Here is a 57,671-nt window from a genome sequence, read left to right as displayed (position 1 = left end):
AATCCACCCCTACATTGGGAAAGGGCGGGTTTTGAACAAAGGTTAATAAGTAGGTGGACACAATTAACGTGAACGGTTGAGATTCGGGAACAGGGAACAGGGAACAGGGAACAGTAAGGGTTTGAAGAGGGTTTACAAAACTTAATACAGTACCGTTTTCTTTTGTCCGACTACTTATCAATAGCCGAACGAAAGCCCATAAACCCACCCCTACATTGGGAAAGGGCGGGTTTTGAACAAAGGTTAGTATCAATAGCGCAACGAAAGCCCATAAACCCGCCCCTACAAACTATACTTCCTCAATTTCCGCCACTACCTAAAATAACTAAACTCAACAATGTCCCCGTATTCCAGAGACTGTGAACCAGCATGGGGGCGACAAGATTGCGCGATCGCGTGTACACGACTCCCAATACAATGCCTAACGTGGCTAAGGGGAGGACTTCTGACAGACTCAGGTGCGCGATCGCAAAGACGAGACTACTGGCGACAATGGCACCCCAAACAGGCATATAGCGCGTTAACGACGGTAACAAAAACCCTCGGAACATGAATTCTTCAAACAGGGGTGCAGCAATGCAAGCTGTGCTAAAAAATATCACAATCGCAACTGTATCCTGTCCTTCTAGCACCAGAGACAGAATCGGATTACTTCCTCCTTGTCCCTGCCATAATTTCTGATTCAGGAGTGAGACTAAAATCACCAGGGGTAGTGCCACTAAGTAGCCCCCTAATCCAAAAATAATCCCTTTTTTGCGGAATTTAATCCGAAACCAATCCTCTGGCAAGGGTAAAAAATCCTTGATCGAAAGGTAGAGGATTCCCAATCCTCCGGCGGCTAACAAAATGTAAGTCATTAAAACGTAGAATGCCTGCATTCTTACCGTAAAATTAGCCGGATTCAGATTGAACAAGCCGATTATCAGGGGCAGGATAAACAGAGGCAGGAGGATTTGACCGATAAAGAAAAAGCCGAGAATCAAGACTTGCCAAATCATTTCTCCATCCCAAGGCGTATCCCACGGGATAGTGCTGTTAGTGGCGAGGAGCGATCGCTCTCCCTGAAATAACCACTGACCCAGTAAAAATAGCAAGAGTCCCACCCCGATTAGACCGCCAATTCCAGGAATGGCACTAATTAGAGTTAATTTAACCAGGGCTTGTTTAGCTTTCTCTTTTTCTTGAAATTTTAGGGATAATAAAGCATCTTGACGCTGTTGCAATTGATAAAGCTGAAACAATGCCCGATACTGGAACCAACTCTCTAAATTTTGTTGAATTTTTGATTCTGCATCGGGTAAAATTCGAGGCGGATCACTCCAAAGACCCACTAATACGGCGGCAGCTTGGGCGGATGGCGTCGTTGCTGAAGCGGTACTTTTCAGGGTTTCTTGCTTAATCAACTCATTCCACGTCTGAATCGCCATCTCTGTTCTACCCTGTTGAGCTTGCAGTAGTCCCAACCGCACATTTAGTTCATCGATGAGCTGTTCTGTCTGAGATAATGACTTTTGCAACTGCTTTCGCTGCTGAGAGGTCATCGGAGCCTCATCAATGGGAGCGATTTGCATTTGCGGTTTAGTGAGTTCCTCACCGATAGATGTTGTCACATCCGGGTTTGAGGACAGTTGTCCCAGTTTGGCGATAATTTTCGATTGAGTTGTCTGTGCTGTTTCCAGCACTTGTTCATATTGCTCTTGGGCATTTTCCAACGGATTATCACCCAGTAAGGCATTCCGTGCCGTCGCTAAATCCTCATCTCCTTCTGTTGCTAAACGCTGACCTTCGGTAGCATGGAGTAACAAATTGGTTTGGTAAAGTTCCAAACGACTTTGTATTTGAGGCTGACCCCAGCTTTCCACCAAAGAAAGGCTGACTTGTAAGAGTACAGCAACTGTCAGTACCGCCAAAATCAACCGTTTAATCACTAACCCAGTATTCATGAACCCCCCAAAAAACGTAATAAGTCATAAGTCATAAATAATAAGTCATAAGTTCTAACGTTCTCAAAAAATATTTAGTAACAAAGCTCACTGTTTTTGTTTCAGATGTAATCTGTCGCATTCTGGCTTTTCCGGGGAAGTCTTGAAACCCTGTTGATAGGGAAAATACACAATAAAAATTAACCTCTTCCCCATCTCCCAGACGTAGCATGCTACGTCTCTACATTGCTTCCCCAGCTTCCCAGCCTTTTTGCACCGCAGGTGGGCGGTTAAACTAAAAATGACCCTGATATTTGAAGATGCCCCAAGGATGCTACCAGCATTTGGGTTAATCTGGCTACTATTCATAAATTGGTCACATAGGAGCAAAAGGATTGACTACTCGCGTCATTATTGTACGGCACGGTCAGAGCAGCTATAATGCCCAGCAACTCATTCAAGGACGCTGTGATGAGTCCGTGTTAACGGAAACAGGGGCTGATGATGCCCGTAAGGTGGGTGCTGCCCTCAGTAGCTTGAGCCTTGATGCTGTTTATTGCTCTCCTCTCCAACGAGCGAAGCAGACCGCAGAGGTCATTTTACCTTATTTGTCTGGCTCACCCCCTCTCCAACCATCAGAAAACCTGATGGAAGTCGATTTACCCTTGTGGGAAAAAGTGGCTAAATCTGACGCCCGGACAAATTTCCCGGAAGATTATCGGTGCTGGAAAGAACGTCCGGAAGATTTCTATATGGAAATCACTACGTCGGAGGGAACCCGGAAGCATTTTCCTGTCTTGGCACTTTATCAACAAGCGCAACAATTCTGGCAAGAGATTCTACCTCGCCACCAAGATGGCACGATTTTAATCGTGGCACACAATGGCATCAATCGCTGTTTGCTGAGTAGCGCCTTGGGTATTTCTCCCGCCCGTTACCAGTCCGTCTTACAATCCAACTGTGGCATTAATGTTCTGAATTTTACGGGCGGTTGGGGTGAACCCGTGCAATTAGAGTCTCTCAATCAAACCGCTCATGTTGGTACGCCGTTACCGACACCTCGCCCCAGTAATCGGGGGTTGCGTCTGCTGCTGGTACGTCACGGGGAAACCGAGTGGAATCGTGTCTCCCGCTTCCAAGGCGGGATTGATGTGCCGTTAAATGAAAATGGGCGTCAACAGGGACAGCAGGTGGCTGAGTTTCTTAAGGATATTCCGATTGATTTTGCCGTTACCAGTCCGATGTTACGTCCCAAGGAAACCGCTGAATTGATTCTCCAGTATCACGGTGGTATTCCGCTAGAACTTGAAGACAAGTTTCGCGAAATTAATCATGGACTGTGGGAAGGGAAATTAGAGTCAGAAATTAACCAAGAATACGCGGATTTATTGCATCAATGGAAAGTTGCTCCAGCGACGGTACAAATGCCCAATGGTGAAAATTTAAACCAAGTATGGGAGAGGGCTACAGCCGCTTGGGATAGGATGATTCAAGTTAAAGCTGGAATGGCTGAGTCTGAACTAAAAACAGGTTTAGTTGTGGCACACGATGCGATTAATAAAGTGATCCTTTGCCATGTTTTGGGATTGAGTTCAGAATCATTCTGGAGTATTAAACAAGGGAATGGGGGTGTGAGTGTGATTGAATATACTCAAGGTTTGGACAAGTTACCTGTTGTCCAGGCGATGAATATCACAACTCACCTTTCTGGAGATATTTTCGACCGAACGGCAGCAGGGGCGTTATAGCAGTAGACACATCGATTGGGACTTTCGGCATCATTGTAGAGACGTTGCATGCAACGTCTCTACATGTTGGTGGAAATAAACTCAACCCTGTTAAGTTAGATAAATAATTCTCAAAGCCTTACAAATGACCAATGACTAATGACAAAAACCATGTTTCAAACCAATCCGCCTCAAGACCCGAAAAAAGTTTTGCCCACGATGTACGATCTCAAAAGCGAAGACCCAAAGGAACCCGGTTTGCCTGACAAATATCACCTACTACAAGCACGTTTCCTTGAAGATACCTTCTGTCCTCCTAACTACCCAACGGATCGCATTTTTGTTGCCAGCGATTTGAATCTTTACTACAATCCACGCCAACCTAATTGGTACAAACGCCCCGACTGGTTTGCTGTAGTGGGGGTTGATAGACTCTATGAACAACGGGATTTACGCATGAGTTATGTGGTGTGGCAAGAAGAAGTTAATCCCTTTGTCGTGGTAGAACTGATTTCACCGGGTACTGAAAAAGAAGACTTGGGGGAGACGCTGCGGGAAGCGAATCAACCGCCGACAAAGTGGGAAGTTTATGAACGTATTTTGCGCGTTCCCTATTACATCGTGTTTAATGGTCGCACGAACCAGCTAAGAGCGTTTCAGTTAATGGGTAGTAGCCACACTGAGTTAGACTTGAGTGAACCGCATGTGTGGATGAACGATATTCAGCTAGGGTTAGGACTGTGGCAAGGTTTCTATGGGGAATGCGATCGCCTCTGGTTGCGTTGGTATGATGTACAAAGCCACTGGATTTTGACTTCCTCAGAACGAGAACGACAAGGAGTTGAACGAGAAAGACGACGGGTAGAGAGATTGGTCGAACAATTGCGATCGCTTGGTGTGGAACCGGATTTGGGTTAAGTATCACCAATAATACAAGTTAAGAAACAATAAGTTCTCACCTCTGGAGAAGAGGCTGCGGATTGCGGCAAAGTTTGGCAGTATAAAGAATAGGTATGTGCTGCTAGTGCAGTGTGACGGAAATAGTCCTACAGTTAATCACCAGGAGAGAGAAAAAGGATATAACATCAAGTTTACAGCCTTGGAGTCTGTTTGTCCCAGCTACAGCCTGCGCCCTACCCAATTATTATGCAGCCTGACACCACCGCCACTACCTTACCTGCTTTAGAGCATTTCATCGACGCTCATCCCCTAAGTATTAATGCTGAAGCAACCCTAGTTGAAGCGATCGCTCTGTTAAATCAAGGACAATCCTTGTCGGCGTACCCGTCTGGGCAAATTCCCCGAAAACCAGAACGTTCCCGTCGCTGCGTCTTGGTGACTGAAAACTCAGCGTTGAGGGGAATAGTCACCACACGGGACTTGATTAAGCTGATGCTAGCTGGGGTGAATTTTCCAGACACCAAGGTGGTTGATGTGATGGTGCGATCGCCTGTTACGTTAACTCTCTCTGATTCCTGTCATCTGTTTACCGCTTTATCCCTGTTCGAGAGCTATTCGATTGATCATCTCCCGGTTTTGGATGAACAGGGAAAACTCATCGGATTAATTACAGTAAATAGTATTTGTCAAGGGTTACCAGAACTGAATTGGCTCCAGTCACAATCCGTGGCGACGTCAATGACGACTCCGGGGCTACAAGTCCCCTTAACCACCTCGATTCTGGACGCGGCACAACAGCTCATCAAGACTCAGGAAGATTGTGCCGTATTGATTCAGGACACAGAAATCGGAGATGAAATTAACGGGAAAACCTTGACCCAACACCAGGCGATCGCGTCTCACTCATCCTCAGCTTATGACCATTGTTTACCTGTAGGACTAATTACAGAACAGGATTTAATCCACTGTTTACAGCTCTCTGTCTTTGGACTGGACTTGTCAAAAACACCTGTGTCTATGGTGATAAAAAAACCGCTGTTGAGTCTCCATCCGGAGGATTCCCTAAAGCAGGGACTCGAACAGATGCGGCAAGTTGGGCAAATTCCTCAATTAGTGTACCAATCTCCGGAAAATTTCCTCGGCATTTTCACCCCAACGAACATCATTAAAGCGCTGAATCCTCTGACGCTGCTGAATCAAGTTGAACAATTACAGCAAACAATTAATCAACAAGCCAACCAACTTCAGCAAACCCTGAATGACTTAAGCCAAGCGGAAACGACTGTGGAAACAAGCCATCAGCGTTTGCAGTTGATTCAGACAATAGCTAGCAAGCCCACATTGAACGGGAAAGACTGGCAAAGAGAATTGAGTGAGTTGACAGAAGCCCCCTCAGCATCCCCTTGTCTTCCCTCCTCTTCATTAGTGGAAACTCCCGGCGATCATGCAATTGAGCCGCCTCAGGTTGCCAATATCGTCAAAACCGCAACGGAACGGTTGGAATTAATTCTCCACGCCTCCCAAGATGGATTTTGGGACTGGAATATGATGACTGGGGAAATTTATTTCTCGCCCCGATGGAAAGAAATGTTGGGTTACGCCGATTGGGAATTGCCGAATGAATTGGCGTCTTGGGAGAAGGTGATTTTTGACGAAGATCGAATGGCGGCATTAAAACTGATTGAAGACTATAACAAGGGTAAGGTTTCTCGCTTCCAAACCGTCCAACGCTTCCATCATAAAAATGGCTCAACAGTTTATATTTTGTCCCGGGCAATTCATCAAAAAGATGCCGCCGGTCGAGTAATCCGTATGGTGGGAACTCATACCGATATTACCGATCGCAAACAAGCGGAGGCAACTTTACAAGCTGAATATTCCTTTAAAACCCAACTGATCGAACGGATGGGAGAAGGTGTCTGTGTCTGCCATAGTATTGACACCTATCCCTATATCCGCTTCACGGTTTGGAATCAGCAGATGGTGGAGATTACCGGGTATACCGTTGAGGAAATTAACCGTCGAGGCTGGTATCAGACATTCTATCCCGATCCGAAACAACGTAGCCAAGCCGTTAAGCGAATTGCTCAAATGCAACGGGGAGAGGATTTAGTCGCAGAGAAATGGGACATCGTTCGGGCGGATGGTAGCCACCGTATTTTATCGATCTCCACATCTAGAATTGAAACCTCAGAGAATCAGACTCATATCTTAGCCTTAATTCAAGATGTGACCGAACGCCTGCACTCGGAAACCGCGTCGCAGCAACAAGCCGAACGGGAACGGTTAATTCGAGCGATCGCACTGCGGATTCATCAGTCGTTGGAGTTGGAGACGATTCTCAACACCACGGCGGGTGAAGTACGGCACTTCCTGCAAACGGATCGGGTGCTAATTTATCGCTTCAATCCCGATTGGAGTGGCGTCGTCGCCGTGGAGTCAGTGGAGTCAGAAACGTTATCGGTGTTGGGACAAACCATTTATGACCCCTGCTTTGGCGAGAAGTCGGCGGTGCGTTACCAACAGGGTTATATTCATACCTTGGAAGATATTTACACGGCAGATATTTTACCCTGTTATCGCGACTTTTTAGCCGATCTTCAGGTCAGGGCAAACCTAGTCGTACCGATTCTCCAGGGACAAAAATTGTGGGGGTTACTGATTGCCCACCATTGTCATCATCCTCGCCATTGGCAAACCGTTGATATTGACCTACTACAGCAACTAGCCACCCAAGTCGCGATCGCGATTCAACAGTCTGAATTGTATCAGCAGTTATCCACGGAACTCATTGAACGCAAACAGGCGGAAACCGCCCTCCGACAGCAAGCTGAACGAGAACGATTAATTAGTGCGATCGCCCGTCGCATTCGCCAATCATTACACTTAACCGAAATTCTGAACACGACAGTAACGGAAGTGCGGCATTTCCTGCAAACGGATCGGGTGTTAATTTACCGTTTCAATCCCGACTGGAGTGGCGTAGTCGAAGTCGAGTCTGTCGCCGTGAAAGAGTTATCGGTATTGGGGCGCACGATTTTTGATCCCTGCTTTGGCGAGAAGTCAGCGGTGCGTTACCAAAAGGGTGATATTCATACCCTGGAGGATATCCACACGGCTAATCTGGAGTCCTGTTATCGTAACTTTCTTGCCGATTTACAGGTGAGAGCAAATTTAGTTGTGCCGATTATACAGGGACAAAAATTGTGGGGACTACTGATTGCCCACCACTGTAATCTTCCCCGACATTGGCAGCCTCAAGAGACAGAGTTACTGGTACAACTTGCCACCCAAGTTGCCATTGCGGTACAACAATCGGAACTCTATCAACAAGCCCAGGCGGATTTAAGCGAACGCAAACAAGCAGAAGCCGCCTTACAACAGCAACTCCAGCGTTCATTACTGCTTAAACAAATTACCCAAGACATTCGCCAAAGTTTAGACGCCCAACAAATTTTTCAAACTACCGCGACTCAAATTGGTCAAGCCTTTCGCGTCAACCGTTGTGTGATTCACACCTATGTGGCTTCCCCTGCGCCCCAAATCCCGTTTGTCGCCGAATATTTAGAACCGGGGTATTCCTCCATCCTCAATGTCAAGATTCCGGTGGCTAACAATCCTCACATTCAACAGGTATTAGCCGCCGATCGCGCGATCGCCTCTAACAACGTTTACGACGAGCCTTTGTTACAAAATGCCACCGTAATGTGTGACCAGGTAAACCTGAAATCCATGCTGGTTGTGCGGACATCATATAAGGAAAAACCCAATGGGGTGATTTGTCTACATCAGTGCGATCAGTATCGTCAATGGAGTAATGATGAAATTGAATTACTCGAAGCCGTTGCCGATCAAGTGGGAATTGCCCTTGCCCAAGCTGAACTCCTCGAACAAGAAAAGCACCAACGACAACAGTTAGCCGAACAAAACGTGGCGATGGAAAAAGCCAAACAGATCGCCGAAGCTGCCAACCGTGCTAAAAGCGACTTTCTGGCAACCATGAGTCATGAAATTCGCACGCCGATGAATGCGGTAATTGGCATGACAGGACTGCTGTTGGATACCCAACTGAGTCATGAACAAGCCGAATTTGCTGAAACAATCCGCAACAGTGGCGAAGCCCTGCTGACAATTATTAATGATATTCTCGACTTCTCCAAAATTGAGTCTGGCAAATTGGAGTTGGAGGAACAACCATTTAATCTGCGAACCTGTATCGAAGAATCTCTCGATCTGCTAACGCCAAAAGCCGCAGAAAAGGGCATAGAACTGGCGTATCTGTTTGATCCTCATACCCCCAACACGATTCGCGGCGATATTACCCGACTACGGCAAATTCTGGTTAATCTGCTCAGTAATGCCCTCAAGTTTACCCATCAGGGAGAAGTGACGGTTTCGGTGTCCTCTAAGCGGGTAAGTCCCCAGTCATTCGAGCAACTCTCTCACACGACTCATAAAGAACAACAGTATGAAATTTTGTTTGCGGTAAAAGATACGGGGATTGGCATTCCCCCAGATCGCTTAGATCGTTTATTTAAAGCCTTTAGTCAAGTCGATTCCTCCACCAGTCGCCACTATGGGGGGACAGGATTAGGATTAGTGATATCCAAGCGATTGAGTGAAATGATGGGGGGGAGAATTTGGGTAGAAAGTGAAGTGGGTAAGGGTTCGATCTTTTACTTCACGATTGTTGCCCCAGTTTGTCACATTGATAATCTCAGTAATTTGGATCTCCGGCAGCCTCAGCTTGAAGGTAAGCGGATGTTAATTGTGGATGATAATGCTACTAATCGCCGCATTTTAACTCTACAAGGTCAATCCTGGGGGGTGCTGACCCGTGCGGCGGAGTCGGGTGATCAGGCATTAGACTGGCTACAGCAAGGTGAGACGTTTGACTTAGCGATTCTGGATATGCACATGCCGGGAATGGATGGGGTCAATCTCGCCTCACAGATACGCCAACAGCCAAATGGTCAAGAGATTCCCCTGGTTATGTTAACCTCAATCGGCAAGCCGGAAAACACGGGTCAACTGGATGAAGCCAAGTTTGCGGCGTTTCTGACTAAGCCGATTAAGCAGTCTCAACTTTATAATGTGCTGATGGACGTATTAGTCGGTCAACCGGTGAAAGTGCGGTCAACCTGTGAGATTTCACCGACGATTGATCCGTATATGGGTGCAACTCTACCGTTACGGATTCTGTTGGCGGAGGATAATGTGGTTAACCAGCAAGTGGGTTTGCATATCCTCAGCCGTATGGGGTATCGGGCGGATGTCGCCGCCAATGGCTTAGAAGTCCTCGAAGCATTGCACCGCCAGTCTTATGATGTGGTATTAATGGATGTGCAAATGCCGGAAATGGATGGTTTGAAAGCGACTCAGCGCATCTGCCAGGAATGGTCACCGGAAAACCGTCCTTATATTATCGCGATGACAGCCAATGCTATGCGAGGCGATCGCGAAACCTGTTTGCAGGCAGGTATGGATGATTATATCAGCAAGCCGATTCGGGTCGAGGAACTGGTGCGATCGTTGCAGGGGGTGCCAAAAAAGGTACAGGAAACTCGAACTCCCCAGAAAGCAGCAGACAAAGGAGAGAGGTTGTCAGCCAAGGAACAAGGGAGCAAGCGACAAGGAAATAATCACAGTTTAGACGGACATACTGTGATTGATGCTCAAGCGTTTCAACAATTGTGCGATATGGTCAAAGATGATCAGGTCTTAATCCAAGTGATTGATAGTTTTTTAGAGGAAGGCGCTCAGTTGTTAGGGATGATGCACCAAGCACTGGATTCACAGACAACCGCACTTTCACCGGAGGCGCTAACCACTTGTCAACAGGCGGCTCACAGTCTCAAATCTACCAGTGGTACGGTTGGTGCAATTCACCTTTCTGAACTGTGTAAGCAGTTAGAGAAGATAGATATTGATGAAACGGACAATCCACTGGCATTAACGACTCATCTATTGACACAAATTGATCAGGACTATGAACAGGTAAAGGTGGCGTTACAAAGCAAACGTCAGCAATTGAAGGAAAAGTGTTGAGTGTTGACCCTTCACGATCTTCAAGGGAACCTAGTTTTGATTGTGTAGGGGCGGGTTTAGGGGTGTAGGGGCGGGTTTAGGGACTTTAGTGTAGCTATAAATGATAACGTTGAGCCAAAACCCGCCCTGCCTAAATATTGAGTGTAGCAGACATCGCATGTTATAGCAGTCGCCAAGGCGATTAGGACACAGCAAAATGCGCCAAACCTTGACCAGTCAATCTTTTCCCTTGGAGCCTTCTGCCCTCTGCCCTCTGCCTTTTGCTATAACAGCTATGGCGGTTGCTATAACGGTGAAGATCGTCATTTGTCATTTGGTCAGGGCGGGTTTTGCAGCCAAGCTAAGGAAAACCATCAATATTAGTCCCTATACCCGCCCCTACACACAGATACACCATGGTACATTTCTACATGAGTGTCCCCATCTCCCCCAGCTCGCCATAGTGCCATGGCACGTCTCTACATTGCTTCCCCAGCTTCCCCCGCTTCCCCACACCCCTCACCCCGTCAACGCCGAGAAGGTCCCGGATTGAGAAGTTGAACTTCGCTAATCCGAATCACGTAGGGATGATACTTATCTTCTTGAAAAGAACCAACCCAAACTTTATATTCCCCTGCTAACCACTGACCTGAAATTCCGGGGTTTTTGCCTTCAGCGTCATCATTACACCAACTCCCACCTGGACCTTTCACCAATAGAGTCGTATCCTCCGGGCTTTCCACTTGCAAACTGAGATAGTTGAAAAACGACGTGAGTTCTAGGATATGATCAGGCTGTTCATCAATATACCCGATACAAGAACCCGTTGGTGTTTCAGTACGCCCCGAAACATCTTCAGTTGAGACAGAACCGCCACTAATACCCCGAATAATCAACGGATCAGGTGAAAATCGTCGCCCCAGTTTTACATTTTCAAATATGGGTTGCGGTGCAGCAGATTGAGCATCAACGGCGGGAGTCATCAATAGTCCACTGGCAAATGCGGCTGTGGCAAATGCTGTTCCCCAGCGCCAGAGGCTCAAGACACTCACTGGAGAGTTGGAGAGTAAGGCGAGAGGTGACATAGTGGTAGGCTGAAAAGGGTGTCTTTTATCCATAGCTAATCGATTCCGTCTTGTGGGAATCTCTGAGAGTGGTGTTTTTGACTGTGGCACAAGGTTGTACAATTGGCAAAATGGAGGCGTGTTCTTATTGGATATTAACAGCTCGATGTAGTAGCTATGGACGCAAATGTTGCAAATTGTGTTCCGCTTCCAACTTGAGCCGTTCCTTGTATCGGAAAGTCTTGAAACATCTGGTTGGACAGATAGATGGGCAAGATGGGCAAGATGAGGGAGATGAGAGAACAAATGTCCATTGCCCATTACCCATTCCCGAAAATTATCAGATTTTTGGACACGACTCAAATAGGATTGCTATATGTCAGACAAGACGTATTTGACAAAAACTGCCGTTTTAGAAAGGGGTTGGACTAAGGGGGCTATTCGCAAGTTTTTAGGACAGGCAGATAAGACCAGTCCTAATCCGTATTCTCGAAAGAAGCCTCCCGTTCAACTTTTTGATATTCAGAGAGTGAAACAGTGTGAGGAATCCTCGGATTTTGCCGTCTGGAAAAAGAAAATTTCCAAAAGACGGCAAGCCGCTCAACAGACGGCGAAGAGAAAGAAGCAAGGGATTGAGTATGAGAAATCTTGTGTTGCCAAAGCCTGGGAGCAATTAAATCCTCTGTCTAATTTTAGAACATCAGACTGGACAGATTTCACCGGGCAGCACTTGGGCATTTTAGAGGGTGAATTAACTGACCGAGAGAAAGAGATTGCTGTAAACGCCGTTCGCAAAATGCTTAAGGCGTCTTATTGGATTCCCGTAGATTTGCTGTTTGATGCATTCAATCAATGGGGACTAGATGCTGCTAACACAGATGAGTATGCCGCTACAATTGCTGACAGCATTGCTGAATATGGATGGAAAGGAATTCCGCTTGTCAGTTTCTTTCTGAAAAACAAGATGGGACGTGTACAGTTAGATTCGGGTCATCATCGCTGGATTGCCCTAAAAAGATTGCGTGATACAGGGAAAATTGGTGCTGATTTTCGAGTCCCCGTGTTTGACCTTGATTTAATGCCTTCTTGTTTTGAGGAAAAACGTTATCGATGGGACGCAATAGAAGCCTTGTCGTATTTAGAAAATGGCGATTATGGTTTAGCCCTCAAAATCTACGGACGCGAAAATTGGATGCTAGGTCTTTGTAGTGGAATCGATTGTTAATGATTATCGGATCAATCACTGCTGAAGTTGTGATAATTCCTGTTGAATTTGGGCGATCGCACGTTCTAATTGTTCCACTCGTTCTGGGTTGACAGAAGCGGCGGTGCGATCAGGCTGGGGAAGTTGATCGATGGTCTTTTTGAGAGCTACGATAATCCCGGCTAATGTCTCAATCTGTTCTAATTCGGGACGCTGCCTGAATTTTTGATTCAATTCATCAAGTTTTGATTGTAGGGGGGCTAGAGAACCTCGTAATGCCTTTTGCTTCTCATTAATTGCCTCAACGGTAGAGACCACAGCAGACAGTTCTTCTCTAGACATCTGACTAGAGTTAGATTGTTGAAGTTGAGCGACTTCGGTACGTAAGGTTTGCAGATCTCGGCTTAAGTTATCGATGTGAGTGCGATCGCTGATTTTGCGCCGAAGCTGTTGAACAACACGACGGCGGTTAATTAGATTGAGTAACAGGGAAATTGCTAAAGGCGCTAATCCATAAATTATCTGTCCCGATATAACTGCTACTATTGCTCCCACAAATGAGGCGGCAATAGCAACAGATTCAGCGATAAAAAGCCAGTTTGTTTTGTCATTTGTCATTTGTCAAGGGAACAGGGAACAGGGAATAGGGAATAGGGAATAGGAAACGGGAATGAATACAGCCATTCGGTAATAGTCAGGGCGGGTTTAGTTACATTTATGGTTAGGTGAAAAACGATAGTCGTAAAACCCGCCCCTACACAAACCTGAAGACGTGCCATGCCCTCTTTCCGGAGTGAAGGGTCAACACTCGGTCAGGGCGGGTTTTGCAGAAACGTTACCATCAATAGCCACGCATTAAGTGCCTAAACCCGCCCCTACAGACATGCCATGGCTTATAATTGCTGCCAAAGCTTAACTGTACCATCTCGATTGCCTCCAGCTAACCACTGACCATCTGGACTGAGAGCTACAGATACCACAGAATCGGCATCGTTATTGTCCAAGACAAGCAACGGCTCATCGATTCCTAGCCACCAAATCTTAATCGTACCGTCTGCATGAGCGGCGATCGCACTTTGCCCGTTATCGCTAAAAATAATCGACATGGCGGGGGCGGAGGGACATTGCCAACTCTCTACCCGTTCAGCACTATCAAGTTGCCATACTTTTAGCGTACCATCGGTACAGGCGGCAACTAACCGACGCCCATCGGGACTTAAGGCAAGGGAGTTGATTGAACTCAGATTGTCGGTGAGACTGAAGGCTAGATCAAACGGCTGAACATGCCACAGATCAATGATGCCATCTCCGCCGCCACTGGCAAGGGTTTTGCCATTTGGACTTAAGGCGAGAGCGGATAATCGTCCGGCGTCTTGGACTAAATCCTGCACAAATTTTCCCTGATCCAATTGCCATAGCTTAATGGTTTGATCAAAGCTACCACTGATCAAAGTTTGGTTATCTGGCATAATCACCAGCGATCGCACGGAACCGTTATGACCTGTCAACGTATGGCATAATTCTCTAGTCTCTAGATGCCAGACCTTAATCGTCTGATCAAATCCCCCACTCGCCAGCCATTGACCATCAGGGCTTAAGCTAAGACAGAGAACTCCCTGTTGATGATCACTAAATGTGTGAATCAGATCCCCCGTCTCTAGATGCCATAGCTTCACAGTTTTGTCTAAACTACCACTGGCAAGAATTTGTCCATCTGAACTTATTGCCAATGCGCTCACCCAATCCTGATGTCCTTTCAGAGTGAATCGGAAGTCCCAATTGGGTAGGATTGGTTCAGGGACAAATGCACTCGAATACGCTCTCCTATCTTCTTCCCAGACGCGCCATGGCGCGTCTCTACATGCTTCCCCAGCTCCCCTAACAGGGGAAACGGATTCAGACGCGACAGGAAACAGGGATGGTTCACCCCCCGCCTCTGTATGCCAATGGGTTGGTTGTTCGGGATTGGTAGCAAAAGGGATTTGGTATTGTAGCTGATCAATATCGGCAGTGATTTGTGCGATCGCGGCTTCAAGTTGCTCAATGTGGTTGGGCAATGAGGCACTATTGAGATAATCCACAACATTCCGCAGCGATTGTTCCACGCTAACAATTCGAGCTTGAAGTTGGGCAATTTTGATCGCCCCTAATTCCGAAGCAGGGTTCTCAATTTGAGCCAGATAGTCGGGGAGTTTGGCTTGTAGAGAGGCGAGCGCTTGCTTTTGTTGTTGTTGGTATAATGATTGACTCTCTTGGGACAGTTGTCGATGCAATTGCGCCATGGCTCCCGTTAACCGATTTCGGCTGTGTTGCTCAAACCGGAGGCGATTGATCAGATTCAGCAACAGGGTAATCGACAATGGAACCGCCCCATAGATAATTTCACCAGACGCCGCTGCGACAGCCCAGCCAATGATGGAGACAGCAACAAAGATACACTCGGCAATTTTCAGACGGTGAGTTAGCATTCCCTGTCATGAGAATTCATCTATAGTTAGTCTTGGAATTATGAATTATAAAAAAACATAAGACGTAGCTTGCTTCTTTTCGGGAGCGAGTATGACCAATGACAAATGACATAAACAAATGACGAATGACAAATATAGCAGCTACCTTGACAGGTTAGGACATTCTGTACTGTTCCCTGTTCCCTGTTAAACAGTTCCCCAATCTCAACCGTTAACTCTAATTGTGTCCACCTACTTATAATTAAAGACCAAGAACCACCCTGGCAATATTAAAATAAATCAACACACCCAACACATCAACCGCCGTGGTAATAAACGGGGCTGACATCAAAGCCGGATCTAATCCCAGGGAACGGAACAGAAACGGTAACGCCGAACCCGCTACCGATGCCAGAATCGCGATCGCGACTAAACTGATACCCACAGCAACGGCAACAAAGATATCATCTCTGAGCAGATACGCCCAAACCGTTGCCACTGAGCCTAAAATTGTTCCCAGTAGCGCTCCTGCCATAGCTTCACGCCCGATCACCTGTAATGAACCCATATCTCGAATTTCGTCAGTGTTTAAACCGCGAATCACCACCGTTGACGATTGAGCGCCCACATTTCCCCCTGTACCCGTTAACAGCGGAATAAATGCCGCCAGCGCCACAACTCTTTGTAAGATGTCTGCTTGAGAGTTAATGATGGTGGCAGTCACACTGTTTGTCAGTAACAACACAAATAACCAAACCACTCGTTTGCGGGCAACGGTAATTAAGTTGGTTTGAAAGTAATTATCGCGCCCGGATTGTACCCCACCCCCCAAGGCATAAATATCTTCAGTGGTTTCTCTCTCTAAAATATCGATCACATCATCAACGGTGACAATTCCCACCAAACGATGTTCTCGATCAACAACAGGTACAGCCAGAAAGTCGTAACGTTGGATTAACCGCGCCACTTCTTCTTGATCCGTATCCGTGTGAACACAAACGGCATCACGACTCATTACTTCACCTAGAGTTTGCTCCGGTGGAGACACAACTAAATCCCGCAATGAAACGATTCCACTCAAATGTCGTTCTGCATCGGTGACATAAACGTAATAAATCGTCTCCGTGGTACTGGCTAAACTCCGAATCCGTTCCAGGGTTTCGCCCAAGGTTAAGCTTTCTTTGAGGGAAATATACTCCGGGGTCATGATTCGCCCTGCGGTATCGGCTTCATAACCGAGGAGTTGAGCAGTAGCTTGGCGTTCCTGGGGACTCAGTTGAGCCAGCAAACGGCGAACCACTTTGGCGGGCAATTCATCAAACAACCGGACTCGATCATCGGGGGACATTTTGTCCACGATGTCAAGTACCTCTTGACGTTTAAATTCCTCGATCAGCGACTGTTGGACGCTAGAGTCAAGATACTCATAAACTTCAATCGCCTCAGCTTTCGAGAGTAAGCGGAACGCGATAACCTGTAGGGCGTCGGGCAATCCTTCGATCGCGTCGGCGATGTCCACAGGTTGTACAGGAACTAATACTTGTTTAGCGCCCTGAAAATTGTCTTGTTCCAACAGCATTTGCAGTTGAGTCCGAACTAACTCTCGCAATTCGCTGCGCGATCCCGTCTGGAGGGGAATGTTGTTTTCGCTTAATTCAGACATAATCAGCCTGGATAGTTCTATACTGTGCTAGAGCCGGATTGCAAGAGTTGAATGGTGAGAGTTCTCCTTTAACCTAGGGTCATGGATGAATCACCTCAGCTAGGGTTCACTACCGATGTCCGACGGAGATGTCGATCACGGATTCTTAAGTCTTCAGTTTAACTTCAAGTGGTCTCTAGCGGTTTACTCAAGGAAGAGGGATCAGTGGTAAACTGCCCTCTAAAACTAAGCGCGATCGCAATGAAATGAGATTATGAATAGTAAAACAAACTCTCTGTTTCGGATGAAATAATGAAGTGATTTGATAACTATTTATTCAGCATACCACTTTGGCTAGAACTAATATACCGTGAGACAGAGGTGAGAACCTCTAACTCCTGATACCTGTCCAAAACCTCCCTTCATGAACTAGGATCAAATTTTTTCTGTCACATCCTTCCCCTAAGGAGAACTATGTCCGTCGATCAGCCATCCAACTCTCACCTAGAGGTTAACTCGTCTCACCCAACCCATATTACCGCATTAGGACAAGAACTCATTGAACTGCGACGCCAAGTCTCCCGACAGACATTACTCAACCAAATTGTGCAAGCGATGCGCGGTACATTAGTGTTGGAGGATATTCTCCAAACCACGGTCGATCAACTCCATGAAACACTCAATGTCAGTCGCTGTTTAATTTTTCGACCGGATGATGAGTCGCAAATGAGAGCGCATCACGTTTCTGAAGCGACCGCACAACGGAAGAGTATTTTGGGTGTCTACTGTGATTTTTATCAGTATCACCACCAGGAATTGAGCCAGGGTCAGCCTGTGGTTGTTCCGCAAATTACTCCCAATTTTCCCGATGTGTTAATCAAGGCGGCGCAGGATTGTGAAATTCGGGCTATTTTGATTGTGCCATTGCTTTATCAAAATTCCTATATGGGTGGAATTAGTCTACACCAATGCGATCAGACACGGGAATGGAACCGAGAGGATATTGAGTTTGTTCAAGCCATTGCCAATCATTGTGCGATCGCGATTCATCAAGCCCAATTGTATGCTAAGTTACAACGTGAATTGAGAGAACGTCAGCAGGTAGAAGAAGCACTCCGGCAAAGTGAAACCCGCTTCCGCACGGTGCTGAAACATGCACCCTTGGTGGTGTTTAATCAAGATCAGGAGTTACGCTACACTTGGGCTTACAATGTGGTTCCTGATGATGACGTGGATGCTATCTTGGGAAAAACCGACAGCGAACTCCTAGCCCCCCAAGAAGCACAACCCTTAATATCCATCAAGCAGCGTGTATTGACCAGTGGAATAGGAATGCGAGCGGAAGTCTCCCTCACCATTAATGGTAAACTTCGATACTATGATTTGACCGTCGAACCCTTACGCAACTCAATCGGAGACATAGAGGGAATTACCTGCGCGGCAATGGATATTAGCGATCGCAAACATATCGAGGAGCAGCTAAAAATTTCCTTACAGCAAAAGGAAGTCCTATTCCAAGAAATTCACCATCGGGTCAAAAATAACCTACAACTTGTCTCTAGTCTGCTTGATCTACAATCACAGCAAATTGATGATCCTGAGATTTTCGCCCTTTTCCAGGCAAGCCAAAGCCGAATCAAATCAATGGCTCTTATCCATGAGGAACTCTATCAATTTGAACACTTGGAGGGGATCAACTTTATCAATTATATTGAAAACCTTACTTATCACTTAATTCAAACCTATGCTATTCATCCCGAATCTATTATTCTACAACTCAATATTGATCAACGTGTAAATTTTGATTTGTCTACCGCAATTTACTGTGGATTAATCTTAAATGAACTAATTTCTAATGCATTAAAACATGCTTTTACAGGTAACAGTCATAAAGGTCATATATGGATTGATATTTATTCAAAAGACACAGAATATAAAAAAATCCAATTGATAGTGGGCAATAACAAGCCAACACCAACTGAATTAATTGATTTTAATTCACCGAAAAGCTTGGGTTTGCAATTAGTCCATGCTTTAGTAGCACAACTTCAAGGCAAGCTGGAAATAAAGAAAACGAATAATACAGTATTTGAAATTGAATTTTCACCAAAAAATATTTAGGTCGCACGATTCAAAAAAATAGTCACAAATATTTAGACACCCTACCTCCTACACTCTTACCCGATCTTTTAACTATCCTCCTTGTTCGCAAATCTCAAAAGCGTACTCTTGGGTTTCTTGCAGCTCTTGCAATATTGATGTGTCAACCGTCTGAATATCTGACTGACTTGAGCGAACTAATTGATCCTCAACTTGCTCAAATTGCTGCTGAGCTTCAACAACCGCCAATTCTGCCTCAGTGCAAGTCTGTGTGGCTAATGCATCGAATTGATTATTACATCCCGAACAGAAAATAACCAACAATAATAATCCTGTACTGAACTGAGTTTTTTTCGTAGCTGGAGTCAGAGGAGAAAATTTCATGTTCAGAGAATTAAATTCACTAGACTTACATTACTAACTACTCAGATTCATCTAGCTTTCAGGATTATCGCTATGTTTTTTTTATTGTGATTATTTAAAATCCTTAAACAAAACAGGTTTGAGTTAGGATTAACTCGACTATTACCGACAGATTAAAGAGTAGATAATGATGTCAACTGATTGTAGTGATTTCTGTTTTGATTTAATTTAAACTTAACCAAAAATTAATTGACTCTTAGCTAACCTAATCACTAAGTAGTCGGACAACAGAAAACGGTGCTGTATTAAGTTTTGCAAATAGCTCTCAAACCCTTACATAAAGGTAGCTTGCTTCTCAAGGGAGCGAGTATGACGATCTCCCCTCATGGTCAACTTTTTAGGTAAAATCTTGGTGTAACGTTTTAGGGGAAGACAGTGGCGTTATCCCGACGTAGTTTTCTGACCTTGGCAGGCGCGAGCGCCGCCGGAGCTTTTATGGTTTCCCCGTTGGAAGCCTTTTACGCCAGAGTGACCCATGGTCAATCTACTCATGGAGTGGGCTTTGGTTCCCTCGTTCCTGATCCCAGAGGTTTACTGGACTTACCAGCCGGATTTACCTATACAGCCTTCTCGAAAACCGGAGATATTATGAGCGATGGGAATCCTGTACCCGGTGATCATGATGGAATGGCAGCATTTCCCGGACCAAAAGACACCACAATCCTGGTTCGCAATCACGAACTCAGCCCGGATCAAATTAACAAGTTTGGCGTGAAGGCATCAGACTCGCACAAGTACGATCCTTTATGTTTGGGTGGAACAACAACCTTAATTGTTGACAAGAATGGGAACTTGCAGCAAGACTATGCCTCCCTAGCAGGAACGTACCGCAACTGTGCAGGTGGACCAACCCCTTGGGGTTCCTGGATTAGTTGTGAAGAGAATACCTCCACACCAGCGGGAAACAAACTCGGAGATCCGCGTAATGTCTCGAAAAAACACGGCTATAACTTTGAAGTTCCAGTTAGAGGTAGGCTGGTCAAACCTATACCGTTAGTGGCAATGGGTCGTTTTAACCACGAAGCAATAGCTGTAGACCCAGTTAGTGGATATATTTACCAAACCGAAGATAGAGGAGATAGCTGTTTTTATCGCTTCCGTCCCCAGCAACCCCGTAATCTCAAAGCAGGTGGTATTCTGGAAGCATTGGTGATTAAAGGAATGCCTACTGTTAATACCAGCACAGGTTTTTTATCGAAAAAAGGTCAGCCTTTAGCTGTGGAATGGGTCAAACTTGAGGATGTTGATCCGGTTGAGGACACCCTCCGTCAAGAAGCCCAAACTAAAGGGGCAGCTATTTTTAACCGGGGTGAAGGAGCATGGTATGGTAATGGCTTGATTTACTTTGTCTGTACCAGTGGCGGTGAAATTGGGCAAGGTCAAATTTTTGCTTACAATCCTGTTGATGACACGCTGACATTAGTGATTGAGTCAGAACGGGAAAGCGAACTGGATAATCCAGATAATATTACTGTCGCACCCTTTGGTGATCTATTCTTATGTGAAGATGGCAATGGGGAGCAATTTATTGTCGGTGTCAATGCGGCAGGCGAAATTTATAAGTTTGCTCGTAACGCGATTAACACCAGCGAATTTGCCGGAGTTTGCTTTTCCCCAGATGGGAGTAAGTTGTTCCTGAATATCCAAAATCCAGGTATTACCTTTTGTATCCAAGGGGCGTGGGGTTGAGTAGGGCTTGCTTTTATGAGAAACCGGGTTTCTCGTGAGGATGACAACGAAATATTAAGCTTTCACCCAAAGAAACCCGGTTTCTTGACCGATGTCCTAGCGCATCTCCCCCATCTCCCCCATCTCCCTCATCTCCCTCATCTCCCCCATCTCCCTCATCTCCCTCTAGAGCCGTTGGAGACTTTTCTGTAACTGTCGTTCTTGTCGCTGAAGTTGCTCGACCAATTCAACTTCTCGCAAACTACCGGGTTTAATATCTGTGGTTTCCCGGAGTTTTTGGGCAAGTTGGTAACAAAATTGACATCGTTCTAAAATCTGGAGAATCGAAGGGGCAAACTTGGCAAATAGAACTTCATCATCTCGGGTAAAACCACGAGGATCAATCTTCTTGACTAGATCATCTTCCGGTTGGTAGTTGGACTTTAATTTATTGATTAACTGCACCACTGCTACCAGATCTTGTTTCTCGTTGAGGAGGGGCCAAGCCAGAATTGTATAGGTGCGGTATCCAGTACGCTGATCTGTCCTCTTTGCCATGTCAGAACGTGGATCATCATAGACATCAAAAGGAATGTTAATCACTTTTAACGAAGAAGCAGCGAGACTAGCAATTCCTTTGTTAGCTGGAATATCAATCAACAGACTACCACCATCTCCATCCTCAGCAATTAGCGAACCCAATTCCTGTCGTTCTCGATCCAATAAAAAAATACTGGTGCGATCAGCACGAAGCAAATTCCCGACTTTGCGGGTGAGGCGACCCAATAGTTCGCAGAGTGTTTTCACCAGTGCTTGTAACGCTTGGTCAACAGCACTAATGCCATTACTGTAAGAGTAAGCCAAGAACTCACCCACTTCAATCGGCGAGTCAAAAACTAGATTCTGCTGGCTATCTAAACCAGCCACATCCTGCCAGTCCAATTCTAAGACTTGACAAAGTTCGACAAAATTTAGTCCTTTAACGGGTTGTCCCTTGAGAAAGTGATTTAGGGTGTCTAACGATAGTCCTAGGGATTCCGCCAGTTCGCGATCGCGCCCATGACTCTTATTGCGCCAAGCTTGTTTGACTTTGGGAATAGACTGGGGATGCACACTAAATGACCGAATCATTTTTCTTCGTGGCATTCCTCTCCCGTTCAATCAAAGATTATTATCGGAAAATAATGCCACGCCTCCATGTAGTTTACAAGTAGGTGACACAACGAAGTCAGCCACTGTGTTTATCGCTTACTTCGATTTAACCAGAGAAGCTGACTGGTACCCATCTGAACGGTTGGTCTGATCCTAGGTTAAAACGTTGTCTGTTCCTTTTACTACGATTTGTGTAAAATCTTTACGCTTCCAACCAGGGAACCTATCTCAGGAAAGCCCCTGACTTACTGCACTTTTGCAGACCAACGCTGAGGTTCAGAGCTACATATACAAATTTCTGGCTATAATTCTGTATTATTTGATACAATAAAAAGAGACACAAAAAAGACGCTGCCTTTCATTCAGTCCATTCAGCAACGCCCAGCATTGAGTTTTCTAATCCTATCTATACAAATGGTAGCTAACTGACCCGAAACTGTTTGCAGTTCGTGTTCCACCCGTTGAACTGTCACACCCGATGGGACAGAAATGATATAGCAGTAGACACATCGATTAGGACTTTCGGCACCATTGTAGAGACTAAAATGCAACGTCTGGAACATAAATGATGTGTCCTAACAGCCATGGCGGTTGCTATAACTTATGAGCCAATGTTTAGCTACCTAGTGTTACGTCGTAACCGTAGAAACAAAAAACGCTGCTGTGATTCAGTCCATTCAGCAACGCCTCAGTAATTGAGTTTTCTAATCCTGGTTATATCCTAACCAGGTCAAGCGAGACTGTTGTCAACCCGCATTCCACCCCTAGAAGTGTCACATCAGCTAATTCTGGATAAAGGAAAATAGGTTATAAAATTAGCTTATTGTCCAATCCCTAGTGCAGCGGGCGTAAAAATACTTGAGCAGCTTCGTAGATACGACGAAGCAGGGGGAGCAGAGGGAGCAGGGGAAGCTGGGGGAGATATTGCAGCTACCATGGGTTCCTTATAGCCTTCTGCCATCTGCCTTCGGACTTCTGCCTTCTTGTACTAGGACGTTCGGATCACTCACCGCTTCAATTACCCCTTCGGCTTGCAAGGCGATCGCTCTCAATTTCTCCAGTATCTCAGGTTTAGCCGATTGCCACAATGAGCGCTGATGTGCCTCCAGTAACCGTTCTGCCATATCCCGCATCGCCCAAGGATTCTTTTGCTGGATAAAGTCTTGCACCTGATCATCCAACAGATAAGCCTCCGTCACCCCTTGATACATATAATCTGCCACACAATTGGCTGTCGCATCATAAGCAAACAAATAATCCACCGTCGCCGCCATTTCAAACGCCCCCTTATAACCGTGGCGCATTACCCCTGCAATCCATTTGGGATTCACCACACGGGAACGGTAAACGCGGGCAATTTCCTCCTGTAGCCGTCGCACTCTGGGATTTTCCGGAATCGAATGATCGCCAAAATAGGTTTGCGGATTCTTACCTGTCAGCGCCCGCACCGAGGCGGTTAATCCCCCTTGAAACTGATAATAATCATCGGAATCGAGTAAATCATGTTCTCGATTATCCTGATTATGTAAAACGACTTGCAATTGCTTCAGGCGTTGTGCAAAGGCTTCTGGTGCTGCAACCCCCTCTTGATTTGGGGAAGATGTACCACAGTACGCATAACTACTCCAATTCATATACGCCCGCGCCAAATCCTGTTCATCACGCCAATTTTGCGCCTCAATCAATCCCTGTAACCCCGCGCCATAGGCTCCCGGTTTCGAGCCAAATATCCGATAATGCGATCGCGCCTCGGCTTCCTCTTCACTCAATCCCGCTTCACACCAGAACGCTGTCTCCTGTTTCACTTGCGCCGCCAAGGGATTATCCTCCGGGGATTCATTCAAAGCGGCAACAGCGACCACGGCATTGTAAAATAGATCAATTAAATTAGGGAAAGCATCGCGAAAAAAGCCCGAAATCCGCAGCGTCACATCTACACGCGGACGCCCTAACACCGACAGGGGCAGAATTTCAAAATCCACCACCCGACGTGACGGGCGATCCCAAATCGGTTGCACACCCAACAAAGCCAGCGCTTGCGCTAGATCATCGCCCCCGGTTCTCATGGCTGACGTTCCCCATACGGATAATGCCAGTGTTTTGGGATACTCCCCATTATCCTGGGTATAGCGTTCAATCACCGCCTCCGCCGCCTTCCGTCCCACATCCCACGCCGTTTCGGTAGGAATCGCCCGGATATCAACGGAGTAAAAATTGCGACCTGTGGGTAATACCTCCGGGCGTCCCCTCGTTGGCGCACCCGCCGCCCCACTCTCGACATAGCGCCCGTCTAATCCCTGCAACAGATGAGTGATTTCTTGGCAGGTTTGGGTTAAGGCGGGTAAAAGGCGATCGCGAATCCAGTCTAATTCCTGTTGCGTTTGTTGTCCGATCCGGGAATTAAGTGTAGAGACGTGCCATGGCGCGTCTGTAGGGGCGGGTTTAGGAACAATCTTGTCGCTATTGATAGTAACATTTGTACAAAACCCGCCCTGACTCAGTGTTGACTCTGCCTTCTGAAACCCTTCTGCCTTCTGCCCTCTGCCCTTTGCCTTGAAAGAGTCTTCTGCCTTTGATATCAGAGATTCCACCAATTGAGACGCCTGGGCTTCCAATTGCGCGATCGCCTGTCTCTTAGTCTCACCCTCTGGAATCAGGGGATCAAACTCCCATCCCCAGTCTTGCGTGATCGCACGAGTTAACCCCAAGCGTCCCCTTCCCGGATGACGGGCAATTGCCACAGTTAAGTCTCGTAATAGTCGTCCCTGGGGACACTGTCCTAATATATGTAACCCATCCCGAATTTGAGCTTCTTTTAATTCACACAGGTAGCTATCAATTTGAGTTAACAGATTCGCTTTCCCTGCTTCCCCTAGAAGGGTGGGTTTAGTCCAGCTATTCGACATCGACACAACGTTATCGATAAAACCCTCTGTTTCTCCACGTTCCACCCCATCCTCAATTCCCAAATCCTGGTACAGGTTTTCTTGGATGATCAATTGAGTAATGCGATCGCGGATAATCGGTAAGCGAGAGGGATCTAAGCTTTGCGCTTCGTAATATTCATCCACTAACCCTTCTAGCTGTTGCAAAGAACCATAGAGTTCAGCACGAGTCATCGGTGGCGTCAGGTGGTCAATAATCACAGCCTGCGATCGCCGTTTGGCTTGCGAGCCTTCCCCCGGATCATTGACAATGAATGGGTATAAGTGGGGCATTGTCCCTAAAGCGACTTCAGGATAACACGTTTCAGAGAGTGCCAAACTTTTTCCGGGTAACCATTCCAAATTTCCATGTTTACCCAGATGTACCACCGCCTGCGCCCCAAATTTCTGCCGCAGCCAATAATAAAAGGCTAAATAAGCGGGTGTTGGTTCTAAATCTGGCGCATGATAATTTAAGGTTGGGTCACTATCATAACCCCGCGATGGTTGAATTCCGACAAAAATATTACCCAATTGGATTCCCGGAATGGGAATTGTTGATGGCTGATTGTTGATTGTTGATTGTGTAGGGGCGGGTTTAGGAACTTTCTTGTTGCTATTGGTGATAACATTCGTGCAAAACTCGCCCTGATTGAGTTTTGACTCTTCGCTTCGCCTATAAGGAATCTGGTTTTGAGTTTCTTGATCCCAACGTTTACAGATGCCTTGTTGTACCGTTAACGGTAACGTATTAAAATAATCTCGATAATCTTGTTCAGATAACCCCTGCTGAACCGGACGTAATTCCCATCCTTCGGGATCATTAGTTACCCCCGTGGTTAAGCGTTGGATCAGTTCATCCCCCGTTTCGGGACTATCCTCTACTTGATACCCCGCCGCTTGCAACGCCTTGAGAATTTCCACACAGCTTGCAGGCGTATCCAGCCCCACACCATTCGCGAGGCGTCCATCTCGGTTAGGATAATTCGCTAAGATCAGGGCAATACGCCGTTCTGCTGGCGGGGTTTGGCGTAATTTTACCCAATTCGCGGCTAACTCAGCGACAAAATTAATGCGATCGCGCACCGATTCATATACCACAACATCCGTTTCCAGCAGCGGATTCCAGGTTTGCACCGCCTTGAACGAAACCGCACGAGTAATAATGCGTCCATCTACTTCTGGCAATGCTACATTCATTGCTGTATCTCTTGGGGTTAATCCCTGAAATTGTTCCTCCCATTGTTCCTTTGTCCCGCCACTAAAAATGACTTGCAGTACAGGTACATCCAAACGTTGCCATAACTCCAACCCGGGTTGTTCATTATCTGTTAATTTAGCAACGGAGAAACTTGTTGTATTCAGCAACACCTCAATTTCCGCACCATCTTTGGGTTGGAAATAGGATAATACCTCGGCTTGCACATCCGGATCACGTAACGAGGAGACAAATACTGGCACAGGATGCAACTGTTGTGCAACTAACGCTTGACAAAGTGCATCAATGGGTGATGTATTTCCCGCCAAATAATGAGCGCGATAAAACAGAATCCCCACTTTAGAGTTCGTAGTCAGCGCTTCATTTGTTTCGTCTCCCCACCCATACATTCCCACACGCGGTACAGGTTTAGGAGGCAGAGGCTCATAGCTTCCTCCCAAGCACAAATCAGCAACAAATTTCAGGGCGTTGGTACAATTCTCCACACCCCCTTCGATAAAATAGCGCCATAACTGATGAACGGCAGTTAAGGAAATGGTAGAATGGCTAATTAAATTGGGATCGGGACGATCATCTCCTGGTAATAGGATTAAGTTTGCCCCTGTTTGTTCTACAGTTGTCTGCACAACTTCCAATCCATAAGACCAGTAAGCCGATCCACCCAAAAGCCGGATAATAATAACGTCTGCCTGATTTAACACCTGTTCGGTGTAGGTGTCAATCGTTAATTCCTGCTGCAATTGCAGGAGGTTAACCGCTCGAATCGCTGGGAAATCTGGAGGTAAATGAGCCATTGACGCCGCCAAGGTTTGAATATCGGTATCAGCGGCTGTGATCAAAATGATTGGCGCAGGTGTCTGTTCAATAAAAATGACCCCTTCAGCTTGTGGGTTCCATCCTCCCGGTGTTGCAGCAATCCGATGCATAGTCTTTTTTTAGGTATTTTGCTAGGTTCAGCGTATTCATTGGGGTTGGTCGTTTATTGTATGATATTATCTAATTTTTTTATAGCCGAAACTCAGAAAATTTTTTGTTGAGGACGCTCCCAGGTTCATGAAGTACCCCAAATAAGCCTTTAGCCAAAAATAAAAGTGATTTTTGAACGGATACACGCTTAGTTTAGGGGGAGAGTTATGAAAACTGTTCCCTGTTCCCTGTTCCCTGTTCCCTGTTCCCTGTTCCCTGTTCCCTGTTCCCTGTTCCCTGTTCCCTGTTCCCTGTTCCCTGTTCCCTGTTCCCTAATCCCAACCGTTAACATTAATTGTGTCCACCTACTTACTCTTTACAAAATGATACCATGATGGATAGAGCATAAAAGGCTAGAAATTTTAAGAAAGATCTTATAAATAAATCGCTATATCTTGGATAGCATCGAATAGAGGCTCCGCTTACACCGAATCAGAGGTGAAGCATTGTCATTTGCTTAAACTAGACCAAACTCATGGCGATATTGGGAAATCCAAGATTTAGCCGAACCTTGCCATTGGCAATGTTCGAGCGGCTGCAAGAGGTATTGCAGCAGATGCAGGAAAAAATTGGTAGGGATGCTGTACTCTTGCGATCGCAGGACTTGCCCATTGTATCTGTGAGTCTAGATCAACAGGTACAACAATTTACGGTGCTGGTGTCTCCGGTGTTCCGCGCCTTGGTAATCGGGACTCCAATTGAATCACCGGGGAAAGTAGGAACAAATGCCCAGTCCAGCCTGTATCAGGTTGGGTTAACCTTTGAGTCAGATGCGATCGCGGGTTTTCTCGATCAACTCACTCAACGGTTCATCAACCACTCCCAGATGCGGCAGATCTTCAAGCTTGCCCAAACCCATCCCAAACCGAACCAAGGGGACATCCAGAGTGAATTTACCCTCTTGTTAATGGACGTATTCACCGCGCATCCCATCAGCAACGAACCCATCCATCCGTACTGTGATGTTGGTCAACCCATTGAAGTCGCACTACGCCAACAAGTTGAACAGGAACGACTGATCAATCAGGTTACCACTCACATCCGTCAAAGTCTAGAGTTACCCGTGATCCTCTCCACGGCTGTGGATGAGGTGCGCCATTTTTTAAATGTTGATCGACTATTAATCTATCAATTCGGCAGCGATTGGGTTAACGTTAGGAATGAAGCTGAGAAGACAGAGGTTGACAATCCCACAGATTTTGCCGATGAATTCGATCATGGTAAATCTCTAGATTCACCACTTCCCTCACAAGAAGACGAGGGCTGTGTCACCTATGAAGCCCGTTGTTCGGATGAAATTGGTTCTGTCCTCAATTGGCGAGAAGAAAGAGACTGCGCCCTCCATGTTCCTAACTGTCGCACTAAATATCATCAAGGATTTACGGGGGCGATTGATGATGTGGAAGTCGCCTACCGCGATTCCCCCTGCTTACTGCAACTGCTGCGTCAAACCCAAGTCAGGGCTAAGTTAGTCGCGCCGATTATTGTTCAAAACCACCTATGGGGATTACTGATTGCCCACCAATGTTTTGAATCCCGGTATTGGCAAGACAGTGAGAAACTGTTTCTCAAGCAAATTGCCGAACACCTAGCTGTTGCCATTTATCAGGCTCAATTGTATGCCCAACTGCACCAGCAAAAAAGTAGCCTAGAACAGCGCGTGATTGAACGCACCCAAGAACTTCGGGATGCACTGCAAGCCACACAAGCCGCTAACCATGCCAAAAGTGAATTTCTGGCGGCGATGAGTCATGAGTTGCGGACGCCCCTGACTTGTGTCATCGGACTATCAGCAACATTATTACGTTGGTCATTGGGGGAGGGAGGGAGTCAAACCGTATCCCTGGAGAAGCAACGGCGTTATTTACAAACCATCCAAGACAACGGCGAACAATTACTGACACTCATTAACGATATTCTCGATTTTTCCCAATTAGAGGCGGGGAAAGCCGTTTTAAATATCAGCGAGTTTTCCCTGCGATATCTCGCCCAGCAAACCTTACGATCCTTAAAAGCACAAGCCCGCAGTGGTCAAGTCGAATTAACCCTAGATTGGCAAGTCCCTAGCCCTAAGGATCGCTTTCGGGCTGATTCACGCCGACTTCGGCAAATTCTGTTTAACTTATTGGGAAATGCGATAAAATTTACTCCGGCTGGGGGTCAGGTTACCTTAAGGGGGTGGCGAGAACAGAATCAAGCGGTGTTTCAAGTTGAAGACACGGGGATTGGCATTCCCCAAGACCAGATTCCCCTAATGTTTCAAAAGTTTCAGCAGTTAGAGACAACCTATCAGCGCACCTACAAAGGTACAGGGTTAGGGCTAGCGCTGACCCAACAATTGGTCGAACTCCATGGTGGTACGATTGATGTTGAATCCACGGTGGGAAAAGGGTCTATTTTTACCGTTTGCTTGCCGATCCAATCGGTTGTTCCTGGGGGCACCAAATCAGCCACCCCATCGGAAAAGGGATCGCCGGTGCCAGGGAGTATCGTGTTAATCGAAAATAATGAAGCCAGCGCCACAGCCATCTGTGAAATTCTCACGGCGGCGGGCTATCATCTGGTTTGGCTGATCGAAAGTTCCACTGCTGTCAGGCAAATTGAACTGCTGCAACCCCATGCGGTGATTGTGGATTGGCAGTTATCGGCAATGGACGGATATGAGATCAGCTATTATCTCCACCATAAGACGACCACAGCGCACATCAAAGTGTTGGCGTTGATTACATCCTCACTCTCAGCCGATGAACAGCACGATCTCAACACCCTGGTTGACGATTATTTACCCAAACCTGTAGAACCTGCCCAACTTCTGCAAAAAGTTGCCACATTGATGGCAACATAAAGTAGTCCTTTGTCCTTTGTCATTTGTTGTTGGTTGTTGACTTAATCAGTAAGGAGTGTAATAATGAGCGAATTTCTAGACTTCCTCAAACATAAGTATGCCTATGTCGCGATCGGGGAATTTAAGCCCGGTAAGTTTGAAGAAGCCCAACAGCTTTACGAAGAAGCCGTCTCGACCTACACTCACGGATTCCAAGGGGCATATATGCTGCGAGAACCGGGAACGGATAAAGGGATTGCCGTTATCTTTTGGGATCATATCGAAGACATGGATGAAAATCAAAATGAGGCATACCAACAGATTTTAGAGAAGATGTCTCATTTATTTGTCAAGCCCCCCACGACAACTTTTTATGAAGTGTCTAGTCAAATACCCCCTTCTGTGAAAACAGCAGAATAATCATGCTGCAACGCATTATTCTCAACGGCTTCAAATCCATTAAAACCATGGATCTGGAGTTGCGTCCCTTAAATGTTTTGATTGGAGCGAATGGAGCAGGTAAGAGCAACCTGATTGCGTTTTTTAAGCTGCTGAATGAGATGATGGCGGGACGACTTCAACAGTACATCGCCACATCGGGACGCGCTCAATCTCTGTTGCACTTTGGACCCAAGATAACACCCCAAATAGAGGCGCAACTGGAGTTTGAGGTCGAGAATGGAATCGATACCTATACCCTGCGTTTATTCCATGCCGCAGGGGATACGCTTTTTTTTGCTGAAGAAACCTTGAGCTTCTTGCAAACAGGTTACTCATCTCCAAAAACTGACTCATTAGGTGCAGGACATCAGGAAACAAAAATCAGCGAAGCAGCAGACGGAGGTACACAGACAGCAAAAGTACTCAGATTTTTGCTCAACCGCTGCCGTGTGTATCATTTTCATGATACATCGTCTACGGCAGGGCTTCGTCAATCCTGTTATGTTGGCGATAACCGATGGCTGATGCCGGATGCCGGAAATTTAGCCGCATTACTCCTCAGATTCCGCCAAGAGAATGGTGGTTCTGCTTATAACCGTATTGTCAAAACTATCCGTTTAATTGCCCCATTTTTTGATGATTTTGTGCTTGAACCAGATGCCTCTAATCGGGTCATTTTAAATTGGCAAGAAAAGGGGTCAGATCGGGTGTTTGGACCTCATCAGTTTTCTGATGGGACGTTGCGAGCAATATGCCTTACCACATTGCTCTTACAGCCAGAAGACGAACTGCCAGAACTGATTATTGTTGATGAACCGGAACTGGGTCTTCATCCCTATGCTCTCAATGTTGTAGCGGCGATGTTTGGCAAGGCTTCATATAACACACAAATTCTCATCAGCACCCAATCTAGTTCTTTTTTGGATAACTTTGATCCTGAAGATGTCATTGTAGTCAATCGACAGGGTAAAGAGTCGCACTTTAAACGGCTCGATTCCCCAGAATTAGCAGATTGGCTTGATGAATACAGTTTAGGGGAAGTTTGGGAGAAAAATGTCATTGGTGGGGGACCCCATTAATGGTACGCCTCTACCTATTTGCTGAAGGACAAACTGAACAAACATTTGCTGATAACATCCTGAAACCACACCTAGCTAACTATGGTGTTTTTATGGACAAAATTGTGCTTATTGCCCACGCTCGGAAAAAGGGTAAAGTACATCGCGGTGGTGGTAGGCAGTATCAACCGATGAAGGATGACATTCAGCGTTTTCTCAAGCAGGAGAAAAGCGACAATGTGTTCTTTACGACGATGATTGACTTGTATGCCATCTCTCCTGAGTTTCCCGGATTGGCTGAAGCTGAGAAGCTGCGCCAAAATCCCATGCATCGGGTTCAATTTCTAGAGCATAGCTTGGCTACGGATATTGATGATCAGCGATTCATCCCGTACATTCAATTGCACGAATATGAGGCGTATCTGTTTGCTGAGCCAAGTTGGTTTGAGTACTTTTACGAAGGTTGCAAAAATGAGATTGCAGCGCTCAAGGCTATCGCGGATCAATATGAAACCCCTGAGTTGGTTAATGATGGACAAGATACAGCTCCTAGTAAACGTATTATTGACCAGTTTCCTGCTTATGAAAAAGCCAAAGCTACGGAGGGACCTCAAGTAGCTGAACTCATTGGACTACAAACAATTCGGAATCGCTGTCCTCACTTCAACGCATGGCTATCACAACTTGAATCATTGAACCGCTAGCTATTTAACGCTTACTGCACAAAGTCCAAAGTTTCATCAATATAGGTCACTTGTGCGTCAATTATTGTAAGCTAAATCCCCTGACAACTTTGAATGCTTACCCCTCGGTTTTGGCATCTCAACAATTACCCCACGATGTAATTCATAGCGGCATTCAGAGGTTTCTGGTAACCACTCAATAAACTCGTCAAACGTAATCGGTGGTTGCAATGCTTGAATCATAGGACATCCAACTTAAACAGTTTTTGACATAAGACAAATTTATTCATTCATATTGCGATACGTTGCCACCGCTGATGGTGAAATTCGGTTCAGATAGCGGAAAATCCAATATTTAATCACCGAATCCAGAATCACGGGAAACGTAGCAATAAACAAAAAGATAAAATCATGATTTTCCGGAATCCCAAAATGTCGCGAAATTGCCGCCAGGATCACTTCCCAACCGTGGGGAGAGTGAAATCCGACAAACATGTCGGTAAACAAAATGATGATAAAGGCTTTGGCGCTATCACTGAGTCCGTATACAATATCATCAATAAAGGATTTGAGAACCAAAAAATCTGCATTACTGGTAACAATAACTCCCCCAAAACAAACTAGAGAAATTAAGTCGGAAAAAATATTCTTAATCGCATCAGAACTGCGATATTGATAGTCTTCAGCTAGCTCAGTGGCTTTTTCTCGCAACCGTTCTTCCATTTCTTCCGAGGATAACTTCGGTGCCATTCCCAATAAGCTTTTAAAGTGCAGTTCCTCTTCAAACCGCTGGAGTTCGGTAAAGGCTTCTTCCTTCATGTCAATATTTAAAAAAATACCCGGTTCATTGTCTGAGCGAAACGAGTCAACAATGGGTCCGACGACGAAGGTTTTAGCCACCTGATGAGCTAAAATGGGAACGATAATCAGCGTGAGAATAAACTTGATCGAAATTAAGGTTTTGTCACGAGACGTGCGAAACTTCTTGACAACTTCCTCTTCGGCTTTGGGGTCAAGTTCTCGCTGTAGTCGGTTGACAGTTCGCAGAATCGACCGAGGCACCACACCCGTTTTATCCGATACCGTTTCTAACGCATCATTTTGGGGATTCACACTAGCCTGCTGCAACTGGGATAAGGTTTTGGCATTGGCTGTCGTTCTGGGATTACCATTGGCTTGAGTCACTTGATTGGCGGAGAGGGGGATTAAGGAAAGGGAGGATGGCTCAGGTTCGGAATATCGTTTTAAGATGTCATCAATAAAGTTAAGCTTTTCGATGATAATGGCTTGTTTCTCGGTTAAATCGATGGAGTCATAGCGGGCTAAATTCTCTCTAGAACCGAGTAAACTATTCGTGGTTTTTGGCTGGGAAATCCGGAGAACTGAGCGACTGGTTCTAAATTCCCGTAAGCGAACTCGAATCGTATTTAAGTATTTCTTTAAGTCAGCCTCAAAATAGGAAATAACGCTATCACTATGTTGACTAGAGCGACGGTCAATTTTTTGCCCATTAAAATGCTCATCCTCAATGGATTTAATGGTTAATGCGGCTTGGTAAGCTTGATCTAAGGCTCTTTCGGGAGTATCCGAGAACCATTGGTTAGCCAGACGTAAAATAGAGGGTAGCTTCATCGAAACGGCTAAAAATCTCAATAAAAAATAGTCCGGAATGATCCTGGCTCTCAATTAAGCCAGAATGAATATAGTCTACTTTAGGTGGTATAGTAACAGATTCACCCTAGGAGAACTCGTGGTTTCTGATTCGATTTGGATTAGTGGTGGCACTCGCACGGGCAAAACAACTCGCTTGGTGACTCTGTTTCACCAGTGGGTGGAAGCGGGATGGGGTCGATCGCGTCCGTTATCCTCTCCCATTGTCCACAAAAAGCGGCGCGATCGCTATCCGACGCCAGCCCTGTTAATTTTGGCAGCGAATGCGGATAATCGTCGAGAGTTGACGGATCGCCTCACGACGACGTTACAGGGGCGTTATCCAGTGCGCTGTCAGACACCCTTGGGATTCTTTCAAGACGAGGTGATTCTATTTTGGCCCCTGCTAATCCAACGGTTAAATCTTAGGGCGCAGTTTCCCCTACGCTTGCGCCCGGAAACGGAACAGGATTTAGCCATGCAGTTGTGGCGTCCCCACCTGGAATCTGGATTAATTCCCATACCGGGAACTAATGAGTCAGTTCGGGTGCGGCGTCTGTTGGATTTGTTACAATTAGCCGCCGTTAGTGGGACGCCAATTGAAGAGATTCCCAGGATTCTAGAACAGGGAGTGGGGGAACTGGAAGCCACCCCGGATCAATGGGACTTAATCGGTAAACTGCTGTGGGATTGGCGGGAGTGGTGTCTGGATAAGGGATTGTTGACGTATGGTCTAATTGGTGATCTCTATTGGCGGGAAATGTTAGCAGATGCTACCTATCAGCAGTATTTAACCCAGCGTTATCGGGCGATACTAGCAGATGATGTGGATGAGTATCCCGCGATCGCACGGGATTTGTTTGATTTACTCTTAGATCAGGGCGTCGTGGGGGCGTTTACCTATAATCCCCAAGGTCAAGTGCGCTTAGGCTTAAACGCTGATCCCGATTATTTGTCAGGATTAGCCTCCCGGTGTCAAGTGGAATCCTTACCCTCACAACCGAATGACTCCTTAGCCGATGCGTTATCCCCAATGGCAGTAGACCTGCTCAACGACCCCATGGTATTGTCAGACTTACCGGAGTTTTTGCGATCGCTACAAACCACATCCCGCGCCCAGTTGTTACGCCGCACCGCCGAGGTAATAGTAGACGCGGTGAAGTCGGGAGACGTGCAACCGGGAGATATTGCCATCATTGCACCCGGATTAGATGCGATCGCCCGCTATACGCTGACCGATATTCTCAGCAAACAGGGGATTCCCATCCAACCATTGAACGAACAGCGCCCCCTGATTAGTTCTCCCTTAATTCGCGCCTTATTAACCCTGCTAACCCTTGTCTATCCAGGATTAGGACGGTTAGTGGATCGCGAAGCGATCGCCGAAATGCTGGTAGTTCTCAGTCGGACACCCGAACCCGTGGCGACGCCTGAGGAAGACTCCCCCATCCCTAGCCCCAATATTGACCCAGTACGGGCGGGTTTACTCGCAGACTATTGTTATTCTCCTGATCCCAACTCCCCCCGCTTATTACCCGTAGAAACCTTTGCCCGTTGGGATCGTTTAGGACATCGGGCGACAACCGCTTACACCCAGATTCAGCAATGGTTAGAGGAACAACGAGAACAACAGCAACAGCGCCTAATTCCATCCTGTGTAGTGATTCTCGATCGCGCTATCCAGAAATTCCTGTGGAATGGTTCTAATCTACCCTACGACCAAATTGCCGCCTTGCGGGAACTCATGGAAACCGCCCAACATTATTGGGAGGTAGATGGGCGATTGCGGAAACTCCCCGCTAACGCGACTGATGAGGAGATAGCTAGGGGGGGAACACCACCACAGGCGACAATTTCCCAATTTATTCAGTTATTGCGTCGGGGAACCGTCACCGCCAATTCCTTTCCCGTGCGTCGCCTCCCAGGTACAGCCAACTCAGCCGTTACCCTAGCCACCATTTTCCAATATCGAGCCGCCCGTGGCTACCACCGTTGGCATTTTTGGTTAGATGCGGGATCTCATCTGTGGAGTCAGGGCGGTGCAGCTACATTATTTGCAGCCCCCTTATTTCTCAAGGATTGGTTTGGACAACCTTGGACAGAAGCCGATAAAATCCAAGCAGATGAAGAACGGTTGCAGCGAATTTTACAGGATTTGTTAGGGCGAGTGAGTGAGCGAGTGTATTTATGCCATAGTGATTTAGCCGTCAATGGGACAGAACAAACCGGTCCATTATTAACCTTAGTTCATTCCGCAATGGAGTTACCTGTTGAGTCAGTTGTCAGTCATTAGTTATTAACTGTAGGGGCGCAAGGCTTGCGCCCTTTGTGGTGAGGGGAGGCAATAAGCAACAGAGAACAGTGCGAACCTATTGCTGACTATTTTGTCTGGCGTTTTGACCCCTTCAGACAATCGCGTCTATCCTAGAAATAACAGTCATTTTCCAGTTAGGAGTAACCCCAGATGGTACAATTTGAACCACTTTCGCGTCTCCCCACCAGCCAAGAGCTACCCTGCTCCGATGATACCCCTGTGGATAATGAACTACAAAATTTAGTTCCCAACTTACTGCTGAGTATCTTAGCGTTCATCTGGCAAGAGCGCCAGGATTGGTTTTTGGGCGTAGATATGGGGATCTACTATCTCTATGAAAACAAACGTCAACCTGCGCTCGTACCCGACGGGTTTCTCAGTATCGGTGTACCCAGACATTCCGGTGAATCCGGACGACTCAGCTATGTTTTGTGGGAAGAAAACAATATTCCGCCCATCCTAGCGATGGAAGTTGTCTCCAAGAAATACAACGATGAATATGAAGACAAAAAAGATAAATATGCTCAGTTAGGTGTGCTTTACTACCTAATTTACAACCCCAATCACTGGCAAAGAGACGAACATCAACCCTTGGAATTGTATCGTTTAGAACAGGGGCAATATATTCTACAAACTGGGGAACCTTACTGGATGCCAGAAGTGGGTTTAGGAATTGGCAGAGGAATAGGAACCTACGTGGCTTGGACAAGGGAATGGTTATTTTGGTACGACGAACAAGGAAATGCTTATCCACTTCCGGAAGAACTCATTGAACAGGAACGTCAACGGGCGGAACAAGAACGTCAACGGGCGGCAAGCGCCGAAACAGCGCTACAGCAACAACAGCAACAAACTGTAACTCGACTCTTCGCCTTGGGTCTAAGCCTAGAACAAATTGCCACAGCTTGTAATCTTTCCGTAGAAGAAGTCAGAGCCATTCTTGAGTGATGTTAGAACGTTCGTAGTAAGGGAACCTTAGCCTAAAACAGGAATTCAGGGGAGGGTCGATTTTGTAGAACAGTTATCGGTTACATCCCACAGGTTAGTCCCTAAACTCGCCCCTACGGAAGTTATCGGTTTTATGCCAAAGGCTAGTCCCTCGCGCCCGCCTCTACGGGTTATGTGGATGAGGGCGCGATCGCATGTTTTTTTCTGTTGCACTTTTATCCCAAATCCGGGTTAGGTATCCCATTATAACCTAGTCCGCGCAGGCGGACTTTGGCAAGTGTAGCAGCGATTTCAATCGCCATGGCTGTCATGGAGTTCCTTTTGAGATAAAGCGTCGATTTCGGTAAACTTTATCATATCTACCGTTTAGAACTATGCAGACAAGCCAAAACCTATCCCTTCCCACCATGGGTTGTGGAACATGGGCGTGGGGAAACCGATTACTCTGGGGATACGACGAAAGCATGGATGATGAGTTGCAAGCCGTCTTTAATCTGTGTGTCAGTAATGGTGTTACCTTATTTGATACGGGTGATTCCTATGGAACAGGCAGACTGAATGGACGCAGTGAACAACTGCTGGGACGATTCTCTAGAGACTATTCTGGTATCAATCAAGAGAACATTTGCATTGCCACCAAGCTAGCCGCCTATCCCTGGCGATTGACACGCGGTTCAATGGTATCCGCCTGTAAAGCCTCTGCGCGACGATTGGGACGAAATGTCGATTTGGCACAGATGCATTGGTCTACTGCCAATTATGCCCCGTGGCAAGAAGAATGGCTTTTGGATGGTTTGGCTGATCTCTACGAAAAGGGATTAGTGAAGGGAGTTGGACTCTCTAATTATGGACCAAAACGACTCCAAGAAATTTATCCCAAGTTTAAACAGCGAGGGGTTCCGATTGCAACGCTACAAGTCCAGTATTCTCTTTTATCGACCTATCCCGTCACCGAATTGGGTATCAAAGAGGTTTGTGATCAACTGGGAATTCAACTGATTGCCTATAGCCCTCTGGCGTTAGGACTACTGACGGGAAAGTATTCCGAGAAAGGTCCATTCCCGAAAGGGTTACGCCGTTTGTTATTTAAGCAGTTATTACCAGGAATTCAGCCGCTTTTAGGAGGTTTACGAGAAATCGCTTCCTCCAGAGAGAAAACCATGGCGCAAGTGGCGATTAATTGGTGTATTTGTAAAGGTACTCTACCTATTCCGGGTGCGAAGACGATAAAACAGGCACAAGACAATATTGGTGCGTTGGGATGGCAGTTGAGTTCTGGTGAGATGACTGAATTGGATCAAGTGGCGGCACGTTTAGATAAAGCGATGGTGCAAAATATTTTTCAAACTCGATAACACCTATATATTTATTCCATGTCTGTCCGTAGGGGCGCACTGAACTGTTTGGATAGATGTTGCTGTTCTTCACTCCCTACAGTTACTGCCCAGAGTGTTGCTATTGCCATAGCTAACCAAATTCTTTCGGCTCGGGCTGGTTCTCTTAAACGAGTTTTCTGCCACTGCCATCCATCACTTTTTATGTCTCGATAACTTGATTCAATCCAAGAACGTAAACCCTACCAAAAGCTTTGAGCTTGTGTCGGTTTTAAGTCGGTAACAATTAACCAGGGTTCTTTATATCCTTCATCCCAACGGATCTGAAGGGGACTTTGAATAAATTTCTGATTTCTCCCCTGTTTCGGTAATTTCTGCTTCCTCTCTTTTTCTTTTCTTTTCCCCTCTTTTTCTTTTCCCCCCTTTGAAAGGGGGGCTAGGGGGAATCTCTTATTAAGTCAATTTTCTAACCTTTCCCGCCTGAATATCGGTGGGTTAGGTTGGATAGTTCATTGAAGGATTATCACCTGAATTAAGTTCCCGCCTAACCCACCCTACGAGATTGAAAAAATTCTCAATACTCCTGAATCCGGGCGCAAGCTTTGCGCCCCTACTCGACTTCCAGCGTCAAACCTGGCATGAGTCGCTGTAAGTTTTTTAACGATTTGCCTTGCCACGGAATATTCTGAGAGCCTTGTACAATCATCTTAATCGTCTTTTTCTGTCTAACTTTAATCGCAAATTTCGACAACATACTAATTCCCGAACTGTTGAGAAATTGCAGGTCTCGTAAGTTAAGCGTCAGGATAGAAGGCTGACTCTCTATGGCTTGATCGAGTAACTCTATAATCGGCGCGTATTCTTCCGTGCCACTTAGCCGCAGGGAACCTTTCCAATGAACGGTTGAACTTTCTGTATCATAAAAGACACTATACGTGTCGCTTTTAACTTCCATTTTCCCCATCCTTGACAAAAATATGGCGTTCTCAAACACTGATGAAATAAACACATTTAAACATAGACCCCTCCAGAAATTAGGATTTAACCACTGTTTGACAATGGTTTCAGATGAATTATCAGAGATGTCTAATGTTGTGGCTCAAAACCACAAACCTTAAATCCTAAAATTTACCTGGTTTTGGATTGTAAATTTTGAATTCATGTTTACCATTTTCCTTGACGACAGGACTGACGCTTCATACCGTCAATCGCACCATGGTGGTGACGGTGGTAATCGGTGGCGTCTTTGCCAGGGTCTCAAACTTCCAGCCGAGGGTTGCCATGTAGTCATTGATCATGGTTAAAAATCCTAAGCGAGAAGCCGTGCTGGTTTCGTCTGCTGCATTTTGTTCTAACTGATGAATATACAACTCTTGGGGGTCTGATGTCGTCAATTTCTGGAGATATGCCTGAAAATCATCCAGAATTGGGGGAGGAACTGTGTTTTTTGTCAAGAAGACTAAGCTGTCGTTATACAGGTGTAAGGCGATGCTGATGGGTTGCGGTGAGGTATCCTCATTAAACTTCATCGCGTTTTCTAACAACTCGTTGGCAATGTAACTCACGGCACTCTTAATCTCCACTTGTTGAGCCGTAGCATCCGTATCCTCTTGGTCAGTGGGAAAAAATGTGACCACATAATCAGCCATGAAATCGGCGGATAACCCATTATTCCGCCAGCGCTGCTGTAAAGGAATTGAACTGGGTGAAAATTGGATAACCAGGTATTCCTCACTAGGAGGTAGCTGCTCGTTGAAATCTCCAAAGATCTGAGTCATATCGCGTTTGTCGGTAGTCTGTTTGAGGAGTGCCAAAGGAAACAATAATAACTTGTAAACGTCAGGCGGAATCTTTTTCCCAGTTCCCTATTCCTTAACCATCCGGTTTGATTGGTGCGATGCCGGAGCGATCGCGCAGCAAGGATGGTTTGGGTTTAATCACTAACAGCGTTATATCATCATAAACCTTTTGTGTCCCAATATGTCGCCGCACATCCTCAATCACGGCTTGGCGAATTTCCCGGGCTGACTGTCGCCAGTTGTGACTGAGAATCTGACACAGACGCTCAATCCCATACTGCACGCCTTGGGAATTTTCGGCTTCGGGAATTCCATCGGTGTAGAGAACCACCACATCGCCCGGATGTAACTGGATTTCTGCATCGGCGACAAAATCGGCAATATCGGCGACTAGACCAATGGGAAAGCCTAAATCAATGGTATCAACTCGCTCAATTTTACCACCCGAACGCACGACAATCATTTCTTCATGTTGTCCACTCAAGCGCAGTTTATCGTGGTGATAGTCCAGGAGGGAGAGAGTGAGATTTTTCTCAGATTTCATTCGCTGGATATTATGATAAATCGTTCGATTCAGGACACTTAAAAACTGCTTAGAATCCGTTTTCGCTCCTTCCAACAACGTTCTCACCGCCGTTTGCACCATAATCATCAAGACGCCACTTTCTAACCCATGTCCCGTGACATCGCCAATACCAATAGTAACATGACCATTATTTTGCAGGACATCATAATAGTCACCACCGACTTCAGTTGCGGGTTCCATAAAGCCAGCGATGTCTAAGTCAGTAATCTGGTTCAGTTCCTCCTCTTTAGGTAACATCATCTGTTGCAGACGACGAGTTACCTCAACCTCAGCACTCAGGCGCAGATTTTCGGCTTTCAAACAACTATTGAGCAGGGTAATTTCCTGATTCGCTTGAGCCAATTGAGCCGTGCGTTTCTCCACTCTTGTTTCTAATTCTTCATTGGCATGTTGGAGGGCATCTTGACTCCGACGCAATGCGATAGTCGCTCGTTGAACCGCTTTTTGCAGGCGCACTGGCTCACTGACTAAGATATACACTAACACCCCAGCTAATAGTGCTGATAATCCGCCCCCTATCCACAACCATTTGGAAATAGGTGCCGTTGATGCCCATCCATTGTCAGGAATTGCCGCTAATTGCCATGATCCGTTCGGTAACGTTACCTCTAAACGGACAGGATTTTGTTGAAAAATACTGGCATCCCCGAACACTAAGTCTCCCGTTTCACCCAATCCATCTTTACCCCGAATCCCATACTGAAGTTTGGTAGAAAGATTGAGTAATCCGGCTTCCTGAAATAACGTATTGCGGTCAAAACCAATACCCACTAGACCCCAATAGCGACCACTTTGGGGAGGTTGGTCGGGGGGCGTGAGAAATATCGGGGTACGACTAATAAATCCCCAATTTTTTTTAGGTTCTAACTGCAACGGACCGGCAAAAACGGTTTGGCGGCTTTGAATGGCTCTCTCAATGGCGTCTCGTTCTTCAGGAATAGTCATGGGGTTAAAGCCAATCGCGTCTTCATTGCCTTTTAAGGGATAGAGATGGCTAACGATGTTATCTTTATACAGGGCTAGGAATTCAATTCCTTGTTGATCTTCGACGAGGACACTGGAGAGACGCTCAAATTCGTTTTGGGTAATGTCTGGGTTAATCGTGGACACATACGCCAATAAGCCCCGCGTAAGAAAAAGTCGCTGATTGAGGGCGGCTTCCAAGCGGGCTCTCGCTGCACTCAGTTGATTGAGAACATCCGAACGTTGTTGTTCGGAAAACCGTTGGTGTTCAGCACGTTCAAAACCCCAAACGACGAATAGGACAATCACTACTGTTAAACAGGCAGCAAAATAAGGAAAAACGCGATTATTTAGGGCAGAACGGATTGAAAACCATGGGTTGTTTGTCATTGGTTAGGGAACAGGGAACAGGGAACAAGGAACAGGCAATAGGCAATTAAACTTCAAAATTTTTTCTTTGTTTAATCACGAGTAAGGTGATATCATCATAAAGTTGCTGTGCTTCAATATGCTGGCGTAGGTCATCAATAACGGCTTGCCGAATTTCAACAGCGGATTGTTGCCAATTTTGACTGAGAATTCGACACAGGCGTTCGATGCCATATTGTATCCCTTTGGGATTTTCTGCCTCGGGAATCCCATCGGTGTAGAGGACAACAGTATCTCCCGGATTTAACGGGACTTGAAGATGTGCTACGAAATCAGCGATATCAGCATCTAAACCAATGGGAAACCCTAGATCAATGGTATCAATTCGCTCAATATGACCTCCAGTCCGCACGACAATGATCTCTTCATGTTGTCCGCTCAAATTCAGGATACCTTTTTGATAGTCCAGTAAAGCCAAGGTGAGGTTTTTGTCGGAGTTCATCCGCTGGACATTTTGATAAATGGTGCGATTGAGGATATCTAAAAATTGCTTGGGGTCAGTTTGGTTACTTTCTAAGAGGGTGCGGACGGCGGTTTGTACCATTAAGCTTAATACGCCGCTTTCTAAGCCATGTCCCGTCACATCGCCTATACTAATTTGGACGCGATCGCGATAGGGTAAAATATCATAATAATCCCCACCCACTTCCGTCGCCGGTTCCATAAAACCCGAAATTTCTAAGTCAGTAATTTGATTCAATTCTGCCTCTTTAGGCAGCAACATCTGTTGCAAGCGGCGGGTAACATCAAGTTCAGCACTCAATCGCAGATTTTCTGCCTTGAGACGTTCATTGAGCTTAGTAATTTCCTGATTTGCCCGAAACAAATCCGCTTGGGCTTGTTTGCGTTCCGAGATGTCGCGAAATGTACCTGTATAAAAGCAATCTTGACCCGATTTAGTCTCCACAACCGTTGCTTCTAGGGGAAAGCGAAACCCATCAACCCGACAGCCAACAATCTCATGTCTGCCCACTTTTAATAACCGTTCCATTCCCCTATCCGGATCATCGGCGGCGGGGATTGACCAATCCAATACCAATAACTGATGAATATCCATACCGATGAATTCGTTGATGGAATACCCAAATATCTCTTTCGCACTCGGATTAGCGGTAACAATTTTGAGTTGAGGTTTGGTGAAGGTAATAATCGCATCCATTGCCGTTTTCACAATGGCATCGGTGCGGGTTAACGCCTCTTCTAAGGCATCCATCACCTGGTTATAACGCTGGGCAATTTGACCGACTTGCGTAAACGGTTCGACAGGAACTCGTAAGCTTAAATCTTGGGTCTGGGCTTGGGCTTCCATGACCTGAAACAGGTCATAAATCTCAGTTTTGGCGCGATGTTCGGACACATTTAAACCAATCTGTTCCGCCTCAACACTCACCCGCATTGGGAAAAAACGATTAGTGATGAATAATAGGAGATAAGTTATGCTAAATGCCCAAATCCCACAACTAAGAATTCCGATTCCCTGTACACCAAGCTGTAGCACTGGACTCAACCCCGTATCCACTAATTCCGGTTGACCAAACAACGCCACCGCTAATGTTCCCCAAATTCCTCCACCCAGATGCACGGGTATGGCATCTACCGCATCATCAATCCGCCACCGTTCCAACCCATTCGACATCAAGGTAGCAATAATCCCCCCAATCGCCCCAATAATCACGGATGCGGGAGAGGTGACAACATGACAAGAGGCGGTAATCGAGACTAATCCCGCTAAGGAACCATTAATTAAGGATTCGACTTCCGGAAGTTGACACCGATACCAACTAACCATTCCGGCTGCCATCATTCCGGCAATACCTGCTAGCACGGTATGTACAATAATGCTAGGGACTTGCTCATTTAAACTCAATGTGCTGCCCCCATTGAACCCCAACCAGCCAATCCACAATAGCATGGCACCTAAAACCGAAAGGGGTAAATTAGACCCATGGATTTTTCGCGGTGGTTGATGATTCGGAAATCGCCCGGTGCGTGATCCGATAATCATTAGACTGGCTAGAGATACCCAGCCGCCCAAACTGTGAACGACTGTGGAACCCGCAAAATCAACAAAGCCTAGCCGTTCTAACCAACCCACTGATACATCTAAATCAATCCCATTCCACGCCCAATGTCCAAACAGGGGATAAATCAGACCAGACACCAAACCCGCTAAGATTAGGTAAGCCCGAAACTTCATCCGTTCCGCCACCGCCCCGGAGACAATCGTGGTGGCGGTGCTACAAAACATGGCTTGGAACAAAAAGAACGCCGCCAGTCGGGGTGTAGCTTCAACGTGAACGAAGAAATGGGTTGAGCCAATCCACCCTAGCACTGAGGTGCCAAACATAAAGGCATATCCGAACGCCCAAAATAAGGCGATAGATATGCCCAAGTCAGCTAAGTTTTTGATGGCAACATTGATACTATTTTTCGATCGCGTCAGCCCTGACTCCAGGCACATAAACCCGGGTTGCATCAGGAATACCAAGCCAGAACAGACGAGGAGCCACAGAATATCAATCACTTATACCTGCCCCTTGTTTTTGGCATACAAATATATATCATCCTTACAGATATGCCCGCTCTAATTCCAGAACATTTAGTTTCTCCCTACCATCCCGCTTGTTGCTGAACCATCCCGGCTAGGGCATGTTGTCTAATCTCTTTGTTATCAATGGTTGTGGCTATCTGTCTGTCTGGGGATAAGGTGGATAAGACTGGCGGCTGATTGGACAGCGATCGCGTTAAGATAATTCACAAAACTATAATTGTGTACATATACGAATAATAATGAGCAACAGCAACGAGCCGAACCCCTTTTTTGACGATGATAAAGTCAATAAAGATGAACTCTTTATCGAAGTTCCCCCGGATCAAACACCTCCCTATCAGGAACGAATTCCCTCTGGATATGACCCCATGGGAGAAATCCATCTCAGGGGTCGAGCCTTTAGAAGTCTCTCTGGGGGAACAATCTCTTGGTGGATACTGATTTCTGGTTGGTTCATCTTTGGAGTGCCAGCTTTATTAATACTGATTAATGCGATTATCTTGCAATCCTTCGCGCTTGTCATCCCATTAGGCTTGGCTGCTATTCCTCTGTTAATTCTCTGGAGAGGTACGGCTGCAAAATTGTCTAATACCAAGCGCCGCCGGAAATAATTAATTATTAATTGTAGGAGTTAATTGTCGGGACAGGTTTAGCCACTAAAATTACTTGGACAATAACTGAACAATAAAATCAGCCCTTATTCAATTCTATTCAAACAAACAATATGCTTACCAAAATACGGCGTATTTTGAATCGATTTTTCAGAAAATCAAGAACAATCAATAATGAACCTCTCAATAAGGTAAGTTTGATTGTTATTATCCTGATTGATATTTTTATCTTAATCAATGTTTTCACTGGACTAAATGATGTTAGCCAATGGTATATTAGCCCTGCACAGGCTTATCCCTGTTATGCTGAGTGGAGAAATTACCAATCGAAAACTACTCAAGACAAAGCTTATGCGCTGATCAAATCTTCATTGCTATATGCAAGAAGCCATCAATCTAATTTTCAGCAAACCTATCAACAAGCGGCGGTAGGACATCTAGGCACTGTGTCTCCAACCTGCTTAGAGTACGGCAGTTACAAAGATCAACTCAATAATCCAGAAAATCAGCAAATTATAACAGCTATTGATCAGAAACAAGCAGAAATCAATGAACTTGAACAAACGAATCGCCGTATTCGTGAGCAATATGACTCAACTCTATTGGAAAAAATAGCAGGTCAGCCTCGTGAGCAATCGATTAATCTAGTTGAGGCGGAGAAAGCCAAACAGCAACTCGAACAAAATAACCGCAATATTGCTAGGCTTAAACAGGAAATTGCTGAACTGAAAAATCAACTGACGGCGAAACCTGAAAGTTTAGCTTTTATCAGCTTGCTTAAGGATGATGGGACATTTCAGTCAGTTGAAAATGCCTACCAGCAAGCATCCTTTTGGTATCCCAGCATCCAATTCAGCTTTCAAGCGCTTTTCCTGCTACCGCTAATTTTCCTTTCTTTATCGGTTTACAATTTTGCTCAACGAAAAGAATATGGACTCATTGCCCTAATTAGCTGGCATTTGTCAGTGGTATTTTTTATACCATTAATTTTTAAGATATTTGAGTTTCTGCAATTTGGTGCAATCGTTCAATTTCTCGTTGATATCATTAGCACCCTTTTAGGCGGACTCGTTTTTCTGGTCAGTTATGCTTATATCTTACTGATTCCTCTGATTGGGTTTGGCATTATCAAATTCTTCCAAAAAATTGTCTTTAATCCCAAAGTACAAGCAGCGGCGCGAGTTCAAAAATCACGCTGTATCCGGTGTGCCAAGAAAATTCCGACCCATGATGCCTACTGTTCCCACTGTGGTTTTTATCAATACACTGAATGTCATAATTGTCACAGTATGACTTATAAGTATTTACCGTATTGTAAACAATGTGGACAGTCTCAAGATTCCAATTAATAGCACGCTCGTCGTTACGCTGTCTTCAGGATAAGTACTCGCGATCGCGTACCAAAAACACTTAAGCTGTAGGTTGGGTTAACGCCAATAACAAGGTTTATACTTACAAAGAAGACATTTATTACTAGATGGCTAAAAGTGCTATGATTGGTTTACCTAGAGAAAGGATTAGCTGTGACTTACATCACTGTTGAAATTCCAGACGAACAACTCCAGAACTTGCAGCAACTAGCGCAGGAAAGCGGAATATCGCTTGAAGATTTACTGCGTGCAAGCATTGAAGACTGGCTCAATTATCCAAAGAGCGAATTTGTACAAGCGTCCAGTTACGTATTAAAGAAAAACGCCCAACTGTATCGACGTTTGGCATGATACGTTACCTAATAAATCATCTATTTTTATAGATACTAATAAACGTACAGCTCATGCAGCAGGTCAAAGCTATCTAACATCAACTTCCATTAGAAAATGAGTGCGATCGCATTCTTGAGGTTAGACTGAATATCACGCTGATTAAGCTAGATGCATCGTTGCGCTGTCTTCACCATAAGCACTCGCGATCGCGTACAATCCAGATAGGCAAAATTCCCTTTATTTTACCAGGAAGTCCCAATGGTACAGACTCCATCTCGATTCATCACTCTGGAAGAATTCCTGAAACTACCAGAAGCCAAACCCGCCAGCGAATATATTAATGGGCAAATCATTCAGAAGCCAATGCCACAGGGTAAGCATAGTACAATTCAAACGGAGTTTTCCACGACTGTCAATATACTTCTTAAAGCGGGGCGGGTTGCACGAGCCTTTTCAGAGCTACGTTGTACATTTGGTGGACGCTCAATCGTTCCTGATGTATCCGTAATTACTTGGGAGAGAATTCCCCGTGACGCGAATGGTGAAATTGCCAATACCTTTCCCATTGCTCCTGACTGGACAATCGAGATTCTGTCACCTGAGCAAAGTCAGACTAAAGTAACCAAAAATATATTGCATTGTCTTAATCATGGAACTCAAATGGGTTGGTTAATTGACCCAGATGAGCAAACGGTGTTTGTTTATCTTCCCCAACAGCAACTAGAGGTGTTTGATCAACCCGAACAGAAACTTCCCGTTCCCGCTTTTGCCAATGAGCTAAATCTAAGTGTAGCCTCGGTGTTTGGCTGGTTATCAGAGTAAGCTGTAACGCATTTAATTTGATGAACAATATCTCGCGTACTAATTGGGAAGCACTCGAATCAATGTCTGATGAAGATATTGATTATTCTGACATCCCATCGTTGACAGATGAATTCTTTGAGGGCGCGACACTGCGAATTCCAGCAGATAAAGCACACCATCTGATTCAGATCGACCCAGATGTAATAGCTTGGTTCAAAGCCCAAGATATAGAATACAAGAGACTCATTAATACTGTTCTACGTCGCTACATTGAAAGCAATGGCGACAAGCACTGAGCCTAACCGATTGGTATACCGGACACAAGCCAGTGCGATCGCTGATCGTCGTAGGTTTGGAAAACGACAGGAAACCTAACCTTTACTTTATCTGTAGCCCCCTTGCGATCGCGCCACAGTCGTTAGCATTTTAACCAGACGTTTACAGCGTACTGCTATGATGCTTTGTAGAGGACTATCTACAGTTAGGAAAAATGACTGAATTACTTCAGCGCGTTATTGCACAGCTTGAGAAATTGCCAGAAGAAGAGCAAGATGCGATCGCGACTCGTCTTTTAGCAGAATTAGAAGATGAACGGGCGTGGAAAGTTCGTTTTGAATCCACGACCAGCGAGCAATGGGATAAGCTAGCCCAAATGGTTCGTCAGGAAATTGCGGCTGGCGATATCACTCCACTTGATCAGGTTTTTCCGCCTAAACTAGGAAATTGAGTATAACATAATAGTACAATAGCGTGATTAGCGCTGATTAAATTTTCATGCAGTTTCCTCGCACGATACTGCACAGACGAATACATGGAATGAGGTAAAACAACGACTAATGAGCAAGTAGGTTGGGTTGAGGTACGTAGGCGAAGCCTTCTCGTACTCCGTAGGAGAACCCGAAGGGTAGAGTAACCCAACTCGCACGGGTTAGCTTGAACGTTATAGACAAACCTGACATGCTCCCGATGTAACATTGGTAACAGGTAACACTTGCTGGAAATTTAGCACCTGTTGAGGCGAGAGGTTTGATAGTATCTGCAAAAATAGGGTCTTTCTCTCCGGTGCGCTTGTCATACTCTAATAGATGTAGGTAAGATACAATTGATAGACTAATCTTCTGAGGAGCAAGTATTGATGGAGTTGTTCACTATTGGTCACTCTAACCACACAATAGAAGGTTTTATCTCTTTACTACAGCAACATGGTGTCACTGCTATGGCTGATGTGCGTTCACATCCATACAGCCGTTTCTTGTCACACTTCAAACGCAAAGAGTTGAAAGAAGCTTTATCAAAGGAAAAAATTGACTATCTATTCTTGGGACAAGAACTAGGCGCAAGACCCAACAACCCACAGTGCTATGTTAATGGAAAAGCTGTTTACGAGAAGATTGCTGCAACTGAGACATTCCAAGAAGGGATTCAAAAAGTTTTAAAGGAATTAGAGAAACGCAGAATTGCGTTAATGTGTGCAGAACAAGATCCTTTAACCTGTCACAGAGCAATCTTAGTTTGTCAACATTTACGGGACTCTAATTTGCAGATTAATCACATTTTGAAGAATGGTGATATAGAGTCTCATTTTGACCTAGAAGATAGAATGCTAAAGAAGCATGGTTTTATAGTTAAGGGACAACCCATTCAACTTTCTCTATTTGACAATGAATTGAGTAACTTGCCCACAAGAGAGGCATGTTTGGAAAAAGCCTATAAACTTCAAGGTAATGAGATTGCCTACGTAGAGCAAAGGAATGATGACCATGAGCGATCAAATCAATCTTTTCACAATCGGGTTTACTCAAAAGAGTGCTCAAAAATTCTTTGATACGCTTAAACAAGCAGGTATCAAGACGGTTATAGATACTCGTCTCAATAATATTTCTCAGCTAGCCGGATTTACAAAAAAGAGAGATTTGGAGTATTTTTTAAAGGCGATTTCAAATATAGACTATGTTCATCTTCTAGATTTAGCGCCAACTAAAGATATTTTGGATGAGTATAAGAAGAAGACAAGAGATTGGGAAACATACGAACAAAAGTTCTTGCAGCTTATAGCTGATCGGCAAATTGAAAAAAAAGTCTCTCCGGATCTGATGGATGGTGCTTGTTTGCTCTGTAGTGAAGCCAAGCCTCATCGATGTCACCGTCGGTTAGTTGCTGAGTATCTCAACGGAAAGTGGGGCAACATTAGTATATGCCATCTATGAAGAAAATTATTTGCCTTGCCAATTCATGGAAACTAGATGAACGTTGCATTGCTGGAATTGATCTCAATACTGGTAAATGGGTTCGTCCTGTTTGCGATGATCGATATCCTGAAGATGGTCGGGTTCCAAAATATATTCGACTTGTTGAAAGTAGAGAACCAAAACTACTGGATATTCTAGAAATTCCACTGGCTAATACTGGCAAAGATTTTGGGTTTGAATGCGAAAACCTATCAGTTTTAGATGGTGACTGGAAATGTGTAGGTAGAATACAACCAACTAATTTACTCAGGTATTGTGGAAACACACAAATACTCCATAATTCGCGGAAATACGTTAATCCTTCTTACTTGCAGTCTCTACCATTTGAACAACGTCGTACTCTTCAGTTAGTTCACGCTGTCAGCTTTTCTGCTCAAAACAGCGGGAATAATAAGTGGCGAGGCACTCTTAAAACTCTTAATGGTCAATATTTAGATGCAACGATAACAGACCCAGTTTTTGTTGAGAAACTGAATGCAGGGTATCAACCTAAAAACAACTGTTTGGTAACTGTGAGCCTCAGTATGCCTTATCAATCTCGTCCTGATTGGGAAGGCGAAAAACCGTGTTGGAAGTTAATTGCAGGCGTAATAGAGCTTTGATACCAAGTATGATTGCCCATACTCCTACCTTTGAATTAACCCTATAAAACCTAACCTGTAGGCGAAAGGGGCGCGACAAAAGCCACACCCCCTCACCTAACTAACTCAACCCAAACAAGCCGCCAAATCCTCATCTGGTGTAGTAATCGCCTTCAACTGATACTTCTGTGACAGCAATTTGAAAACATTCGGAGAAATAAACGCGGGTAACGTCGGACCCAAACGAATATCCTTAATTCCCAGATACAGCAGCGTCAACAACACAGCAACCGCCTTCTGTTCATACCAAGACAGAATCATCGACAAAGGCAATTGATTCACATCCATATCAAACGCCTTCGCTAATCCCAACGCAATTTGAATCGCGGAATAGGCATCATTACATTGTCCCACATCCATCAACCGAGGTAGAGAACCAATTTCTCCCAACTGTTGATCAAAGAAACGGAACTTCCCACAAGCTAGGGTGAGAACGATACAATCTTCCGGTACTTTTTCCACAAATTCAGTGTAATAATTGCGCTCTGGTTTCGCGCCATCACAGCCACCAACTAGGAAGAAGTGACGAATTTTGCCTTGTTTAACCCCATCAATCACTTGATCTGCAACATTTAACACCGCATTCCGGGCAAATCCTGCCATTACCTGACGCGGCGGTTGCTCTTCCACAAACCCAGGCATATCTAAGGATTTTTGAATCGCTGGGCTAAAGTCGGGGATGTTACCCTCCTCGGCGGGAATATAGTTGATGCCAGAAAATCCTACAGGACCAATCGTAAACAGTTTCTCATCATAGGTTTCATGGGGCGGCATCAAACAATTAGTGGTGACAATAATCGCCCCCGGAAACTTACCAAACTCTTTGGTTTGATTCTGCCAAGCTGTGCCATAATGCCCGTACAGATGAGGATAGTTCTGTTTGAGTAGTGGATAACCGTGAGCGGGTAAAAGTTCGCCGTGGGTGTAAACCGTAATCCCTGTATCAGCCGTCTGTTTCAGGATGGCTTCCAGTTGTCTGATATCATGTCCCGAAACCAGGAGAGCTTTGCCTTTTCGGGGATTCAGGGGAACAGGGGTTGGCGTGGGATGTCCATAGGTATTGGTATGTCCCGCATCCAATAATTCCATCGCTCGCAGGTTCATTTCTCCTACCTTTAAGGCTAAATTCACCCAATCATCCAAGGTGAAATCTTGATGATTTAGCGCATCTAAGGCTTCTTGAATGAAGTGGTACACCTGCTCATCTTCTTGTCCCAATTCTTGAGCGTGGAAAGTGTAGGAAGCAGCGCCCTTAATTCCATAGAGAACCGTGAGTTTCAGGGAGAAAATGTCAACATCCCGCGCCGATTCACTAATAAAGCCTAATGCTAAATCTTGACCCTGTTCGACTAAACTCTCATTAAAGTCAGGATGATACCCAGACACTCTTCCCCATTTGACGGGTTCGGGACTAGCTTCCTTGACTTTAGCTTTTAAATTATCTCGCTTCTCGATACACTCACGGACATACTTGGTAAAGCGTTTTCGGTCAAAGTTGACATTCGTCATTGTGGCGAATAACGATTCGCAGGTGAAGACATCTTCATCGTGAGTAGAAATGCCTAACTGACGGGCTTTAATCACCACTGGCGCAAGTCCGCGCAAGCAGTAGACTAATAAATCTTGAACGGCGTTAAGTTGAGGACTTTTACCACAGGCACCCCATTGATGACAGCCATTACCACTGGCGGTTTGTTCGCACTGTTCGCAAAACATGAGTTACTTTTTCCTATATCAGTCTCTATGTCTCTACTCTAGGAAATTTTTGGCAGATAACGCTTTGACTTAAGTCAATTTTTGTAATCTCCGGCAGTTTGTAAAGAAGTTTTACAGTTTCATGCCAGTTTTTTGGGCGCAAGCCTTGCGCCCCTAAAAATACAAGGTTAATGGTTCAAATTTACCTCTATCTTTAGGTAGAGATTCAAGTTTTCAACCGGGCAATCAGATCCCCGACTTCTTTAAAAAGGCGGGGATCTTGCTTAGAGACTGTACCTCATCGACCTGAAAATAATGCTACAGTTTAAACGGAAGTTATCGGGTGGGGAAGGGCGGGTTTTGTAGAAATGTTATTGGTTTCCTTGTTAATTCTATCCCTAAACCCGCCCCTACATTACGCGCACGTTCTTGTTGGACAACAGGGGGATATAAACTACTATATTTGACTGCAACTTGGTCTAAAATAACTGTTTTGGCGGAAATGATTGAAGGGGAAGATTTCAAAACATTCCCTTCCTCACCTTCCCCACCTTCTCCACTTGCCAACAGATGCTGTGTTCAGCTATAACTTTGCCATGCCTGCCAGAAAAAGTAAATGGCTAAGATAGCTAGTAATGCACTAAATGCTAAACTAACCACTTTATCCGGTAATTTAGGCAAAAAACGGGTACTAATTTGCGCTCCCAACAAACCCCCTGTACCCAGAAGTAATCCCTCAATCCATAACACATTCCCTTGCACAGCATGACCGATACAAGCCGAAATTGCGGTAATCACAATCACGCCTAAACTGGTTTGAATTGCTGTTTTAATGGTCTCTCCCAAAAGTAAAATTTGCAAGGGAACCAGAATCACACCGCCACCCACACCAAATACACCAGCGAGTAAGCCGGCGGTACTTCCTGTGCCAATTCTGGCTAATGCTGCTTTGCTTTTCGAGTGGGGAGTTTGTCGTTGATGTTCCGTTTCCGGAAAGTCTTGCTTTTCTCTGGCTTTCAAGCGTTTGCGGAGTCGCACTAAGTAAATATTAAGTAGGAGTAATAGTCCAAATGCCGCCTTTAACCAGTAGTCGGCAAATAATTCTGTTAAATAAGCGCCAATTGGCGCTGTGATGATAGCTGGAAAGCCAATGGCAATGATGCGTTTAAAATCTATGTTACCCAGCCGCCAATTCTGCACCGTACCCGAAATTGCTGTAATCACGATTGATAGGGTACTTGTGGCAACGGCTTGTTGATAGTCATATCCTAAGGTTACTAATAAAGGTACAAGAACTGTACCGCCACCGATTCCCAAAAAGCCGGCTAGGATTCCGGCAAATAAGCCAGCAGATGCAAAAATTAATAACTGGGTCGGTGTCATTGGTTATTGGTCATTCGTCATGCGTCATTAGTCATTCGTCCTATGTTGGTTTAGAAGGGCGGGTTGAGTCAAGTTATCGGATATCAACCGAACGTTATCAGTAAAACCCGCCCCTACCCGTTCAACCACTAACTGCTTTGTTCGGGAATGGTGATATCTAACGATGTGACATTGTTCGACAGACTGGTTAAGGGAGGCTGAATTGCATCCGTATTCCCAACAACTAACGTCACCAGTTGATTGGGTTGGAGATACTTTTGCGCTACCCGTTGCACATCTTCAATCGTCGTCTCTTTCACCTTCTGCTGATACTGGAAGAGAAAATCTTCGGGATACCCATAATATTCATACCGCATCAGCCGCGATAAGGTTTGGCTGGGATCTTGGAAGTTAAACACAAACGAGTTCAAAACTTGGTCTTTAGCCGACTCAAGTTCTTCTGGGGTAACAGGCGTGGTGCGGATTTTCTCAATTTCTGAGCGAATCGCTTGAATCAAGGATACAGTTGCTTCAGAACGAGTTTGTCCACCCGCAACAAACATCCCAGGATAGTCATGGCGAGGACTCCAGAAGCCATAGACAGAATAGGCTAACCCTTGGCGCGATCGCACTTCGTTAAATAACCGTCCGCCAAACCCGTTGAGAATTTCATTCATTACATCCAACGCCGGATAGTCAGGGTTATCAAATTCTCCGCCAATATGCCCCAGATACACATAACTTTGGGTGAGTTGATCCTGATCCACGACAAATAAACCCTCTTCCTTGGCTTGGGATGCCGAGGGTACCGTTACCTCTGGGGGAGGTGATGGGGGATTCCAGTTACCAAACTTTTCGGTGATCCGCGATCGCATCTGTTCGGAATCAAAATCTCCCACAATACCCAGAATCATCCGTTCAGGATGGAAATAAGTCTGATAAAATTCCACTACATCGTCACGGGAGATATTGGCTAGCGTCTCATATTCAATGGTGCGGGCATAGGGACTCTGATTCCCATAAATCAGTTTAGTAAATTCGCGACTAGCAATATCTTTAGGATCATCATTGCGACGGGCAATTTGTCCAGCTTGTTGCTTTTTCGCCAGTTCTAGCTTATCTTCAGCAAAGGCAGGCTTTTGAATTACCTCAGCAAATAAGTCAAACACCATATCCACATCTTCGCTGAGGGCATTGAAACTGGCGCTACCGACAGAGGTATTAATGCCTGTTTCCACAGACGCCGCCCGTTGTTCGAGTAACTGATTTAGTTTATCCGGCGAATGTTCTGTTGTCCCACCTGTACGGAGGACTTCTCCGGTAATATTGGCTAAGCCAACCTGATCAGCCGGTTCAAGGCGATCGCCTGTCCGAATCATCGCTGTCCCACTCACCAAGGGCAATTCGTGGTCTTCCATTAAATAGACGACGATGCCATTATCCAGTTGATAGCGAGTATACTCAGGGATCTGAATCTCTGACAGAGGTGGAAAGGTTAACTCGGTATAATGCTTCGCCGTAGCCGCCACAGCAGGCGTGCGCGATACGATAACCAGAAGCATCGTGGCAACCAGTAGTCCACACCAGCGCCAAACTTTTTGACGGAATCTGTTCAATGTAAGATTGCTCATTAGATAAGTCGATGGGAAAAATTAAAGTTAACGGCTCTTATCGTCATTCGTCTTATGTCTTATGTAAGGGTTTGAGGAGATAGCAGCTACCTTGGCAGGTTAGGACATTCTTTACTGTTCCCTGTTCCCTATTGCCTATTGCCTATTGCCTATTTCCTATTCCCTGACAAATGACAAAGGACTATTGACTCGATAACAACCGTCCAATGGTACGATTTTCCGGCGTGAACGTAGCTTGAGCTACCCGTTGGATATCAGCAGGTGTAACTTGGGCGATTGCCTGGATTTCATTAAATAGATTGCGCCAGTCGCCTGTTTTCACCTGGTATTCGACTAAATTACGTGCCATCCCCATATTAGAATCGAGCGATCGCAATAAGCCAGCACGGGCTTGAGTTTTCACTCGTTCCAACTCTTGGGGCGAAACGGGTTTGGTTTTGAGTCGCTCAATTTCTTCTCCCAAGGCTGTCGCCACTTCTTCAACGGTATGTCCGGGTGCAGTTAGGGCATATAACAGCATCAGATTGGGATATTTATCTCCCGGAAACCCGCTAAATCCGGCGGCGGAGAGGGCGACTTGTTTGTCTTGAACCAACGATTTATATAGACGAGAGGTGCGACCATCGCTGAGTAAACGCCCGATAATTTCATAGACTACATGGTCAGGATGGGTTCGAGAGGGTCGATGGTATCCCTCCAAATACCAGGGTTGAGACGGAAGTTCCAACGTCACTTCCCGCGTTTGTTGCTGGGGAGGTTCAACGATGCTTACTCCCGGTGCGGCGGGTTTTGCCTCATAGCGTCCGAAGTACGTTTGAGCCAACTCTTTCACCTCGTCGGGATCAACATCGCCCACAATCGCCATGGTTAATTGACTGGGAACGTAGTGAGTTTCAAAGAATTGCCGCACATCGTCGCGAGTCAGGTTGCGGATGTCTTCGTCATATCCAATTACCGGACGCCGATAGGGATGGACTTGGAATGCCGTATCCAGAAACGCCTCGATCATTTTACCGATGGGCGAGTTGTCGGTTCGCAGACGCCGTTCTTCCAGAATCACCTCTTGTTCTTTATAAAATTCACGAAACACGGGTTCTAGGAAGCGTTCCGACTCCAAAGACATCCACAGTTCCAGTTTGTTGGAGGGAAAGCTGTAGAAATAGACGGTCGCATCGGCGGAGGTGGCGGCATTTAACCCCACACCTCCAGCTTGTTCAACGATTTGACCAAATTCATTTTGCTTGACCAAGCTAGCGGCTTCGGCTTCAACTTGGGCAAATTCCTCTTTTAATTGGGCAACCTTTGCCTCGTTCCCGGCTTTTTTTGCGGCTTTAATTTGTGCCGCTAACTGATCCAAGCGGTTTAACAGGGGTTTTTCTGCCTGATAATTTCGGGTGCCAATTTGCTTGGTTCCCTTAAAGGCTAAATGTTCCAGAAAGTGAGCCACACCCGTTTTGCCCACCGGTTCGTCAACGCCACCGACATCCGCATAGGTAGCAAAGGAGACAACGGGGGCTTGGTGTCGTTCGAGAACAATGAATTTCATCCCATTGTCCAGGCGAAACTCCGTCACCTGGTCAACGACGCCATCTAAGTAAGGTTGGATGGATTCGGCGTTTGTGGGCGGGGGTTCGCTGCGAGCTAAAGCCCCCAATGGTATACTACTCCATACCAGGGTTACGACTAAGAACGCTCCCCAGATGGAGCGCCATGGGTATTTTCTCAAGTGAACAGTCCAACGCAGAAAACGCAAAATAGATCGATTCTTTGTCATTTATCATCCTCGCGATGCGAGAAGCCAGCTACATCATTGCTTATGGGTCAGGGGTGGGGCAATAGTGACAGAACTTAATATAGTTTAGTTGATTTTCACCGCTTCTAAAAACCTAGACAAACCTACCCATCAGTAATTCTGCCTTGGTATAAGTCCACGGTGTAACTTTTGGTCGATAACCGTTAACGCTTGCGCTTGGCTGATACCCGGCATTGTTGCTCGATATCAGCCTTAAC

The 57,671-nt window shown here is 45.6% G+C and carries 39 protein-coding genes and 2 pseudogenes; 23 read left to right on the top strand and 18 right to left on the bottom strand.

From position 1 onward, the window contains the following. Positions 1–299: 299 nt before the first annotated feature. Complete coding sequence (locus RIE73_RS34880; protein ID WP_446405523.1) at positions 300–1,943, bottom strand: CPBP family glutamic-type intramembrane protease; 1,644 nt, start codon at positions 1,941–1,943, stop codon at positions 300–302. Positions 1,944–2,317: 374 nt separating this feature from the next. Between RIE73_RS34880 and RIE73_RS34875 the strand changes: the two genes are divergently transcribed. The 3 genes from RIE73_RS34875 to RIE73_RS34865 all read left to right on the top strand — a co-directional run bounded on the left by RIE73_RS34875 (position 2,318) and on the right by RIE73_RS34865 (position 10,597). Continuing rightward, the gene (locus RIE73_RS34875) at positions 2,318–3,670 is read left to right on the top strand and encodes a histidine phosphatase family protein (protein WP_446405522.1); all 1,353 of its coding nucleotides are present in this window, start codon (positions 2,318–2,320) and stop codon (positions 3,668–3,670) included. 150 nt (positions 3,671–3,820) lie between these two features. Beyond that, positions 3,821–4,567 carry a Uma2 family endonuclease gene (locus tag RIE73_RS34870; RefSeq protein ID WP_446405536.1) on the top strand — a complete coding sequence of 249 codons (747 nt, stop codon included), beginning with the start codon at positions 3,821–3,823 and terminating at the stop codon, positions 4,565–4,567. A 228-nt stretch (positions 4,568–4,795) separates the two neighbouring features. Next, positions 4,796–10,597 (top strand): GAF domain-containing protein, encoded by a 5,802-nt coding sequence (locus RIE73_RS34865; protein WP_446405521.1) that lies wholly within the window; start codon positions 4,796–4,798, stop codon positions 10,595–10,597. Between the two features lie 506 nt (positions 10,598–11,103). Here the strand turns inward: RIE73_RS34865 and RIE73_RS34860 are convergent. Then, positions 11,104–11,661, bottom strand: a complete 558-nt coding sequence (locus RIE73_RS34860) for a hypothetical protein (RefSeq protein ID WP_446405520.1) — start codon at positions 11,659–11,661, stop codon at positions 11,104–11,106. A gap of 355 nt (positions 11,662–12,016) precedes the next feature. On the opposite strand from RIE73_RS34860, the gene RIE73_RS34855 reads away from it, so the two are divergent. Further along, positions 12,017–12,865, top strand: coding sequence for a hypothetical protein (locus RIE73_RS34855; protein ID WP_446405519.1), 849 nt, complete (start codon positions 12,017–12,019; stop codon positions 12,863–12,865). 15 nt (positions 12,866–12,880) lie between these two features. Here the strand turns inward: RIE73_RS34855 and RIE73_RS34850 are convergent, their stop codons facing one another. From RIE73_RS34850 to mgtE, 3 genes are all read right to left on the bottom strand, one after another. Beyond that, positions 12,881–13,462 carry a hypothetical protein gene (locus RIE73_RS34850; protein WP_446405518.1) on the bottom strand — a complete coding sequence of 194 codons (582 nt, stop codon included), beginning with the start codon at positions 13,460–13,462 and terminating at the stop codon, positions 12,881–12,883. A 275-nt stretch (positions 13,463–13,737) separates the two neighbouring features. Then, positions 13,738–15,126, bottom strand: a complete 1,389-nt coding sequence (locus RIE73_RS34845; protein WP_446405535.1) for a WD40 repeat domain-containing protein — start codon at positions 15,124–15,126, stop codon at positions 13,738–13,740. A gap of 427 nt (positions 15,127–15,553) precedes the next feature. Beyond that, entirely contained in the window at positions 15,554–16,954 is a 1,401-nt protein-coding gene (gene mgtE / locus RIE73_RS34840) for a magnesium transporter (protein ID WP_446405517.1), read from the bottom strand. 453 nt (positions 16,955–17,407) lie between these two features. On the opposite strand from mgtE, the gene RIE73_RS34835 reads away from it, so the two are divergent. After that, on the top strand, positions 17,408–19,054 hold the full coding sequence (locus tag RIE73_RS34835; RefSeq protein ID WP_446405516.1) for a histidine kinase dimerization/phosphoacceptor domain -containing protein: 1,647 nt from the start codon (positions 17,408–17,410) through the stop codon (positions 19,052–19,054). A gap of 72 nt (positions 19,055–19,126) precedes the next feature. On the opposite strand, the gene RIE73_RS34830 is transcribed toward RIE73_RS34835, so the two are convergent. Beyond that, complete coding sequence (locus RIE73_RS34830; RefSeq protein WP_446405515.1) at positions 19,127–19,417, bottom strand: hypothetical protein; 291 nt, start codon at positions 19,415–19,417, stop codon at positions 19,127–19,129. Positions 19,418–19,891: 474 nt separating this feature from the next. On the opposite strand from RIE73_RS34830, the gene RIE73_RS34825 reads away from it, so the two are divergent. Continuing rightward, on the top strand, positions 19,892–21,145 hold the full coding sequence (locus RIE73_RS34825) for an alkaline phosphatase PhoX (RefSeq protein ID WP_446405514.1): 1,254 nt from the start codon (positions 19,892–19,894) through the stop codon (positions 21,143–21,145). Positions 21,146–21,310: 165 nt separating this feature from the next. On the opposite strand, the gene RIE73_RS34820 is transcribed toward RIE73_RS34825, so the two are convergent. Beyond that, positions 21,311–22,270 carry a GAF domain-containing protein gene (locus RIE73_RS34820; RefSeq protein WP_446405513.1) on the bottom strand — a complete coding sequence of 320 codons (960 nt, stop codon included), beginning with the start codon at positions 22,268–22,270 and terminating at the stop codon, positions 21,311–21,313. Positions 22,271–23,220: 950 nt separating this feature from the next. Further along, a complete protein-coding gene (gene cobN / locus RIE73_RS34815) occupies positions 23,221–27,345 on the bottom strand; it encodes a cobaltochelatase subunit CobN (RefSeq protein ID WP_446405512.1) in 4,125 nt (1,374 codons plus the stop codon). Positions 27,346–27,860: 515 nt separating this feature from the next. Between cobN and RIE73_RS34810 the strand changes: the two genes are divergently transcribed. From RIE73_RS34810 to RIE73_RS34795, 4 genes are all read left to right on the top strand, one after another. Continuing rightward, a complete protein-coding gene (locus RIE73_RS34810) occupies positions 27,861–30,230 on the top strand; it encodes a hybrid sensor histidine kinase/response regulator (protein ID WP_446405511.1) in 2,370 nt (789 codons plus the stop codon). Positions 30,231–30,293: 63 nt separating this feature from the next. Then, on the top strand, positions 30,294–30,629 hold the full coding sequence (locus RIE73_RS34805) for an antibiotic biosynthesis monooxygenase (RefSeq protein ID WP_446390632.1): 336 nt from the start codon (positions 30,294–30,296) through the stop codon (positions 30,627–30,629). A 2-nt stretch (positions 30,630–30,631) separates the two neighbouring features. Further along, a complete protein-coding gene (locus RIE73_RS34800) occupies positions 30,632–31,729 on the top strand; it encodes an AAA family ATPase (RefSeq protein ID WP_446405510.1) in 1,098 nt (365 codons plus the stop codon). Next, on the top strand, positions 31,729–32,412 hold the full coding sequence (locus RIE73_RS34795) for a DUF4276 family protein (RefSeq protein ID WP_446405509.1): 684 nt from the start codon (positions 31,729–31,731) through the stop codon (positions 32,410–32,412). Before RIE73_RS34800 ends, RIE73_RS34795 begins: the two co-directional genes overlap by 1 nt. A 72-nt stretch (positions 32,413–32,484) precedes the next feature. Here the strand turns inward: RIE73_RS34795 and RIE73_RS34790 are convergent. Next, positions 32,485–32,634: pseudogene (locus tag RIE73_RS34790) on the bottom strand (Uma2 family endonuclease); the annotation flags it as partial. Between the two features lie 39 nt (positions 32,635–32,673). Then, positions 32,674–34,023, bottom strand: coding sequence for a proton extrusion protein PcxA (locus tag RIE73_RS34785; RefSeq protein WP_446405508.1), 1,350 nt, complete (start codon positions 34,021–34,023; stop codon positions 32,674–32,676). A 118-nt stretch (positions 34,024–34,141) separates the two neighbouring features. Between RIE73_RS34785 and RIE73_RS34780 the strand changes: the two genes are divergently transcribed. The 3 genes from RIE73_RS34780 (at position 34,142) to RIE73_RS34770 (ending at position 38,658) form a co-directional block, all read left to right on the top strand. After that, the gene (locus RIE73_RS34780; RefSeq protein WP_446405507.1) at positions 34,142–36,334 is read left to right on the top strand and encodes a recombinase family protein; all 2,193 of its coding nucleotides are present in this window, start codon (positions 34,142–34,144) and stop codon (positions 36,332–36,334) included. Positions 36,335–36,505: 171 nt separating this feature from the next. Then, positions 36,506–37,303 carry a Uma2 family endonuclease gene (locus RIE73_RS34775; protein WP_446405506.1) on the top strand — a complete coding sequence of 266 codons (798 nt, stop codon included), beginning with the start codon at positions 36,506–36,508 and terminating at the stop codon, positions 37,301–37,303. 374 nt (positions 37,304–37,677) lie between these two features. After that, entirely contained in the window at positions 37,678–38,658 is a 981-nt protein-coding gene (locus RIE73_RS34770; RefSeq protein WP_446405505.1) for an aldo/keto reductase, read from the top strand. A gap of 589 nt (positions 38,659–39,247) precedes the next feature. Here the strand turns inward: RIE73_RS34770 and RIE73_RS34765 are convergent. The 4 genes from RIE73_RS34765 to amt all read right to left on the bottom strand — a co-directional run bounded on the left by RIE73_RS34765 (position 39,248) and on the right by amt (position 44,938). Beyond that, positions 39,248–39,592: a slr1659 superfamily regulator gene (locus RIE73_RS34765; RefSeq protein WP_446405504.1), complete on the bottom strand. Its 345-nt coding sequence runs from the start codon at positions 39,590–39,592 to the stop codon at positions 39,248–39,250. A gap of 241 nt (positions 39,593–39,833) precedes the next feature. Beyond that, a complete protein-coding gene (locus RIE73_RS34760; protein ID WP_446405503.1) occupies positions 39,834–40,415 on the bottom strand; it encodes a slr1658 superfamily regulator in 582 nt (193 codons plus the stop codon). Between the two features lie 94 nt (positions 40,416–40,509). Next, positions 40,510–42,375: a SpoIIE family protein phosphatase gene (locus tag RIE73_RS34755; protein WP_446405502.1), complete on the bottom strand. Its 1,866-nt coding sequence runs from the start codon at positions 42,373–42,375 to the stop codon at positions 40,510–40,512. 46 nt (positions 42,376–42,421) lie between these two features. Then, positions 42,422–44,938 carry an ammonium transporter gene (amt, locus tag RIE73_RS34750; RefSeq protein ID WP_446405501.1) on the bottom strand — a complete coding sequence of 839 codons (2,517 nt, stop codon included), beginning with the start codon at positions 44,936–44,938 and terminating at the stop codon, positions 42,422–42,424. A 266-nt stretch (positions 44,939–45,204) separates the two neighbouring features. Between amt and RIE73_RS34745 the strand changes: the two genes are divergently transcribed. From RIE73_RS34745 to RIE73_RS34700, 10 genes and pseudogenes are all read left to right on the top strand, one after another. Continuing rightward, on the top strand, positions 45,205–45,576 hold the full coding sequence (locus RIE73_RS34745; protein WP_446405500.1) for a hypothetical protein: 372 nt from the start codon (positions 45,205–45,207) through the stop codon (positions 45,574–45,576). Positions 45,577–45,689: 113 nt separating this feature from the next. Then, positions 45,690–46,925, top strand: a complete 1,236-nt coding sequence (locus RIE73_RS34740; RefSeq protein ID WP_446405499.1) for a hypothetical protein — start codon at positions 45,690–45,692, stop codon at positions 46,923–46,925. A gap of 174 nt (positions 46,926–47,099) precedes the next feature. After that, entirely contained in the window at positions 47,100–47,297 is a 198-nt protein-coding gene (locus tag RIE73_RS34735) for a ribbon-helix-helix protein, CopG family (protein WP_446405498.1), read from the top strand. A 240-nt stretch (positions 47,298–47,537) separates the two neighbouring features. Then, positions 47,538–48,101 carry a Uma2 family endonuclease gene (locus RIE73_RS34730; protein ID WP_446405497.1) on the top strand — a complete coding sequence of 188 codons (564 nt, stop codon included), beginning with the start codon at positions 47,538–47,540 and terminating at the stop codon, positions 48,099–48,101. Between the two features lie 20 nt (positions 48,102–48,121). After that, positions 48,122–48,379, top strand: coding sequence for a BrnA antitoxin family protein (locus tag RIE73_RS34725; RefSeq protein ID WP_446405496.1), 258 nt, complete (start codon positions 48,122–48,124; stop codon positions 48,377–48,379). A 194-nt stretch (positions 48,380–48,573) separates the two neighbouring features. Continuing rightward, positions 48,574–48,810 carry a hypothetical protein gene (locus RIE73_RS34720; protein WP_446405495.1) on the top strand — a complete coding sequence of 79 codons (237 nt, stop codon included), beginning with the start codon at positions 48,574–48,576 and terminating at the stop codon, positions 48,808–48,810. A 257-nt stretch (positions 48,811–49,067) separates the two neighbouring features. After that, positions 49,068–49,163: pseudogene (locus RIE73_RS34715) on the top strand (retroviral-like aspartic protease); the annotation flags it as partial. A 55-nt stretch (positions 49,164–49,218) separates the two neighbouring features. Continuing rightward, complete coding sequence (locus tag RIE73_RS34710) at positions 49,219–49,908, top strand: DUF488 domain-containing protein (protein ID WP_446405494.1); 690 nt, start codon at positions 49,219–49,221, stop codon at positions 49,906–49,908. After that, positions 49,844–50,290 (top strand): DUF488 domain-containing protein, encoded by a 447-nt coding sequence (locus RIE73_RS34705; RefSeq protein WP_446405493.1) that lies wholly within the window; start codon positions 49,844–49,846, stop codon positions 50,288–50,290. The genes RIE73_RS34710 and RIE73_RS34705 overlap by 65 nt, the downstream gene beginning before the upstream one ends. Continuing rightward, positions 50,278–50,934: a dual OB domain-containing protein gene (locus RIE73_RS34700; protein WP_446405492.1), complete on the top strand. Its 657-nt coding sequence runs from the start codon at positions 50,278–50,280 to the stop codon at positions 50,932–50,934. The genes RIE73_RS34705 and RIE73_RS34700 overlap by 13 nt, the downstream gene beginning before the upstream one ends. A gap of 105 nt (positions 50,935–51,039) precedes the next feature. Here the strand turns inward: RIE73_RS34700 and hcp are convergent, their stop codons facing one another. The 4 genes from hcp to RIE73_RS34680 form a co-directional block, all read right to left on the bottom strand. Then, positions 51,040–52,689: a hydroxylamine reductase gene (gene hcp / locus RIE73_RS34695; RefSeq protein WP_446405491.1), complete on the bottom strand. Its 1,650-nt coding sequence runs from the start codon at positions 52,687–52,689 to the stop codon at positions 51,040–51,042. A gap of 558 nt (positions 52,690–53,247) precedes the next feature. Next, positions 53,248–54,051: a sulfite exporter TauE/SafE family protein gene (locus RIE73_RS34690; RefSeq protein ID WP_446405490.1), complete on the bottom strand. Its 804-nt coding sequence runs from the start codon at positions 54,049–54,051 to the stop codon at positions 53,248–53,250. A gap of 128 nt (positions 54,052–54,179) precedes the next feature. Further along, a complete protein-coding gene (locus tag RIE73_RS34685; protein ID WP_446405489.1) occupies positions 54,180–55,661 on the bottom strand; it encodes a M16 family metallopeptidase in 1,482 nt (493 codons plus the stop codon). Between the two features lie 181 nt (positions 55,662–55,842). Further along, positions 55,843–57,435, bottom strand: a complete 1,593-nt coding sequence (locus RIE73_RS34680) for a M16 family metallopeptidase (RefSeq protein ID WP_446405488.1) — start codon at positions 57,433–57,435, stop codon at positions 55,843–55,845. Positions 57,436–57,671: the final 236 nt, after the last annotated feature.

The sequence above is a fragment of the Coleofasciculus sp. C1-SOL-03 genome, from assembly GCF_040220555.1.
Classification (GTDB): domain Bacteria; phylum Cyanobacteriota; class Cyanobacteriia; order Cyanobacteriales; family Coleofasciculaceae; genus Coleofasciculus.
Note: the sequence above shows the minus strand (reverse complement) of the source record. Positions and strands in the feature narration are given on the sequence as shown.

Bases quoted from the DNA above. Each gene is read 5' to 3' on its own strand.
- RIE73_RS34880 (WP_446405523.1), bottom strand. From the start codon at position 1,943: ATGAATACTGGGTTAGTGATTAAACGGTTGATTTTGGCGGTACTGACA.
- RIE73_RS34870 (WP_446405536.1), top strand. From the start codon at position 3,821: ATGTTTCAAACCAATCCGCCTCAAGACCCGAAAAAAGTTTTGCCCACG.
- RIE73_RS34865 (WP_446405521.1), top strand. From the start codon at position 4,796: ATGCAGCCTGACACCACCGCCACTACCTTACCTGCTTTAGAGCATTTC.
- RIE73_RS34860 (WP_446405520.1), bottom strand. From the start codon at position 11,661: ATGTCACCTCTCGCCTTACTCTCCAACTCTCCAGTGAGTGTCTTGAGC.
- RIE73_RS34855 (WP_446405519.1), top strand. From the start codon at position 12,017: ATGTCAGACAAGACGTATTTGACAAAAACTGCCGTTTTAGAAAGGGGT.
- RIE73_RS34850 (WP_446405518.1), bottom strand. From the start codon at position 13,462: ATGACAAATGACAAAACAAACTGGCTTTTTATCGCTGAATCTGTTGCT.
- RIE73_RS34845 (WP_446405535.1), bottom strand. From the start codon at position 15,126: ATGGCGCAATTGCATCGACAACTGTCCCAAGAGAGTCAATCATTATAC.
- mgtE (WP_446405517.1), bottom strand. From the start codon at position 16,954: ATGTCTGAATTAAGCGAAAACAACATTCCCCTCCAGACGGGATCGCGC.
- RIE73_RS34835 (WP_446405516.1), top strand. From the start codon at position 17,408: ATGTCCGTCGATCAGCCATCCAACTCTCACCTAGAGGTTAACTCGTCT.
- RIE73_RS34830 (WP_446405515.1), bottom strand. From the start codon at position 19,417: ATGAAATTTTCTCCTCTGACTCCAGCTACGAAAAAAACTCAGTTCAGT.
- RIE73_RS34825 (WP_446405514.1), top strand. From the start codon at position 19,892: ATGGTTTCCCCGTTGGAAGCCTTTTACGCCAGAGTGACCCATGGTCAA.
- RIE73_RS34820 (WP_446405513.1), bottom strand. From the start codon at position 22,270: ATGCCACGAAGAAAAATGATTCGGTCATTTAGTGTGCATCCCCAGTCT.
- cobN (WP_446405512.1), bottom strand. From the start codon at position 27,345: ATGCATCGGATTGCTGCAACACCGGGAGGATGGAACCCACAAGCTGAA.
- RIE73_RS34810 (WP_446405511.1), top strand. From the start codon at position 27,861: ATGGCGATATTGGGAAATCCAAGATTTAGCCGAACCTTGCCATTGGCA.
- RIE73_RS34805 (WP_446390632.1), top strand. From the start codon at position 30,294: ATGAGCGAATTTCTAGACTTCCTCAAACATAAGTATGCCTATGTCGCG.
- RIE73_RS34800 (WP_446405510.1), top strand. From the start codon at position 30,632: ATGCTGCAACGCATTATTCTCAACGGCTTCAAATCCATTAAAACCATG.
- RIE73_RS34795 (WP_446405509.1), top strand. From the start codon at position 31,729: ATGGTACGCCTCTACCTATTTGCTGAAGGACAAACTGAACAAACATTT.
- RIE73_RS34785 (WP_446405508.1), bottom strand. From the start codon at position 34,023: ATGAAGCTACCCTCTATTTTACGTCTGGCTAACCAATGGTTCTCGGAT.
- RIE73_RS34775 (WP_446405506.1), top strand. From the start codon at position 36,506: ATGGTACAATTTGAACCACTTTCGCGTCTCCCCACCAGCCAAGAGCTA.
- RIE73_RS34770 (WP_446405505.1), top strand. From the start codon at position 37,678: ATGCAGACAAGCCAAAACCTATCCCTTCCCACCATGGGTTGTGGAACA.
- RIE73_RS34765 (WP_446405504.1), bottom strand. From the start codon at position 39,592: ATGGAAGTTAAAAGCGACACGTATAGTGTCTTTTATGATACAGAAAGT.
- RIE73_RS34760 (WP_446405503.1), bottom strand. From the start codon at position 40,415: ATGACTCAGATCTTTGGAGATTTCAACGAGCAGCTACCTCCTAGTGAG.
- RIE73_RS34755 (WP_446405502.1), bottom strand. From the start codon at position 42,375: ATGACAAACAACCCATGGTTTTCAATCCGTTCTGCCCTAAATAATCGC.
- RIE73_RS34745 (WP_446405500.1), top strand. From the start codon at position 45,205: ATGAGCAACAGCAACGAGCCGAACCCCTTTTTTGACGATGATAAAGTC.
- RIE73_RS34740 (WP_446405499.1), top strand. From the start codon at position 45,690: ATGCTTACCAAAATACGGCGTATTTTGAATCGATTTTTCAGAAAATCA.
- RIE73_RS34730 (WP_446405497.1), top strand. From the start codon at position 47,538: ATGGTACAGACTCCATCTCGATTCATCACTCTGGAAGAATTCCTGAAA.
- RIE73_RS34725 (WP_446405496.1), top strand. From the start codon at position 48,122: ATGAACAATATCTCGCGTACTAATTGGGAAGCACTCGAATCAATGTCT.
- RIE73_RS34720 (WP_446405495.1), top strand. From the start codon at position 48,574: ATGACTGAATTACTTCAGCGCGTTATTGCACAGCTTGAGAAATTGCCA.
- RIE73_RS34710 (WP_446405494.1), top strand. From the start codon at position 49,219: ATGGAGTTGTTCACTATTGGTCACTCTAACCACACAATAGAAGGTTTT.
- RIE73_RS34705 (WP_446405493.1), top strand. From the start codon at position 49,844: ATGAGCGATCAAATCAATCTTTTCACAATCGGGTTTACTCAAAAGAGT.
- RIE73_RS34700 (WP_446405492.1), top strand. From the start codon at position 50,278: ATGCCATCTATGAAGAAAATTATTTGCCTTGCCAATTCATGGAAACTA.
- hcp (WP_446405491.1), bottom strand. From the start codon at position 52,689: ATGTTTTGCGAACAGTGCGAACAAACCGCCAGTGGTAATGGCTGTCAT.
- RIE73_RS34690 (WP_446405490.1), bottom strand. From the start codon at position 54,051: ATGACACCGACCCAGTTATTAATTTTTGCATCTGCTGGCTTATTTGCC.
- RIE73_RS34685 (WP_446405489.1), bottom strand. From the start codon at position 55,661: ATGAGCAATCTTACATTGAACAGATTCCGTCAAAAAGTTTGGCGCTGG.
- RIE73_RS34680 (WP_446405488.1), bottom strand. From the start codon at position 57,435: ATGACAAAGAATCGATCTATTTTGCGTTTTCTGCGTTGGACTGTTCAC.